We start from the raw sequence: 57,671 nt of genomic DNA, 5'->3' as shown, positions 1-57,671 counted from the left end.
CCCTGTTCTATTGGATGCCTTGGTCAGAAAAGCCGAAGCTCATTTTGATATTTTCAAGACCAATAATCTCAAACCCATACTTCATTTGCTTGCAGCCTACCATACTTTTCATCATGCAATTCAATTGATTGACCAAATGAGAGGAAGCTATCAGGCAGAAGGGAGCAAACTGATTTTATCAGAAAAAGCAAAAAATATTTATGATCAAGCCATTAATGTTAACTGGCAAGTCAATCTTTTTTGGAACGATTTGCAGATGAAACCTCCTTTGGAATCTGCTTTTTTCCGGTTGAAACAAATTCACCCGGATTTGGAACTGCCTCATCCAAATGAGGCTTTGAACTATATTTTTGTTTATGCCGAAAAATGTAAAGCGGTGCTGCTGTTTGCTGCCATTAAGGAGCGACACGCCCAACAAACCGCCGGAATTCCTTTGCATTTGAAAGAAGAAGAACAACGGTTAAGGGTCGAAATCAATTTTTTAGAAAAAAGGATCGCTGAAACACAATATGAAAAAGAAGACGACAAAAACATTCCGGTTTTGATGGAGTGGAAAAGCAGTCTGTTTGATTTCAAACAACATTATGCCTCTTTGTTAAAAAGTTTTGAAGCAGATTATCCCGATTATTTTCAACTTAAATATCAGACTCAAACAGTTACTGCTCAACAAATCCGGCTTCCTGCCCGAACAGCATTGCTCGAATTTTTTGTTGGGGAAACTTATATTTATATATGCTTGTTTGTTTCGTCCGATATACTTACTCCAGACAATAACGCATTCTGCCATCAAACCGTTTTTCAGATAGATAAACCCCCTAAGTTCGAAGCTCTGATTGCGGCTTTTGTCCGAAACATCGAAAATTATAATAACCGCAATTACGTACATCAGGGATATGTGCTTTACCAAATTCTGTTACAAAACGCACTTGAAAAATTACCCCCAAACTCAACCGATACCTTAGTTATTATACCGGATGGAATATTGACCAAACTTCCGTTTGAAGCACTGCTAACACATCCCGTTGCAGCTAAAGGTAGTTTTGACTATCCTTATTTGCTGATGAAATTCGATATTCAATACCATTTTTCTGCTACTTTATGGCATTATTACAGAACCCGCCCTTTGGTTGAAAATCTCAGCCACCCATCAAACAACGCTAATTTTATAGGCTTTGCCCCCGTTTATACTGATAAACAATCCCATAATGATGACAAGCGAACCGGAAACCCGGTGGAAAATCTTCATGCGCTTTCTGATTTGTCGAACAAATCAATAAAATACCGTTCTATAAAAATTGGAGATAAAGAGTTTGACTCACTACCTGAATCTGAAAATGAATTACTTGGAATTCAATCAATTTTTCTACAAAACAGATTAACTGCTACCCTTTTTATGCACGAACAGGCGACCATTTCCAATTTTTTGGCAGAAGCGGGCAATTATCATTTTGTCCATATTGCCGCTCATAGTGATTACAATGATCAGTTTCCGGATTTGACTGGTATTCTGTTTTCACCCGAATCGAACATGGAAAAACCGGTACTTTATCTCAACGATATTTTTCAACTTCAGTTAAAAGCAGGTTTATTGGTGTTGAGTTGTTGTGAAACAGGATTGGGTAAACAAAATGAAGGAGAGGGTATGATGGCGTTGAACCGCGGTTTTTTGTATGCAGGCGCACATAATATTATATACACGCTTTTCAAAGTTTTGGACAATCCGACCAGTCAATTAGCCCAGATTTTGTATAAATATATTTTAGAAGGTTTTCCATATCCCAAAGCCCTTAAAATGGCAAAATCAGATATGGTTTATCGTCAATATCCGCCTTCCTATTGGAGCGGATTTGTCTTGATGGGCAGGTAAGCAATGGCTTTACTTCTTGTTTTTGTTCCCAACCCATTTACTCCCCTTCAGGCATCAGGTCTTTACGGATAAAAAATGAACCGGTTGCCGAACCATATCGGGCTTGCGCCTCAAAATCTGTCGCTGAAATTTGCCAATAATATCTGCCCGGCAACATGTTTGACGGAAGTTGGATGGTTTGATGTTCTGTTTCAGGCAAAAAAACTGCATTGCCGATTTCAATAATCTGCTCAAGATTATCATGTACGACAACCTCAAGAGTTGCTTCGACCGGAGGAAAAATTTCAAAAATCAATTGATTGCCGGAACAATCTATTTCCGGTAATGGAAAAACTATCCTATTTTGAAGGCTATCTTGTTGAGTATTATTGCTTCGACTTACCATTTCTAATTCCAAATGTTCGATAGGGCGAAAAAGGTCGAGCAAATCTTCCAAACTATAAGTTGGTTCAGTCGGTTTCAGGTCTTGTTCTTTTCGGTCATAAAAATCTTCACCTAAGCGGTTGACTATTTCCTGTGCCGATAAAAGCGGAAAACGTTGAAATACCTGTTGTATAAATTTTAAGGTTAAGACTTCCTTCCTCCATTCAGAATCTGTTTTCAGCCTTTGTTCTAAATCTGTTTTTTCAGATGGGCTGAGTTCTCCTTTCAGATAAGCCTCTATCATTTCAAAAGGATGGTTATAGTTCATGGGTTTTATTTTTTTAGTTAATGGAGTGGTTAAAAAAGAGGTTCAAAATTGCACAGTTCATCGAAAATTCCGGTCTCAGTCATTTTTTTTCTCATCGCTTCCAGACATCTTGCTTTTCTTTGCCGGGTATTGGTATTGGTTGTGTTTAAAATTAAAGCGATATCGTCTGAACTTTTGTTTTCCCAATAAGACATTCTAAATATGATGCGGCAATCTTCCTTTAAAAAATTTAAACAGGCATCAAATATTTTTTTTCTCAAAACACCGGCAGTCATGTCTGCATCATTTATGTTTTCAAAATCTTCCGTATTTGATAAAAGTACGTCCCAGAAATTGGCACTTTGTTCTTTGTTTAAATCAGATTCCGTTTTCAACTCAATAGAACGTTCCCGTTTTTTATTGAAAATATTCATTCCTATATTATACACATAGCCTATCCAATTGCCGCTCAAGGTAAAATCCGGTTTTTGACAATTCTGATAAAAGGCTTCCCAAGCCAACCAACATACTTCGTCTGCTGTGTCGGCATTCACTTTCCTTTTTTGAAGGGTTTGTTTAAGGTTAGGGAACACCGCCTTTTGAACATGTATGATGGCATCTACATTGCCTGCCCGGATTTTTTCAATCAATTCCTGACTATTCATTACTGCCGTTTTTCTCGTTTATGTTACACAAAAGTAGAGAATAAATATTTTGTTCCAACAACTTTATCCGATTACCTGATGGTCTGTGGTAAAAACTGAGTGGTCATTTTCACAAAAAGCAAATTGAAAATTTCGGTTTTTGTTGGTTAAATAGTTGTCAACAGTTGCATTTTTTTGGACAAAATTCTTCTGTGCATGTTTGGTTAACCAAACTGATACGATATAGATGGGCAATATCCTGAAAAAGTGCGGAATAGGTTGGTACGGTTAAAAACACAATCCCGATAAAAATCGTAATTTTGCCGTTTAAATTAAAGCTATTTGCTTTATGGTTAAGCAGTAAACCAAAAGTTGTAATGCCCTATACCTATGAATATCCACGACCGGCAGTAACAGTAGATTGTGTGGTTTTTGGTTTCGACCCCACAGAATCAGACCTGAAAGTATTGCTCATTCAAAGGGGTGCCGACCCGTTTAAGAATGACTGGGCTTTGCCCGGAGGTTTTGTGGACATGAACGAGGAAATTGAAACCGCCGCTTTGCGGGAATTAGAAGAAGAAACGGGCATGACCGATGTTTTTTTGGAACAACTTTACACTTTTGGAAGCCCAAACCGCGATCCAAGAGGCAGAGTTATCTCTGTTGCCTATTATGCTTTGGTAGCACAGGCAGACAAAATCATTCAAGCCGCTTCGGACGCAAAAAATGTTCATTGGTTTCCGGTCAACAATCTGCCCCATTTAGCTTTTGACCATCATAAAATTCTGGAAACCGGATTACAGCGTATTCGCGGAAAAGTTAGTTACCAACCAATTGGGTTTGAACTGCTGCCCGAAAAATTCACTCTCTCCGCCCTTCAGAAACTATATGAAACTATTTTGGAACAGCCACTGGACAAGCGAAATTTTAGAAAAAAAATTTTGAACATGGGAATACTGAGCGAGTTGGATGAGTTTCAAAAAGAAGTTTCGCACAGGGCTGCAAGGTTATACCGTTTTGACAAAAACAAGTATGAAGAAATGGTAAAAAATGGCTTTTATTTTGAATTAAAAGAACAACGACCCAGAGAGGATAAAAGTAAAACAGTCAAAAAAACAGATATTTAACCGGGCAAGCAACCTTTTGCCCTAAATTTTCGATTAATAAATGAACAAAAAGTGTGACGAAAACAGAATATAGAAGTCTGATTGTTGGCTTGTTTTTTGTAGAAACATCAACTATGTTTAGTCATTGCCTTGTCTTTAGAGATTTAAACCTTGCTACCATCGTCTTTATATGAATAAGCTAATAGGAATATCATTTATTTTATGGACTACTTTCAGATTGAATGCATTTGAATGTAGCACCTTTCCCGAATTATCCGGAGGGATAAATAATGATATGACAAAGACTTGTGAGGGAGGTGAGAAATTAATAAAACAAATAGGGACAGACTCATTAAAAAATTCAGTGCAAAAACTGAATACCGACTATGAATATACGGTTTCAGGATTAACTGTGCGTTATGAAAACAACAACCCGAATACACCGGAATTTGCCAAGCAGCATACGTATGTGTGGGATTTCAGTGATGGCACAAAAACAACTGAAAAAGTGCTGGAATATACGTATCCGACAATGGGTTCTTACTATACCTGTCTGACTATAGTTGAGAATAGTTCACAGAAGGTAGTTGCAAAAAAATGTAAGAATATTGAAATAATTGATGAAAACCTATGCGATGTTTCCTGGGACCCTGTCTGTGGTTGTGATAATCAGACCTATATGAATGCTTGTTTTGCCGAAAACTATCACGGGGTATATTATTGGATTCCCGGACCCTGTCTTGAAATAGAACATTCCTTAGATTGCAGTTTTTCTTACTCTACAGACGATTTAACCCTTCAGTTTATCAATACCTCAGTCGGAAATTACGATTCATTTGGCTGGGATTTTGGCGATGGTAAAACCAGCCGTCAACGCAATCCTGAATATACTTACAAGCAACCCGGAGTGTATCCGGTTTGTCTGACAATTGGCAGTACAATAACAAAAAAGAATCTGACTTTTTGCCGGAATATTGCTTTAAGTACTGACATAGAAGTTCCCGAATAAGACAGTGTAAAACTGCTTTCCATCGAAGTTTGTCAGGCTATTTCCCCCAAAAATTTTTCAATTTATCAAAAAAGCCTTTTCCTTCAGATAAGGGTTTAGAGGCTTGTATTTGTTCCTGCTCGTTTGCATGAGCTACACTTTCGTCAATGGTATCCTGTAATACTTCATCACCCGACTCAATGGCAAAAGGTCGGGCAGTTTCGTAAGTGGAAACAGCCTCAGCCCATTTTTTTTGTTCTTCATAGATACCGGCAATCTGAATATAGCAGGAAGCAGTTTCGTAGGGGTTAGGAGATTGAGTAAACTTTTCAATTGCCAATTGATACAAGGATATTGCTTCTTTGAATTGCTCTTTCGGAACCCATAATTTAGCAGCCAATGCCAAACAAATACCGGCTTCGTCAAAGTTTTCGGCGTTTGTAAAATTAGCCGAAGCTTCCTGATAACTTTTTACAGCCTTATCTGTTTTGTTGTGAAAAGCCATTATTTCGGCTATAATCTGGTAAATCGCACCCAAATAGGAAAAGGAATCGTTTTTCTCATAATTTGAGATAGATAGTTTGTAGTACTCTAACGCTTCTTGATGTTGATTTTGAATTCGGTAGATATCAGCAATAGTTGCATAAGTCCCTCCAAGGTCATCCCAGTTTTCTAATTTTTCTGCCCATTCTACCGACTGTTCCAACGCTTCTAAAGCGGCATCCCAATTGCTTTCAGAAATATGTATAAGTCCAATTCGCTGATAAACATTAGAAAGCTTACCGTTTTTATGCGCTGACTGAAATAATTCAAGCGCTTGTAAAGCAAATTCCATAGCTTTTGGATAATCTTCCTGAAGACGATGATGCGCAACAGCAAGTTCGTACAACAATTCTCCTTTCTCATCTTCAATTTCAGACGTACTTTCAACAATTTGCAAGGCTGAATCTAAATGAATAATGGCTTGGGCATATTCCGAAAGATTTGAGTACTGTTCAGCCAGTTCTTTATGAATATGGACCATAGCCTTAGAATCATTTTCTTCAGCAACAGTCAAACCTTCTAAACCAAGTTTTAATTCTTCAATTTTTTGGTTGATTTCTTCTTCAGTGAGTTTTTGCTTTTTCATATTTGATGGTAAGAGGATTCACAGATTAAAATAAAATTCATAGTCCCGTATTCAAATGTAAGCCGGTTTGACAAAAATAGTAAACCTTATTTTCCAAGTCCAAAGTAGGTTAAAACTTTTTGCACCCAATTTCCAAATTCAAACTTTTTTTGAGCGGCTAATCTGGCCTCCATTTCTGCGATTTGGGAATTTAAGCGCTTAAATTCCTTCTCATAACTTTCTAATTCAACAGCAATGGCTTCGGCCGCAATCGCTCTGGCCATTTGATCAATATATGCCGGATTGGCAAGTTTGTTGGTGGTGTCTAATGTATTGGTCATTTTTAAAAGTTGTGAAGGAATTTCTTTTTGGATGTTCCTGACTATTACATTTAAGGCTTGAATCTCTCCGTTAACCTCATCCAGTTTGCCCATTTCCTGTTGAACGGCATCCTGAAAAGATTGGCTAAAAGCATCTAAAATTATTTTCAATTTTTCGAGAGCGGCTTCAAACTTTTTGGTACTGTTGTCAAATCTGTTGCCGGCACTTTGCGTGTTGCTTAAATTGCTCCGCGTAAATTCTGTTATGGATTTTATCTCAGCTTTAAACTCCAAATGTTGCTGCTTTGAAAGATCAATAATTTCTTTTAACCAGTCCCAAAAGTCGAGTTCTGTTTGATGAAGCCGCTCAGAAAGTTGCGAGATTGTGGCGTTGTGCAGATTTAAAGCCTCAACCAATTTATATTGTTCCGGAGCCATTTGGTGGTTTAAAGGTGTCAGATTTTGTGCCAATTGTTGAAGAGCGGTGAAAGATTGAGTCAAAGTATCCTGTGCCTGAAGAAATGCCGAAACTCCATTTGTCAACTGAACACTTAACTGACTGAGTTTTTCATATTCAACAGAAATTTGCTCAGAGGCATGTAACAAATAATGTACTGTATTGTTGGTAAGGTTTGTGTTATGAGCTACCTGCCCAATTAACTGATTCATTTGGGTCTCGGTATCTGTCGGGTTAAATACAGGCAATAAACGGGTAATTGTAAATATTTCAAGTTTTGAATAGAACTGAGAAGACACCATCTTCCATGCAAAAGCCATCAAATAGATGAAAAAAGCAGCAAGAAATCCGGTAAAGACCATAATCAACCCTTCTTTGAACGAAGAAACAGCAGTAACAAAATTTAAAGGGGCTGAAAGATCGGATTCTAAAAATTGGTTCATGGACTCATTTCCGGATTTTTGTAAAATTGGCAACAAATAGACGGACATTTGGCTGAGACCTCCAAACAAACCTGAAAATCCCAACAATAAAACAAAAGCGGGTGAGTGACGCAACATCATTGGTAGTATGGATGTCTTCCGCCGTAAATTGTCGGCAGGCAGATAACTTTCAGAATTTACTTTTTGGTTTTGAGATTTTAAAAAATACAGGGTGTTTAATCTCCGCATAACTTCGGCACCCATCGAACAGTTATTGCCAAGGGTTTCTACTTTTTTTGAAAGATTTAAACCTTGTTCTTTCATGTTCAGAAAATTTTTTTCCATTTGTTCTAAGGCAGGTTGCTCTCGGAACAAAACATGCCAACAACCCATCAATGAGCTGATAAAATTTAGCAACAATAAGATGCCAATCGCCATTAATATAAATTGACCCCACGTTGAATTCATTAAAAACCAATCACTCATGTACCCTGTATTTTAGCGAAATTGCTTGTTTAGATTATTAACAGCGTTCAAATTTAGGTTATTTTTGTACTTATACGTCTTAACATTGTTTTAAATTGGTTAAATCTGCTTCCAAACCCTATTTGATTACAGATTTTCAACTTAATTGGAAGCAAATTAAAATATTATCGCTTTGCCGGTAAGTTATACAATAGAGTTGCCTCGTATAATCACCAAACGAATGTTTGTTTGTTATTTTACTACTTTTAGTAACTTTGCAAAATGAAAATTATTGAATGTCCGAGAGATGCCATGCAGGGTATCCAAACCTTTATACCTACTGAAAAAAAGATTGAATATATCAATGCTTTGTTGAAGGTTGGATTTCATACCATTGATTTTGGAAGTTTTGTTTCTCCCCGGATGATACCCCAAATGTCAGATACCTGGAAAGTTATTCAACATCTTGATCTCAGCGAAACAGACACACAGCTTTTGGCTATCATCGCTAATCTAAGAGGGGCAAACGATGCGCTCAGCTATGAAACTATCAATTATTTAGGGTTCCCTTTTTCAGTTTCCAATACTTTTCAGGTTCGCAACACCAATGCTTCACAGCAAAAAGCATTCGATATTGTTCAGGATGTTTATGAGTTATGCCAAAAAAAGGGGAAAGAGTTGGTGGTTTATTTGTCAATGGGTTTTGGTAATCCTTATGGTGATTTATGGGACCTCTCAATTTTGGAACATTGGATTGACCGGTTTGTGTCAATGGGCATTGAAACAATTTCTTTATCTGATACAGTAGGGATTGCTACGCCCGAACAAATTGAAGAGGTGTTTAAAAACATGACCTATTTTTTCCCGGGTATAGAATTTGGCGCTCACCTGCATACAGAATCACATAACTGGCTTCCTAAAATAGATGCCGCCTATCAAAACGGATGCAAACGTTTCGATGGTGCCATCAGTGGTTTTGGAGGATGCCCAATGGCTCAAAACAAACTTGTGGGCAATATGCCAACTGAATTTTTAATTCAGTATTTTAAAGAAGAGCGAGCCGATTTTTATATTGATGACGAGGCCTTTGAACACGCTAAATTTTTGTCAGACGGAATATTTCATGGCTCAGAATCTCCTTCTTTACCCGAAGTAACTTTCTGATGACATGTTTTCAACTACAATAACTAAAAAACCCGTATTGGCTCATTTTTTTGCCTGATACGGGTTTTTTGATTTAAGAGAAAGTAGGGTTATTGTATCACAATTTTTTGGGTGATCGTTTCTTTATTACGGCTAATACGCAGATAATAAACTCCGGCGTTCATATTACCCTTTTCGAGGGTGTACTTGTCAGATGGAGGCAGGGTAATGGTTTTTAAGGTTTTTCCGTTGATATCAATGATTTCCAGGGTACCACCTGCAAATTTTGAAGGAAATTGAATAAGAGATTTTCCGGTAACAGGGTTGGGTAAAACCTGCACAGCAGAGTTGTTTGCCGGATTTGATATACCTGGCAAAACACATTGTGCAACGGTTACTTCATAAGAGATTGTATCGGAAGTATATTGATTGCTGGCAATTAGCTGAACATTATAGGTTCCGTTCTGAAGATAAGTATGGATAGGATTGTTTTCATTAGAGCCATACCCGTTTCCAAAAGACCATTGAAAGGAAGTGGCATCTAAAGACAAGTTGGTAAACTGCACTTGCAAACAGGAATCGACAAAAGAAAAATCGGGTTGCGGAATGGTCGGCATCCAAGAAGGGTTGCGAAGTTGCAAAATTTTATCGTCATCTGCCTGTGGGAAACCAGCCCAACCAGCAGCTCTTCCATCTTGATTACTGGTGCCTATAAACACTCTTCCATCAGGAGCAACACAAATATCTCTCAACCGCCCGTAAGTATAGTTGATGATGTCTTTTTGCTGAATTATGGCAGTTCCGGACTGGTCAAAAATCAATTGTTTAAATGTTGGCGCTTTCAAATTTGTCATCAATACACATCCAACCCATTCGGGGATAGCCGGGTGATTGTAAAAGTCAATTCCGGCAACAGCAAGTGTGGGTGTCCATACTACAAGCGGCTCACGAACATTATTTGTCGTGCAAAAAGAAATCTCTGAACTTGTATTGCAAAGCCCTTCAACATTGGGCCATCCGTAATTGCGATTAGGTTCGATAATATTAAACTCGTCATCATTGCTTGGCCCATGTTCTGAGCTATAAATAATGCCGGAAGGAGATCGTACCAGCCCCTGAGCATTTCGGTGTCCCCACGAATAAACATAACTTCCTGAAATTGGGTTGTCTGCGGGAACAGAACCATCTAAATTAATACGTAAAATCTTTCCGTTTAAGCTGCTCAGATTTTGTGCAACGGCATCATTGTAGTAATCTCCTGTGGTCATTAACAGGGTTTGGTCAGGCAACATCAATAATCTTGAGCCGCTGTGATTTCCTCCACTGCTGGCATTGATTCCGGTAAGCAAAATTGTGGGATCTGTCAGGACAGTTCCGTTATAAGTATAACGAACCAACTTTACCTTGTTCCCTCCGCTATTGTAGTTATAGGCCACATAGACATAAGGATTATCGGTAAATTCGGGATGCAAGGCCATACCTAATAAACCAGATTCACTGTATTCATAACAATCAGAAATAGTAACCAATAATTGTTTGGTTCCAGTTTCAGGATCAATACGGTTAATACGACCGTTTCTTTCAGTTACCCAAAGCCAATCATCAGGACCCCATAGAATTTCCCAAGGTACATGCAAACCGGTTGCTACTGTGGTAATTTCCAAAACTGTTGAATCTAAAGTTAAGGTTGAAGTTTGGGCCTTAACAGAAGAAGTTAATACATTTGAAAAAACGGTAAATACAAGGATAGACAGAAAAAGTGGGATAACTCGGTTCATTTAGAAGGATTTTTCAGTTGAATATCATTTATTAGAAATTGTTCAGCCCATGGAAAGAAATAATTTCTGTTTATTGATAGAGAAAGGGCAAATACGTTGCAAAGTTACTTGGTTTCTGTAAACAGGCAAAAACCAATCTATTCAACGCATGAAGATATTTATAATTGCAGGGTTAGATAATTACAAATGATTGAATCGAAAAAAGGGTCATGATTTAATATTTGCTTTTTGGATAAAATCAACTACAACAAATTTAGTTCCTGTTAAGAATTTAATCCCATTTTTGGCGACAATTGAATACCTGTTTGCACATTCAAAACTATAAACACAAAAAGACATCGAATGTTTTAATACATCCGATGTCTTTGAAATTGAAAATGTACCAATGTCTTATTCTCTTTTAAAAAACAGTATTGTTTCTCTGAGACTATAAAACAGCTATTTTAACTATTCACTTACAAAGTTTATGCGACCGGCATTGACTCTGAATAGATTGAAGTCAATCGTATTAATTACGGCATTCAAATTCAGGTCAGCAATATTGTAATTATTTTGCCCTACTTGATTATTCAGGATGTTAAAATCTGAATAGTTAATAGCTCGGTCGTTTTGACAATTTCCTGCAACCATTGCAAATAATCCTGCAGCTACCTGAGTAACACAGGCGGGTTCTATATTTGATTCAGAAGTTAAGTCATAAGCACTTGCATTAGGCAAAATTATGGTTGTTTTGGCTATTACCTTGAAATGGTTGCGGTGTGAAACGGCAATCAGATAGCTGTTTCCTTCCACCAAACCTGAAGGGAATACAACCCCTTCCGAACCGTCCAGATCTATCAGTATTCCGTCATTTCTCAGAAAAGCAGCTTTTCGGTAAACAGTCCCATCAGATTGAGAGGTTACAGATAATAAAACCCAATCAACCACATTCGCAGGAATAGAAGCTACAGACTCAGTTCCTGAATAATTAAAAGGTGCTGAGTTATAGGGTTGGTTTACCGGAATTAGTCCATTTGTGAATAAGTAAGTGGTCATATTTCCTGTTAAGAAGTTGTAGGCACCTTCGAGCATAACTTTTGCTTTTACTCTAACACCGGGCGAGTTTGGTCCTTCAAGGTCATTATTAGCGTTAAAAGTAGGTTCTTGAATTACAAAATTTCCGGTACCATTGGGAACGCGGGCATAACCTAAATCGGCTTGCTGAGCACCAAAAACCACACCATCTGAAATGGTCAAATCGGGACGAACCAAGTAAACCAATTCCCCACTTGCTGAAAGTTTAAATGCGGCATGATAAGCTCCTTCAATGGCTTCGTCGTCTGCCCATATAATCATGTAACTATTTGGAGGAATAACCGATCCTGCAGGGAAGATCCATTTAGTTAGATTGTTGGCAGCATCGGTTAAGTACCAACCGCTTAGGTCTTTAGATGTATTGGAATTGTTGTATAACTCTATCCAATCTTCAAAGTCGCCAAATTCGTCAGTGATAGTTACAGTATTTGAAGCCATAACTTCGTTTATGACTACGTCTGGCAGGGTAGAGGTTTCAAAGTTGTTGCTGGCATTAAAAGTTGGTTGTTGAATAACAAAATCACCAAGGCCATTAGGAACTCGCGCATAACCCATATCAGTTAGCTGTGCGCCAAATACTACTTCGTCGGCAATACTTAAATCTGGTTGCACCAGATATAACATTTCACCGGCTTGCGACAGTTTAAAATTAGCGTGATAGTTGCCTTGTCCACCCTCTTCATCAGCCCAAACTATCATATAATTATTGGGTGCAATCACAGAACCTGTCGGGAAAGTCCACTTGGTAATATTTTCAGGATTATCTGTTAAATGCCAACCGCTAAGGTCCATACTTGAGGAGGAGTTGTTGTAAAGTTCAATCCAATCATCGTATGTTCCAAATTCATCCGCCATTGTATTGCTGTTGGATGCCATTAACTCGTTAATTACTACGGGTGTTGGAACAAACTCTGAAATATTGACCCGATAGGTAAATACATCGTGTTCTGCACCCTCCGGTTTATATGTTGCTGTTTTGGGAGTGTTATTGGCTATTGCTTCGATATAATAACGAACTCTTGTCCCATTTGGAAATCCGGGGATAGTTTGTCCAAAAATTCCATCACCTGCATTGCCATCGTTATGCAATCCATCGTCAAACATGTCAATACGGTCAAAAGAACCCACATTGTCGGAAGCATAATACAGCCAGATTTTGTAAACACCCGTTGTTCCACTTATTGCTGCAGTAACATTGACCGGCTGGCCGGCATCAGGAGCGAGGAATGGGGTGTTGTTGCTGTAATATATGACTTCACCTATAGTTAGACCGGTTACATTAACCTCAGAATTTGCATTTAGATTGGTACGGCGAGTTTGGATAAAATTTTTGAGGACATTTTTCTCGTTATTAAATGCAGTAAAGGTGTATAATTTTTTAGTATCATTTTGTACCAAAGTGGAGATAAGGCTATAATAATAATCAATCCGAGTGTTGGCCTGTGTTTGTTCCAAACTTTGATTGATTATGGTTCTGACATGAGCAAGATAACGCTGACGCAGTTCTGGAACAGCTAACAAACGATTTAGAAGTGCAAAGTTAGCGTCATTGGCGTGGTAAAAAGGGCTCCAGTTTGCGTTGTTTGCTTTCATACAAGTATTTCCATCATATTCCTGCGGCACAATTCGTCCGGTTTCAGGTTCATAATAAACATAATAATCCATTCCACCTTTATGAGCATAACCATCGTCGTCTGAAAAGATGATTTCATGTGCTAAAAACCATAATGCTCTGTCAATATCCAGCCAGTCTTTCAGCGTTTCAGGTAAAGTAGCTAAAGGGGGATTATTCAATTCATAACAGGTATTGACCAGGTCAACCCAGGGATCTTCCTTATGTGCTGATTTAAGGATGTAGTACCCTTTATAAACGGTAGTATCCCATCCGAGCCAGTTGAGGGAGCAATAACCTGCCCCAAAGCCACCACCTCCTCCAGGGCCGCCTCCACCGGTTCCGGTAGTTTTTAGTGCGCGCCAGTTAGTCCCATTCCTACTCATAAACCACTCGTCATAAAAATCCATGTTTAACTGTTGTATGCTTGGGTAAACACCCCAACTTTCCCCGTTAATGAACAATTGAACATAGTTGGCTTTGGCACATGGTATATGCCGGCGGTTGAAATGATAATACAATACTTCGCGAACAAAAGAGGGGTCGTCAAAGCAGTTATTTAAATTAAATGTTTTGTAACCCTCATACTCCTGATCTTGGTTTACATAGTCGAGGCTTATGTTAAACGATTTTTTCTGCGAACTCATCGTATTTGAGTATGAGGTTTGCCCTTTAAATCTAACCCCTACCGGATTAGGTAATGTATAACCATTGATGGTTAATGTTGCAGGCAAATCGGTACTCGATGCATAATTTGCTAAAAGCAAATTCCAGTAGTTTGGTTGTGAAAACTGAAGTTCGAAAGTATTGATGATTGCTTCATCATACAAGCCTGTTGTTGGATTGTTTCCAGTAATAAGACGTAAACTGTCGGCACTTAGGTGCATTTCGAGTGGTAGGCTTTGAGCTTCAGTTTGCCATAGAACTGTTGGCAGCAAAAAAAGGCAAATCAACAATTGTAGTTTGTTGGCAGTCATTTTCCATTTTTTTTGAGAGGTAAAAATTTTTGGTTTTGAATGGGCTTTATAAATACAAAATTGGACAATTTAAGTAACAGGTTTATTCCTTATTACTGGTTATATTTCTGAAATTTTTTCTCTTTCAGCATTATACATTAACCAAAGCAAATAAAATCAGTTAGCCAACCCTTTGTTGTTCAGTTCCATAAAGTTTGAAAGCTTAAATTTAAAGATTATCCCTTTGCGCTCAATATAATAGGAGCTATTCAGGGTTAATTTCATTAAAAAAAAGGTGGATTAAAGGCAAAAATTTTGGTTGACATAAATCTTTTGCAGGGGAACTCTACGTCATTGCGGGGGTACACTATGTTTTTGAAGGGGTGCATTGATGTATTGAAGGGGCGAATAGAGCTTTTGCAGAGGCTCAATGAACCTTTGAGGTGGCAATTTAAGTCATTGCACAGGTGCAGTGAGTCGTTGCAAAGGTGATTTTATATAATGCAAGGGTATAACAAGTCATTACGGAGGCACAAAAAATCTATTCAGGGAGAAAAAAATGTATTGCAGGGTGGACCTGAAGTTTTGCGGATGGATTTTAAACCTATGAACAGGTCCTTTTCACCCGAAACCATTCAAACTTTGTAATATGAATGGGGCGTTGATTTTACTGATGGCAGGGTTGTAAAAGTCCATTTAACATTTGGAGGCAAGGCGCATAGCTTGATTCTGTCTGAAGAATCTTGTTATTCTTTTAAGAACCACGAAGGGATGTAAACTTTGACCATAGATAGAACGCAATTAGTTCAAACAAATTTGAATAAGCTAATCGCAATAAAATATCTGTATGAGAAATGAGTGACTTTTTAAAAACAAAAGCCCCGAACTAATGAAAGTTCGGGGCTTTGTTTATCTAAAACCGTTAAGTACGGCAAATGAACTATTGTTTAACAATACGTTCGGTAGCTGAGAAGTTGCCATCAGAAACTTTAACAAAGTACATGCCGGCTGGCAAACTGCGAACATCCATAGTAACAGTATTTACTCCGTCATTAACATCTGCTTGCTGAGTGCTGACCATACGTCCTGTAACGTCATAAAGTTCTACAGTAAGTGTTTTGTTTTCGTCTGCATTGATGGTCAATTGAGCAAAGTCAGAAGTCGGAACCGGAGCTACACCGCCAATACCAAATGCAATTCGATTGCGGGTAAGTGCGATGATTTCGGTGCTGCTGAATTGTCCGTCAAAGTCAACCTGAGTTACACGATAATAGCTGATACCGGAAGGAGCGTTTTGATCTAAGAACTGATAGCTGCTGGTAACTGTTGTTGTACCTGCACCTTCAGTGCGATAAATTTCGGTAAAGTTAATTCCGTCCAAAGAACGCTCGAGAGAAAAGTAGTCGTTATCTACTTCGGTAGCAGTTACCCATTTCAATAAGTTGCCGTTATCCTGAACTTTTCCTGTAAATGATAACCAAGATACATAGTTACCTTTTTCACAGTTGGTTGTGGCAGAATAAGTATCAGAAGTACAACCATAATCATCGGCAGCAGTTAAAATCCAGGTTGTTGCATCACCAATTTGCGGAGTAGAATAAGAAATACCGGCATAAGTTTCGCCTGAACTGTTGATTTCACCACTTAGAGTATAGGTAGCACTGGGTTCAAATGAAGGATAACCTCCGCTAACGGAAAATGCATAGGTAGTCAGACCGGTTGTATTATCGCATTGAGGAGCGCCAACTGTAATCATAACGGGAGAAAGGAAAACAACGGGGGTAGATGTTGCTGATCTGGTAGTACATTCGTTAGAAATGTCGGGAACACCATTGCCATTGTCATCTACATTACCTGCCAAAGCGGTGATGTAGTAAACGGTATTGTAAGCTCCGCCAAAGTCAAAGCTAAAACTACCACTTGTGCTTTCAGCCAAAATATTGGCTGCAGATACGGTTTCTGTTGTATGTAAAGCATAGCCTACAAAAGATCCTTCTTCCAATGTAGAAGAACTAAGTGTGGAGGCAACAGATCCGTTATGACAAGCGACTACTAAATCGGCAGGCATATCACCCATCGTATTTTCAGGACATTTAGTACAATTGGTAGTTCCTTCTATGGTAGTAACACAACCTGCTGCATCAGAAATGATGATCAGGTAAGCATCCTGATCGGCAAGACCCGGAATTACAAATGGATTACCTTGTTCTGAAGTATTGGTACCAAATAGCGTTCCTGCAATGTAATAACCATCTGTATCGTCAGGGAAACCTCCGGTAACAGTTACAGACAAGTCAACGGTACCTGTAACATTATCACAAGCCGGATCGAGGAAGATGACGATAGGATTGGTATCGCAAGTAGGAGTAACCTGACAAGCAGGATCCGTACTATCAAGAATGGTAAATGCAATTCCTGTAACATCTAATTCTGCACAGATATCGCCATCAGCAATCAATTGAGCAACATCTCCACCGGTAACTGTTCCGCCTCCTAAAAGGGCTGCAACAGTGGGGAAGTCAGCATCTGAAATGTTGAAAGCATGAACAGTGTAATTACCGGGAGCATAAGCAGAGAAATTAATACTTCCTTGTCCAACAACTTCCAAAATTGTCAGTTCAACACCTTGAGTAATCACTAAGTAAGTTGAAAATCCTTCAGTATTATCACCCGAAGCAACAACGGGGTCGCTGTTTGTGCCTTCGCAAAGTGTGGTTTCACCAAAGGCAACATCACCATAATTTGCTTCGCATGCAACGGCACAAGGAGATACTGCAGTTACAGTTACGACTTGCCCGCTTAAATTATCGGTTACGGTAAATGAAGCATCGGTATTACAATTGATTGGATTGCTCACATAGGTAGTTCCATCGAAAGTGCCTTCGGGAGATATGGTATAGTCTCCGCTACCATCAACAATGGTGAAAACTACTACATATTGAGCACCTCCGATAGTAGTTGATGCATCCGAAGCGACTAAGCCAGGATAACCACTGCAAAAAGGATCAGAAGCCTCAACAATGGTAATGGTAACGCTTGTTTCAGCTATATCTGCACAAACCGTTCCATCGTTTACTATTGCAATCAAATCGGTTAAATTGCCACCACCATCTACAAGAGCAACAATGGCTCCCTCGTCTGCTGTTGCATAATTTAAACAATATAAATTGTATTGTCCGGGAGGTACTTCAAATAGGTCAAGATCCTCACAAACAGGAGCAAAACCTATGATATCTAGGCTCGGAAGCGTAGCTACAAAAACTGTAGAAAAATCAGGGCTTGTATTATTACCATCAACGCAAATAGCGCTAACTATGCCGTCCTGACAAATTGTAGTGGTACCGGTTGGTGTCATTACACCGGCATTCGCTTCGCAGACAACACCGCACTCTTCCACTAAAATAATCAAAGCATTTGAAGACAGATCGTAACAATCACCGGTAATATCGCTGATATTATCGCCAACCAAAATAGTTCCTTCATAAGCAATACCATAAATAAAATAAACTCCGGCAGGAGCGCCATTAAAGTCAAAGGTAGCGCTTGGATCGGGACCAAATAAAACATTACCATCGGCATCGGTTACGATGTATTCGTAAGCAACAGTTGAAGACAAATCTGCAAAGACACCATCGAAAGGACTTCCATCGGCTTGTTGAGCCACGGGAGAACCGGTATTGATTTCACGAATGTAAATGTCCTGATTGTTGTAGTCTTTGCCTTCAAGATTACCTGCAGCATTTCTGAATACCATTCCAATTCCGTAAATAGTGGTACCCGCAGCCAATCCATAATATTCTGCACTAACGGTAATTGCCCACATATCGTCGGCAATCTCTGTCATTTCTCCGATACCATCGTCTTGTCCCCAATTACCTATAACAGCTTCCCAAGCACTGCCGGGGCCGCTTGTGCCTGCTCCGGAATGAATATACACTTTGTCAGAGCCAACTAAACCGGTTGTACCTTTTGTGGCATCATAAACGATATTAATCAGCAATTCTCCGCCTTCACCACCTGTGGTAGTAACGGTTACATAATCTTCGATTACATCATCATTACAGAATGTGGTAGCATCGGTAGTGCTAAGCTGACCTCCATCCACTTCGCAAGGAAGTGCGCAAGTACCTAAAGTTACACAATAGTCTGCTACATCATTGATGGCATAGCACAATTCTGGCAGAGGAATAGGAGGTTCTGCTAAAAGACCAAAGATAGCCGGAATGGTTAAGTCGGGAATTAAGCCGCCGAAGGTATCGAAAATTACACCCAAATCGGCAGGAATAGGAATTGTAGGTAAACTTAAGATAGGCAAAAGTCCATTAAGGGCAGCAGCCATAGCATCTAATTCAGTTTGACTGTAAGCAAAGCCCCAATAGCAATAATCTCCATCCGGCAAGCCGGTAAAATCGAATGTGCCATCGTAGCTAACACCTTGAATTAAAGGATCGCCGTTCGGGTCGGTACCGTTACCGGTTACAATAAACAAATAGTCAGAAGTATTTGTGTCAGTTGGAATAGCTACAGCCAAATCACCGGCATTGCTGCCGTCATTGCAAGCGAACAGGTTGGCAGGGGGTACAATAGTACCAACGCTTGCTTCGCAAGCAGTTGCACAAGCTATAACGGTGGCTTGGTAATCTAAATAAGCAGTGATAGAATAGCAGGGAGCAGGAGCTCCCAAGATTCCTCCAAGTCCTTCAACAGTTCCTATCAATCCCAGAAGACCGTTAATTGTAACAGGTGCGCCGTCATTAAAAGTAGAGGCTAATTCCAAGAGTGTATTCAAATCTGCTGATGTAACACCTGCCAAAGTGGCGCAAACAACCGGATCAAGCACAACAGGGCAAAGTCCGCTACTTCCCACCGCAGTAATGATGGCTAAAATGTTGGATTGGTCATAACCAAATCCGGTTACATTCACTACAGTGCCTTCACTTAACCCCATAGCCGCAGCGTCAAAAACATCACCGGCTTCCACAACACCTAAAATTACGGTGTCAGGAATTGAAGTTATGAAATACGCATAGTTTGGAGCGCCTGTACCGGGATCTGCCGGCATTGTTGTGGAGCCATCTGAACAAAGCTCAGCTACAACCGTAGGCACTTGTGTTGCGTATCCGCATGAAGATGCCGGAGGTGTTGGCCCCTGCGCAAATACATTTCCGGTACCGATACCGAAAAGTACAAACAGGGTTAAAAGAGTTGCTAATAGATTTTTCTTCATAATAAAATGTTTATTAACTTTTAGATTAATTTCAGTGAACTTTGGGGGTAAAGATAGGTAATTTGACTAACAAGCAAAAAACTTTGCGGTAAAAGTATGTATTTTTTTGTTTTTGCACCTACTTTAATATCCGATATAAAATAATAAAATTCCCGGAAAAGAATTATTTGCAACTAAAATGCAATCATCTGTTTTAAAGGCACTAATTTAATGCCAAAAAACAGAATTTTTTACTGTAAGTCAGATGAATTGAACTGTTATATTCTCATTTGTCAGAGTTTAGCTGTTTTTCCAGATTACTAATTCGCTGAATTAGGCGTTTGTTTTCGGGCATAGCTTTCAAAGCAGATTTAAAGTCAGCTATTGCCCCCTTTAAGTCGCCGTTTTTTTCTTTTGAAAAACCTCTTCGCTGATAAAAATCCCCATCATCAGGATTAAGGCCAATAGCCCGGGTATAATCTTCAATGGCACCTGAATAGTCTGACAGATTTTCTTTGGTCAGTCCGCGGTTAAAATATGTTGAGGCATCAGGTGCTAAAGCTGCTGCTTTGTCATAGTCCTGAAGTGCAGCAGCATAGTTTTTTAATCCGAAATGAAGGGCTGCCCGGTTATACCAGGCCTCAGCTAAATCCTTATTGTAAATAACTACTTTGTTGTAATCTTCTATGGCTGCAGGTATATTTCCTAAAACATCGAGTACATAAGCGCGGTTAAACAAGGCTTCGTGATCGTGAGGTTTCAGTTCGATAGCCCGGTTGTAATCAATTAATGCAGCCTGAAAATCTTCGGATGCTTTGAAAACATCACCTCTGAATCGGTACGCTTCCTGATAATTTGGTCTTAGTTCGATAGCTTTGTCAAAATCAGCAATAGCAAGTGTGAACTGATCCAACATATAGTATAAAACCCCGCGGTACTTATAAGTAAGAGCAGATGTTGGGTCAAGTGCAATGGAGTGCGTATAATCGTCTAATGCTTTTTCATATTGACCCGCTTCCTGAAATGCAAGACCCCGATCGAAAAAAATTTCTGCATCATCAGGTTGAAGATCAATGGCTTTAGAATAATCGCTTATTGCTGATTCTAATTTGTTGAGATTAAATTTTGCCTCAGCCCGGAATTTATACAATTCAAAATCAGAAGGAGACAGTTTAATGGCTTGTGTTAAATCGGGAATAGAATCTTTAAATTCGCTGAGTTCGAGGTTTAACGCGCCTCTTTTTTTATAAGCCTCAGGTTCATTGGGACGAAGTCTTACCGCATCATCAAAATCGGACATCGCAGCTCCATATCGAAACAGTTCTATTTTTGCCAATCCTCGTGCAATAAAAGCTTCGTAATAATTTGGTTCAGCAATGATTGCCTCACGGTACTCATTGATTGCTCCTTCGAAATCTTTGGCTTCAAATTTTTGGTTACCCAAAACAAAATGCTTGATAGCGGATTCGTTGTACATATTCTGTTTCGATTAATCGGGTGAACAGACAATAATCAATCTGAATAAGCTTCTAAGGGAGGACAAGTACAAACTAAATGCCTGTCTCCGTAAGTGTTATCTATGCGTGCTACCAATGTCCAAAACTTATTGTCATGCAGATAGGGCAGGGGATAGGCTGCTTTTTGACGGGTATAGTTGTGTGGCCAATAATCGGCGGTAATTTCGTGAATGGTATGCGGTGCATTTTTTAGAACATTGTCCTCAGTGTCAGCAATTCCGTTTTCAATTTCAGCAATTTCGTTCCGGATGGCAATCAAGGCATCGCAAAAACGGTCGAGTTCTTCTTTGTCCTCGCTTTCGGTTGGTTCAATCATAATGGTGCCGGGTACCGGAAACGAAACGGTAGGGGCATGAAATCCGTAATCCATTAACCTTTTGGCTACGTCTTCAGCTTCTATGCCGACGCTTCGTTTAAATTCGCGGAGGTCAACAATGAGTTCATGGGCAACTCTTCCGTTTTGACCTACATAAAGCACATCGAAATGCTGACTTAACCGGTGTTTAATATAATTGGCATTGAGAATGGCGATAGCGGTTGCGTATTTAACCCCATCCCTGCCTAACAATTTGATATAGGCATGGGAAATCAGCAAAATGCTCGCGCTTCCCCAAGGGGCAGAGGTTAAAACAGTTTCAGGTGTTTGGGTTTCATTGTTCAGGTAGCGATGCTTGGGGAGGTAGGGGACAAGGTGTTTTGCTACACATATAGGGCCCATTCCCGGTCCTCCTCCCCCATGTGGAATACTAAAAGTTTTGTGCAAGTTTAAATGACAAACATCGGCACCGATCATGGCGGGACTTGTGAAACCTACTTGTGCATTCATATTGGCACCATCCATATAAACCTGCCCCCCATATTGGTGAATAATCTGACAAGCCTGTCTGATTCCTTCTTCAAATACGCCATGAGTAGATGGATAAGTAACCATCAGAGAAGATAAATTATTCGCATGTTGCGCAGCTTTTTGTTGAAGGTCTTCCAGGTCAATATTACCTTGATCATCGCATTTTACCACCACTACATCCATACCTGCCATTACCGCACTTGCAGGATTTGTTCCATGAGCCGAAGAAGGTATCAGGGTGATGTTTCTATGATTGTTACCCATGCTCAGATGATAGCCTCGAATAGTCATAAGCCCTGCATATTCACCTTGTGCGCCCGAATTAGGTTGCAGAGAACAGCCTGCAAAACCCGTAATCTCACACAATGCTTGTTCAAGTTCTGCAAATAACTGATGATAACCGGCTGCCTGATCTTTGGGAACAAACGGGTGCATTTTGCTGAACTGCGGAAAACTTACCGGCATCAGTTGGGCAGCAGCATTTAGTTTCATGGTACATGAACCCAATGGTATCATTGAACGGGTCAGCGATAAATCGCGGCTTTCTAATTTTTTGATATATCGCATCATCCTCGTTTCAGAATGATAACTGCTAAAAACCGGATGACTCATAAATTCATCGTTTCTTTTCAACGTTTCGGGCAGTTTAACTGCATTTATTTTCCCATCAAACATTGCCAAATCCGGTGTTTTTTCATTGATAGCCTCTGCAAAAATCCGCACAATTTGCTGGATATCCTCTAAATTCGTAGATTCGTCAAGACTGATTCCGATTAGATCGGGTTGGTTGTCAAAATAACGGAAATTGACCTGCTCAGATTCGGCAACCCTGCGAACCCGCAACCCCGAAGTACTTTCATGTTGGCTGAGGTCGAGCAGTAGTGTGTCGAAATAATAACGGTTCAACTGCCTATAACCAAGTTTTTGCAGCGAATCCTCCAACAAGACACATAAATGATGGATGCGTCCTGCAATTCGTTTTAACCCTTCAGGTCCGTGATAAACCGCATACATTCCTGCCATAATAGAAAGTAATGCCTGAGCCGTACAAATATTAGAGGTAGCTTTATCCCTTTTAATATGTTGTTCGCGGGTTTGCAAAGTCATTCTGAAAGCCTGTTTACCGCTCCGGTCAACCGATACTCCGATGATACGGCCGGGTATTTGCCTTACAAACTCTTCACGAGCGGCAAAGAACGCGGCGTGAGGACCTCCGTAACCCAAAGGAACGCCAAAACGCTGACTATTGCCAACAACTACATCTGCTCCCCATTGTCCGGGAGGAGTTAACAGGGTCAGACTCATCAAATCGGAAACAACGGCTACATATACTTCAGATTCGTGAGCTGTTTTGGTCAAATCTGCAAATGAGTGAACCTCTCCGTCATGCGCAGGATATTGCAACAGGCATCCGAACACATTCCCCTTAAACTCAAACTCGCGGTGTGGTTGTATTTTAATTTCTATTCCCAAAGGAATGGCGCGGGTTCTCAACACATCAATAGTTACAGGAAGACAGGTATCGGAGACCAAAAAAGTATTGAAGTTTTGTCCCGGGCGTTTGTTTTTAACCCGATGCAGCATTTGCATCGCCTCAGCGGCAGCCGTCGCTTCGTCTAACAAAGAAGCATTGGCTACGGGCATTGCCGTAAGTTCGGATACCATAGTCTGATAATTGAGCAAAGCCTCTAACCTTCCTTGCGCTATTTCAGATTGATAGGGTGTATATTGAGTGTACCATCCCGGATTTTCAAAAATATTCCGCTGAATAACGGCCGGCACAATGGTGTTATAAAAACCCATGCCAATATATGTTTTCCAGATTTTATTTTTGGCAGCTATTCCTGAAATGTATTGTAAATAGGCAAATTCGGTCATAGGTTCTCCGAGGCTCAGTTCTCGATCATAACGAATGTCTTTGGGTATAGTTTGATCTATCAATTGTGCCAGAGATTGAAGTTCCATGAAGTCGAGCATCTCCCTGACATCTGCCGGTCGGGGTCCGATATGTCTTTGTAAAAATTCGTTCGATGGGTTCCGTTCAATTGTCATTACCTATTGTTTTAGCTGTTTTATGGTTGATGGATGGAAGTTCAGTTTTTTAAAATTGCATTGTTTTAAAGGAGAAAGTAAATACAGCAGCCCTTATTTATTTCATAATCCAGGTAGTAGGGGGTGCTTCGGGATGCAAATATTCGAGTAAAGCCCAAAGCGCATGTACAGTGGCATGATCGTGCGGATTATTTTGCGACATTTCGCCCAAAGGCCAACCACCGTTAGAAAGCTGTTTTTGACTAATCAGGTTTATCCATTCAGGTTGCAGGTATTCTCTTCCACCGATATACATCAGAATGGCAACCGATTCCATTTGCAGGTCTGTCGGTTTGCCCAATTTATCAATCAGTTTTGCGATGAGTTCATGTTGTTTTTTTCTTAGCTTTTGCGCTTCTTCACGGTTGGTCAGGCAGTTGTTTTCTTCTAACCATTGTAAAGATAAAGCGGCATGAGTCAGAAAATACCGGTCTAAATCGGTCAATTGTTCTAATAAGGCAAAGTATCCGGGAGAAAGCGGAATTTTATCGCACATCAAAGCGCAGTTCATTGCATAAGAAGTATTGCTCAGATTGTCTAACAAAGAAGTTCCTTTTGACATTACACCCAGTTCGGCAGAAGTTGCTCCTGCATTGGGATTAACCATGCGTTCCAACGCTTTTCCCTTTGCATCTTTGATTGGATAGGTTTCAAAAAAGTTTGAAAACTCATACTCTTTGCCCAACGAAAATTTGCGCTGCAAAAAATGAAGCACCATTGCGGCATTGGGTTCTATATCATTTCCTCTTTGCAGCAGATAGTCCAACCCCTTTTTGATATTGACTTCAATTGCTTTATTATTTACCCCGTCTGAAGTAGGTTTGGTTTCACCGGCAACCTTGTTATTATCACTTTCCTGTTCTGAAGGCTGACAAGAGCTAAAACTGCTAAAAGCAATCATCAACAGGAAACAAACAAATGTAGTTTTCACAGACAATGAAAAAATATGGATGAAAAAAAACAAGTTGAACCATTGAAACAAGTGGCAAAGTTACAAATATAACAATGCCAACCAATACAGGTTAACACATAAATCAAAGAACTGAAAGATTTAGAAAATCTTCTTCACCTGATTCAAACCTGTACTGTGAGGTGGTTCTGCTTCAGCAATTTAGCACATAGCATTGTGAATCATGGCTTTTGGTTAACCCATCAGTTGTATGACAGGTTTAGGGGCAGTTGTTGCAATAGTTGCCGTTGTTAGCAGTTGGGTTTCAAACTTTCATTGCTTCACCACAATTCCAGTTTTACTTACTCCTTTATCGTTCTTTAACTCATAAAAGTAAATGCCATTTACGAGTTGTTCTGTATGAATAAGTGTAGAGTTTGTGAATGTTTGTTGTATTACCTGTTGCCCGAGAAAGTTGTATAGAGAAAAAGTTACTGATTCTCCGGTTGAAAACCGAATCATTAGCTGATTGCCAAATGGATTTGGATAAAACTCCGGCTTTGTTTCAGATGTGGACTCAATGCTACTAATAATTTCAGAAACAGCCAGCAGAATATCGGGCTGATTATTGATGCTATAATACATTTTAAGTGTTGTCTCTTCATCAAGTACCGTACCGCCCAGAATTTGGTCAGGCATATTGCTCAGCACTGCTCCGTTACCCGCAATACCCGGAATCTTCGTCCACGTTTGCCCATCGGTAGATTTGGCGAAACCAATTCGAATATTGCCGGTAGCGTTACCACCGGAATACCACATCCAATATTCATTTCCTTGTTTGATGACAACCGGAAACGCTTGTGTCCCTTCGTCAAAATCCCCGGGAGAGCCCATAGACATGATTGTTCCGTTGGGACCGGGACCCGGAATGTTAGTCCAGTCAATTCCGTTTGGGGAGGTGGCATGTGCCAGGGTTCTTATTACCTGCACCCCAACCACATGTGTACGAACATACCACATGTGGTAGGTTGCTCCGTCTTTGAGCACACATGGGGTTGATACAGCCAGCGCACCGGAACCGTCCATGTTTCTGTCGAAAATACTTTGGTCAGTTCCCGATCCGTCTGTTTTGTTCCATATTATTCCGTCCAAAGACCAGGCATACCCTATATTGCCTATGTTTGGGCCATCACCCCAGTACCACATCCGCAGGGTATCATTTTCTTTAATCACCCAGCACTGCCCCAGTTTTTGAGAGTCAAACCGGTTGGGGTTAGAAGATGGTTCTAATACCGTAGAATCTACAAGTGCCCAGTTCATGCCATCCAGTGAGGTGGCATAGGCAATACGCTCGGAGGTGCTGCCTTGCTTAGTGGTAAACCACATGTGATAAGTGCCGCTATCTGACAAAACCATGGGAGAGTAAAAAACATCGGAACTGCCGGCAAATCCTTCGCCTATTACGGGATTGCCTGTATAAGGTGCCCAGCTAATCTGAGCTGTGATTAGATTGAAAGAGAAAAAAAGAACCAAAGAAACTGTAAACCTGACCATAACCTGTTAATTTTAATGTTAAACAATTAGGTACCGGGGTTATCCCATATATGCCCTTCTCAATATTCTCCGTTTCGGTTTTTTAATTTGTAAACATGCCCATCAACTAATGTGATGCCCATTAAAACCCATTCGTTAAAAACGATTCCTTGATTTAAAATCCGCACAAATCCAAAAGTCTTTTTAGCACCAATCTGAGCAATTGAATGCCCGATCACAAGAGTTGTTATAAAAGAAAAGAAGGGATATTAAAAACTTTTTCATGGCTTGGTTTTAGAACTATACAACCAAGTTCACTCAATCCGTCAAGAGTGAGTGTTTTAATGACAGCTTGTGAATAAGCAGTTTACAAATATACAATTAAGTTTTTAGCGGCGATAAAAAAAGCGCATCTTTATTCAATATGCTACCTAAAATTTATACCCTGCCAACAGATGAAAACAGTCTGTTTCATTGCAGTTACAGAATCAATAACCCGTTGCGGTTTATTGATATTTTTTTGGAACAACTTGACCGTCAAAATTTGGTTTTGAATGACTAACTTTAAACAGTGTTTTTTTAATGACTGATATTTATGGGTAAAACACCCAAAATCCTAACACAAGCCCTTTTTTAACACCTATTTTACCTTTATAAAATGCTGTTATTTCTTCATGAGGGGAGGGGGTGGCGTTTTGGAGATATTTGTGAAGCAGACTTCCAAGTTGTAAGCATACTTTAATCTTATCCCCCATGTCGTCCTGTGTCTTTTCTTTGCTTTAAACTATTTTTTAAAAATGAAATACACGGCAAGAATGAGAAAACAAAAACCAATTAAATGGTTGATCCGAAAACTCTCATTTTTAAAAACAAGAATAGTAAACAGAGTAAATACAATCAGCGTAATTACTTCCTGAATTACTTTTAGTTGCCACAAATTAAAAGGTCCTCCATTTTCGACAAAGCCAATTCTGTTTGCAGGAACTTGAGCAGAATATTCAAAAAGAGCAATCCCCCAACTGATAAGAATGATGAGAGGAAGTCCTAATTTATTGAACCAACTTAAATCTTTGAACTTCAAATGTCCATACCAGGCGATTGTCATAAAAATGTTTGACAAGATCAGTAAAGCTATAGTATAAATTCCTTTCATCCGGTGTTCTTTTAGTTTTTTTGAATTTATTCCTTTCAATTTTGAATTTTTCCTGTACTCAGTGCAGGTGAAATAATTATCAGTTTCACTGTAATTTTCATATAGAAAAAACCATGGCGTTTCTTTCTGAAAAGTTTGTTGCCGATGTAAATTCCAATATCTGCTGAAAGTGTTACAATGATAACCAAATTTATGTTGTCAATGAGTTATGGTTTGGCAGATTGTGTTAAACCAACCACAACTGTTTCTATTCCGGATTGCTTTATCATGATTGGGAAAACCAAAAAACATCAAAATCCTTTGATGAAAGGTGCCCTTTTAAAAACTTGGGTTGTTGGCAGTTTTTTGTTCTGTTATAGTATTCCTTCAATCTTACGGTTAACGTCAGTCTGTAAAAAAACTAAGAAAAACAAAATTGCATTAAAAACATGCAACATGCAATTATCTGATTATTTGTAAGCTCCAAATCATCTTTATCAATATATGGCTCTGTTGGGTATTTTTTACAGCCTGATGATTTTTTAATACTTGGTGCAACCCGATTAGGGAGTACAATTGAATTTCCGCTGTTGGGCGTACATGTTATTTTTATTTAGGTTTTTCCCCCTGTGCGAAAACAATTTGTTCGATGTTATTTTCGACAGGTTCGATAGATTTAAAGAACTTGTACAGTGCTTTAAGTTCGACTTCGTTCATTCTTGAAAAAGCTCCCCATTGCATAGGACTACCTTTGTGTACTCTTCCTTGTTTAAAACGATTTACAAATTGCTCTTCAGTCCAACTTGCCATAATTCCAGTTCCTTGATGTGGAGTTAAGTTTGGAGATACGTATGAATATCCTTCTGAAAATTCATCAGGTGGAAAATAAGCCTTTCCTGCAAAGTCTTTACCGATGTATTCACCTGTATTCATATCCACTTCAGTATGACATGACCGACAATTGGCAACATTATATGCAAGGTACTTGCCATACTCAGGGGTAGGCTCAATTTTTACAGACTTTGGTGGAGCTTCTTTTGCTCCTTCTGGTTTTATCATTCCTACTGACAACAGAGCTTTGTACATGAATTGGTATTCAAACGGCTTCACTTTATTGTGAACAGGTGGCAGGGTTCTCAGATACGAAATAATTGCAGTTAAGTCTTCATCGCTCATTCCTTGAAATGTCATCATTGGAAAAAGCGCTCTACCGTCCGTTCCAACTCCGTGTCGGAGGCTCCTTGCAATTTCGGAATCAGTGTATTTTCCTATTCCAGTATCTAAATCCGAGGTAATGTTTGGCCCGGTAAATGTTCCAAAGCCTGGAAAAGACAATTCCCAACCACCTTTGAACTCAACCATTTTTCCTTCATCAAATAACCGGACATCGTTCATACTGGTATGACAAGCACCACAATGAGCAGGTCCATTTGCAAGATAAGCACCTCTTGCGATTACTGTAGAATCGCTACTGGCTGTAATTTCAGGATATGGAGCTTCGTATTTCTTGTCCCAAGTCAGTTGAACAAATACAACAAAGCCAAGGGTGAGTACAATCAGCCCAATTCCTGTCCATTTTAAAATTTTGATTAATCGTTTCATTTTTTTTCATTTTTACATTGCAATCAAAGTCAGTTTGTGCAAAAACTATACAAAAGTACCAAACTATTTTACACTATGAAAAAATGCTCAATTTTATGTCATGCCATTCCTTCAGGGATCTTTTCGACAACTAAGGAAATATTCTGTCTTGAGAGCAGCAATGTGCCGATTACCCTATTCTGTTTATAGATGCTTAACTTGAGCCTTTGGATATGTCAAAATTGGGTGTTCAACCTCAAACTCTAAAGAACAAGAGGTTGAAAATCAATTCGGTAATTATTTTGGGTTCTACTTGAAAAAAAGAAGGGGAGTGATGAACGGTTGGCAAGCCTGTCGAACCAGCAAGTAAAGTCGGAGCTTATTTCCTCTTAAAGGCTAATCTCGTAAGGATTTTCGAAAAAGCAACTGAACATTTCTTAAAAAGCCCTTCAAAAATACTACACCAAAGAGGTGCAATGATTGCATCAGACATCTGCCAAGTCTCACAGAACCCTGTATGGGTGATATTAAAACAGGAATAAGAAATAAGGTAATAAAGTTTTCAAACTAACTGTCGCCGTATTGTTACTAAGGTTTCAAACTCTTACGCCTTCCGATTAACCGCGTAACAATACTACAACCCGATTAAATATTATGGATTTTATTCCAACCTCAGGTTTTCAATTTATCTGCCTCTTTATTTAGCTAACTTTTTGCCTTTCATCTCTTTTCCACCCTGCAAAAGGGTTAAACTTTCAATTTCCCCATTTTTTCCTTTGTTAAAGGTGATTTGGGCAGGGACTACCTTTAAATAAAAAACATCATTGGACTTTGGAAAAATATCCGCCATTGATTGCTCGGTAGCCTGAGCTTTCAACTGATTGCCGTCTTTGGTAATAGTTATAATGAAACCCGGCATTAGTTCATATTTGCCGGTATAGGTTTTTAAAATATCTTCAGGTACAATTATCTCTTTTTCCAAACTACCGGTGTCTATTCCTAATTTTTTCAGCATATTAATTCCATTTTGATTAGCCGGATTCATTTCTACTGAAATTTTATAATTTTTTATCGCTCCTTCATTTTCACCTAAATTCATTAAAGCTTCTGCGTAACTATCGTAAACATTAAATGACTCGGGAAAGGCTTCGATATTTAACTTAAAAACCTGAGCAGCTTCTTCAACACTACCTTCACTCATTAACCGGTAGCCAATTTGGTTCATCTCGTTTTCATTTAATTCAAACGTTTTCGAGTCTTTATTTGAATTAAAATATATAACACCTTCTTTAATCCCTTTAGCTTTGATCACATTTAAAAGATCATAAGCCAGAGATTTTTTTGGCAGATCATAGGGCTTGCCATACATTACGCCCCAAATGGCTCTTGTCATTTGGTTTAGCGGCGCACCTCCCGTATTGTTTAAAAGTATGACCAAAGATTTATCAGAGTTTGAACGCGAAATAATCGTATTAAAGCCATTGATTCCGCCTCCATGTGAAATCACAGCTATACTATCTGTTGAGTTTCCGATTGCCTCTTTACCTACTCCCCAACCATACGCATAATGAAAATTATCAAAAGAGGATATGTACGGTTTGAAAAACATATCCATGTATTTTTGTGGCAGCAATTTTTCGGTATATAGTGCCTGATCCCAGATGTATAAATCCTCAACAGTAGAATATAAAGAGCCTGCGGAATAGGGAATAGACATGTCTAAATAGTTCGAGTTGACAAAGCTGTTTCCATTTTTTTCATAACCGGTTGCTCTGTTCATTATTATTTCTCCATGATTATCGTAACCGGAATCATTCATGCCTAAAGGACTAAATATTTTATCATGTAACATTTTTTCATAGGTCTTACCTGTGAGTTTTTCTATGATTACACCTAAAAGAAAATAACCTGAGTTGCTATAACTAAATTTTTCACCCGGTGTAAATTCCAATTCCTTATCCTGAAACCTTTTAACAAACTCTTCCGGTTTATAGTAATCGCGACTCACTTCCTCAAAAAATCCCGGAAATGAAGTGTAATTTGGAATTCCGGAACTATGAATTAGTAAGTGATGTGTCGTTATTTTATCCCCTTTTTCTTTGGGATAATCTGGAAGATATTTGGAGATAGGTGCGTGTAAGTCTAATTTGCCTTCAGAGGCAAACTGCAATATTAACATAGCAGTAAATTGCTTCGTGATAGAACCTAAACGATGTTTAGTATTTGGCATATTGGGAATATCCCATTCCATATTTGCCGGTCCGAATCCTTTTTTAAATATAACCTTACCTTGCTCGGCAACCAATACGGAGCCGTTAAATTTTCCATATTCAAAATATTGATTAAGCAATTCGTTAAGTTGGTCGTTTTTAGTTTGCCCAAAACAAAAGTTACCGGAAATCAATAAAGTTATTACTCCAATAACCATTGTTCTTAGCAGAGTATGGTTCAGTAAATTAATGATATTCATGTCGTTAGTGTTTGATTTTCTATTAATCTGTAACTCCGCAGGATTTAGGTAATAGGTTTTTCGATTTTGACGATCAATTCTGCTGTTTTCTTAGGTATTTCAGCGATTTCCCAGTTCTGATTAATTTTTAAGGTTTTTATACCGGATAAATGTAGGAGAATATCTTTGGGGGTATATTTTTTTAGTAATCTCCTCTCTGTTAATATTTTGTAGAGTTGATAGTAAAAAACTGTTGCCATGAAATTGATGAACAGCCATGCTTCCATCTCTGCTCCTCCTCTCATGTAAGTACGGTCAGCATGTAAAATGTTTTTGAACGCATCAAAGAGTTGCTCGATATGGGTTCGGGTTTTGTATCGTTGATAAATCTGTTCAGGCTGATAGTCATCTGGGAGGTTGGTTAGCAGTGCCAAGGTGCCAAAGGCATCTTGCTTCTGATAGAAGGTGTCCATATCATAGCCCTTTGTTTGGTTTTCTATTCTACGAATAAAGTCTTGTTTTTCGGTTGCCTTGAGGTAGTCATTCACAAAGACAATAATTCGTTTATTGTCCGGTAGTTGGATAGTGTAGTACCAAATGGGTTGTTGTTTATAAAGAAAGTACTGGAGTTGCTGCCCTTTGTTAGTATGCAAAGGAGTGTAATTGACAAGACTTGAATTCCGACGCAAAGGCAGCAGATACATTAGCTGTGCCTCATCGAGGTCGGCAATATTTTTTTGAGAGCAGAAGCCTTTATCGGCAACAATGATAATATTTTGAAGTCCGCTCTCCAGGATACTCAATTTCATGGCAGAAACATCACGTACATTACCGGGAAGCAGTCGATAATAAACAGGTAGAGACAAATCGGTGGAAAACATGAAAAACAAGTTAACCTGTGGGTCAAAAGTTCGCTGACTATTATACCCTACTTGTGCAAGATCCAGCTCCTCAGAAAATGAGGTAATATGCGTAACATCCAATAAAATAAAACTATTGCCTTTCATCAATGCTTTGAGGCAGTTGACTATCTGTTCCCTTTGTGATCCTACAGAACGCAAAAGGGCAGTAATGTTCTTATCGCTTAATTGGGCTGCCGGCAGTAATTCTGATAAGTAGGACTGTTCATAGTACAGGGGCATGTTTTTTAACGGGGCGTGGTGCAATAGGCGATAGGCAGATAAAACAAATAATTCCTTATGCCAATCTGGAAAGTGGGTCTGTAATGCTTGCAAAATATCGGTATGTTCTTTGTAAAGATAATGAGAAGCACCGTATTCTTTAACACTGACAGACTTAGCCAATATTTGAGGAGTTCCGGTAGAACGGGTTAATAATCCCTCTGGAGTAATTCTACCAATAAACTCCCCACTTATCTTTTCAGCGCGTTTCTTTTCTTTGTTCCAACGACTACTAACCTTGTATAAGTAGTAATTTCCGTTTATAAACTTTATTTCGGAACCTTTAATCTTGTGTGTCAAAACCCAATCAGGATGCGCCATAACTATTACCTATGATTAGGGAATAACAAAGGTAGAGCCAATTCTTCTTAAAACAAGGCTTCCAGCATTTTTTTTACACCTATTACCTATGAAATTGCGGAGTTACAGATTAATGATTAGTGTTTGCTTTTAATTTCTGCAACTGCCTGCCTGTTTGATTTTGCTTCACTCAGGTCGGCAACAACTGTTTCAATTTCCCTATTGCTTGTGGCTTGAATAATTTACGATTTCACTTGAGATAATTTTTCTGAATTTCTTCCAAGTAAAATTACAGCACAATTATTTTTTGCTAATTCAACGTGAGGTTGGAAATTGGAGCCTTATTTTACAAGGGATTAAGTGATATTAAGCAACAAATTGGATGGTGTTTGTGTAATTATTTTCGTTGGGGATAAAAACAGATGGTTTTTTATCTAAGTGTTGATAGGCAATTAGCGCAGCCATAAAATGTGTAGCAGCGTTTTCCGGTTTGCGATGTCTTGTGTGTTCTAAATTGCAAACTGTTTTCAGAATATCATTTACCGATTCAATCAATGCTCTTTTTTTACTGAGAGAGACATCTTTAGGCAAAGCGGGATATTGATTTTTACGGTTCTTCTTTGGTTTTAGGATAAGTTGTAAACCTTGTTTAACAAATTCGTCAAAGAGTTTGGTGTAATAGCCTTTGTCTGCTGCACATTTGCCCTGCAAGTTGCCCAACAGATAGCGCAGCAAGTTGTGGTTATTGTCTGCCACATTTCCAGCAGTAAACGCAAACTTAACAATTTCTCCGAATTGGTTGATGACTAAATGCAACTTCAAGCCAAAGAACCAACCTGTGGAGGTCTTACCTTTGGCAGCGATGTCTTTAAACACCCGATTTTGGCTTTGACGATGTATATGGCATACCGGTAATTTGGTTGCGTCTATGAAGTAACAGCCTGTTTTGAGGGCTTTTTCACATGAACGTAAATATCCAAAGCACTAATACCGGCAAGCATTTGTGTATCAATGATAAAAAGTGCTTATAGCCGGGTGCTTTCGGAAAATAATGGTTAAATTCGCCCAAAATGAGTTGTTCATAGTAGTATTGAAAAGTTTTGTAACCGGATAATTGGTAAAATACAAGAATTGTGGCTATTTCCGATGGACTTAAACCAAGCTTTCGTCCCTGAGGTTTATGACCCAAAATACAGTGTGATTGATTGCAGTTAGTATAGTCAAGCAATAAATCGTCAATCTCTATGTACAACGATACCAGTTTGTTTGTTATAACAAGAAGCATAAAGAATAGAGGGGTTGTTGGTTGGTGATTTTTTTTCCAAACTCAAAATTATATCAACCACAACCTCTTTTTTCTATTCCCCACTATTATTTATCTAAATTTAATTCCAACCTCACGTTAATTCAATTGCTGTGGCTTTGCCGATAGCACCTGTGGCTCCGGTTACTAAAATTGTCTTTTTCATTTCACTTATAATTTTGCATGATGTTGTAAATATTCGGAAAACTATAAATGGCTTTTATGGATGCAATAATCAACATGATGCTGATTGCCATTGTTGCATAAGATTTAAGAAATGGAAAAATCATAGCACAGTAAAGTAGCATGAAGCAAGCAACGATGATACTGATTACCCCGCCACATTGAATTTTACTTAACATCATCAGCCAGCACATGAAAACCACTGCACCTGATAACATTAAAACATGACCGTCCATTAAAAGCCGTAAAAGTTCCCTGTCGTAATTACCTTTATGTTGCATGAGCACTTCTCCGCTATGCAGTATTCCGTTTCCGAAATACCACAGCGATGCAATCAATGCCCAATGAACAGAGAGAATGGTTTTCATTTTAACTTACAATCTTAATGTTGAATGCTCCGTTATTGGTTGCACCATAAATGCTCAACCATATTGGTAAATACATTTCAGTTCCTCTCGCTTTGGTAATGTCGCCTAAGTCAAGAATATTTTTATCGTTCCACCCGAATGAATTCAAAATGGTTTTCACTTCTTCTTTTGCCGAAGCATCGTTACCACTTACAAAAACATGATGGTCGCCACCATTTATCATGGCAGGATTAACCATAAGCCCGCACCACATGGTGTTTAGTGTTTTTACAACTTTGGTTTGTGGAAATGCTTTTTGAATTTCTTCACCCAATGAATTTGTATTTACAATTGAGAGTGATGGCGGCATTCCTTTGGAAAAGTCAAGCGGATTGGCAATGTCCACAATTATTTTTCCATTGATGTTTTTCTCCCCTGCCATTTTCATTGCTTCAATTGAACCAACGCCTGCGGTGCAATTGAAAATAATTTCACCGAATGCTGCGGCATCTGAGTAAGTTCCTGCAGTGGCTTTGCCGTTGTGTTTGGCAACAAATGCTTTTGCCTTTTCGTTGTCTTTAGTTCTGGAACCCATCATAACGATGTGTCCTACTTCAATTAATTTTGAACCGATGGTGTCTCCGACATTGCCAGTTCCTAATACTGCTATTTTCATTTTATTATCGTTTTAATTGTTTATGATTTTATTTCTATGGGTTTAACTTATTGAATGTTGCTTTAATTGCTTCGGGTGCTGCGTTAAGCATTGCATCGCTAAAACCGAAAGTGAGTTCAGTTTTTCCTTCTTTCAATTGTTCAAAAATTGACTGGATAAAATCACTTACCGGTGGTTGTCCGTCATGCAGACCCTTTCCTCCCAAATCAGTATTCAGGGCTGGCGGAATAATTTCTATAACCTCAATGTTTTTGTTTTTCATCTTATGTCTTAGCGAAAGAGTGAACGAACGCATGAACGCTTTGGTGGCACAATAAATGGGCACTTTTGAAAGTTGAACAAAAGCAAGCCCTGATGTTACATTCATAATGGTATCAAGCGACTTTAGTCCCATAAATAATGAAGTTAAATGTAATGGTGCAACAACATTGGTTTCAATTTCTGTTTTTGCTTTTGCATAAAAATCATCACTGGTTATTTCCATCCAGTTTTGAATACCTGCATTATTTACCAATACATTCAGGTCGCTGTGATTTTCTTTCACCCAGTTAAATAGCGAAGTCCTCTCACTTTCAATATTCAGGTCGCAAACTTTAGTAATAACCTCAGGGTTCTTATCAGTAATTTCTTTTAAAGCATCAGCCCTTCTGCCACAAATAATTACGGTGTTACCTTCTTTAATAAATCGTTCTGTAAGTCCCAGACCAATGCCTGTTGCACCGCCTGTTACTAAAATTTTGTTGTTTGATAGTTTCATATTTGTGAGTTAAAATTTACAATGCAAAGATGAATACATTCATCCTTTGGTGAATGGTCAATAACTTGGTTGTAATGGTAGATTATTTTTTAACAGCTAATTTTCTGAATTCAAGTGGAGTTTGGTCAGTGTGCTTCTTGAAAAACTTTCCAAAATTAGCAGGGTCAGAAAAGTTAAGCTGATAAGCGATTTCAGATATGTCATAATCCGTAAATTGTATGAGTGATTTTGCTTCACTCAGCAGACGGTCATTAATAAAAGATAAAGCTTTTTTATCTGATGCTGTCTTTACAGATTGAGAAAGATGATTGGGTGTAACATTTAACAGTTCAGCATATTCTTCTATGGTTCGCTTTTCTATGTAGAAATTGTTTACAAGCTGAACAAATTTTTGCAATAAAATTTGTTGTGGTGTTGTAAACCCTTCTTCCCATTGATAGAAGGCATTCGTTATGTCTTTAAGTTGGTAAAGCAAGGCAAGTAATTTAACAGATGCTACTTTATGCTGTCGGTCAGTTGTGTTTTCATAAGCACTGAATACTTCTTCAAAGTGAGGAGCAAATTCCTGAAACTTTGTTTCATTGAGTTTAAAAAAATTAGTATGTAGAATATTAAAAAATGGAAACTCTTTTTCAAAGTCGGGTTTGAAGAACGAGAAACATTCTTTTTTAAAATACATCAGGTAACCGTTTGCAGAATTGTCACGATAAAAACTGTAGAGCAATCCCGGTGACTGAAAAACCAAAAAAGAATTGAGCCGTGTCACATTGGTGTTGTCGTAAGTTATTTTTGTTTTTCCTGCATTAGAAACAAGTGCAATAAAATAAAAGTCCTTGCGAAAGGGTGGTTTGTAGTTGCTGATTGAACCTTCATTTTCTTTCAGCCGAAGACAAAAAAAGTTTGGGTCATCCGTCCTATAGTCAGACGGAATTGATTGAAGAAAATTATTGATTTCTTTATAATATGGGATAGAATATTTCAGTTCTTCCATTGTTCAAAGATAGTAATAGGGGATGGCTCTTTTGCTTTTGCCTTTTTGTTAGCTTGTGTGTGGCGGCAAAAGCAAATGTGCCAAATGTGCGGTGGCAATAAAATTTTTAGCGGGGGCTTTAAAAAGAAATTTATTTTTTGAAGCGTTGGCATTAAAAGCGTTCTGTCTGTCCGATTTGGTATAAAAAAAATGTCCGTTCAAAGCCCGTCAGTTCAAAGTTGGCACTGTCCCAATAAACTTGCAGCTAACGGCAGTCTGTGAAAAAACCGGTAACAAAAATACAAGAATATTTTAAGCCGTGATAAAAAATGCTTAATTTTAATCTATGGCATACTTAAAAGAAACACCCCGCCGGCATATGCAAATAATCTGTTTGGAGAGCAACATCGGAGTTGATAACCCGGTTCGGTTTATTGATGCTTTTACTGAGAGACTGGAGTTATCGAAAACACAGGATAAGTTCATAAATCACCAAGAGCCTTTAATTTGAAGGCAAGGTTTTTTTAAAATCGGGTATATAGTGGTTTTTGAGTAGTTATGCAACAGATACTGATTTTGATAGCTGCTCTCTGTCCTTCCTTAGCTAAGTCGTGTAAAGCGTGCTTACACTTTTTCTGAAGCAATTTAAATTCTAAACGATGTCTGTCGTAGTTATCAGTGTGCGTTTGGGTTTTTTAATTCTTTTTTAAGTGTTGAAAGAATTTTATTATTCAATTCTTTTCTGGGTTAAACAATGACATTCTCTTGCAAGTATAGTTTCATTGGTAAGTTTCATGCGACTTATAAGAATGTGTTAATGTAGTGTAGCAAGTATTTTTCAATGATACTTATAGTCCGTTGATATGGTGATTAAATACATCCACCTTTACACCATGAAAAAGAATAAAGTCCTTGTTCAAATAGGAGATAACATTCGCAATGTCCGACTTAAACAAAATTTAAGTCAGGAGCAGTTGTCATTTAAAGCAGGACTTGACAGAAGTTACATTGGTAGTGTTGAAAGAGGTGAAAGAAATATTGCAGCAGTAAATCTTGTAAAGATTGCTGAAGCACTCAACATTAAACCTTCTGCTTTATTAAATGATGTTACAACCAACAAAGAAAAATAGTGTCACGAAAACTCAGCAATAAAAACTTTTTTGATAACGAGATTCTTGCTTCAGTCGGAATGAAGATAGAATACTTAAAGGAAGCAGTAATTTACGTTCATTCAATTTTTGATTCTATTGATTCAAAGCTCATTAGTGTAGGTGCTGATAGAATGTCTGAAATGGTTGAACTTGCAAACCTGTCGTCAATACTTGGTAATTTATTCGGTGCAGGTTTAGCTAATAATTCCGAAAAGAGGTTTAAGAGAAATGGTCCGCATAAATACCCTGATATTTTGGCGAATCATAAATCAGCAAAAGACATTGAAATAAAAGTTGCACTTGAAAACAATAAGCCTAAAGGTCATTTAGCAAAAGCAGGATATTATCTAATCTGTCGTTATGTTTTGGGCGATGAAAATGGAAATTTTGTGGTCGGTAACCGTGGAAATGTAGTTTGGATTTGGGAAATACGATTTGGCTATTTAGAAGAATCGCATTTCAATTTGAGTAATACAGCAGGAGATTCCGGAAAAACTGCAGTGATAAACAAAGAAGGATTTGAAGCAATGAAAGTCCTTTACTGTGATTTAGAAAAATGTCCACACTCAAAAAGCGGAAAGGTTTACAAATTCTACGCAAGTTTATATCAATAACCATGTTCCAGTATTGCATCTGCAATAACTTTTCCTAATAAAGGAGGAACAGCATTACCAATCTGTTTTACGATTTGAGATTTTGTTCCATAGAATTTAAAGTTGTCTTCAAAACTTTGTAATCGCGCGCCTTCTCTTGGAGTGAGTGCTCTGTTTTGATAGGGATGTATGCACTTATTTGAAGATGGATGAACGAAATTCACTGTAATTGTTACAGAAGGTCTGTCTGCTTCCAAGCGGCTATAACTTGTGCTGAAACCACTTGTAACCAAATGTGCAACACTATTAATGTTGCTTCCACTTTGACGGATTATTTCCATCATCTCTTTTGAATGTAAAGTTGATGTATGTAAAGTCAATAATGTTTCATTTCCTCTCATTCTTCTCTCATAATCTGTTAGTGAAATATTTTGTGGGTAGGTTGTTGATGATTCTCCACTTTCAAGTTTTGGCAAGTCATGAATTGCATCCATAATTGTCAAAGCGATTGGTAATTCTTGAGAGAACAAATCACCATTGTTTTTTACTCCATTGCCTTTTGCCATGCTTTGGAAGTTGTAGTAGTGCGTTGGTTCAGGAAAAGCGAAATCAATTTTTTTATTGTTGCCAACAATAAATAATCTTTCTCTATTCTGAGGTAGCCCATATAAAGCACCATTCAAAACTTTGTAATTTACTTTGTAACCAATTGCTTCAAATGCACTAACAACCAAATTTAATGTCTGCCCGTTTTTGTGTGTCAATAAGCCGACAACATTTTCAAGAACGAACCAATCTGGTGTCAGTATTGAAACGTAATAAGCGAACTGTTCAAATAGTGTATTCCGTTTGTCGTTTATGTTTATAGAGCGAAATGGTCTGATTGAAGAAAAACCCTGACATGGAGAACCACCAATGATAATTTTTGGTTTTGGAATATTTTGCAAAAGCAGTTCAGGCTTTAAATCGTAGATGTCATAGCAATATGCATGAGCATAGTCATGATTAAGATAAAATGTTTCTACTCTGTCTTGTAGCAGGTCAACTCCAGCAACTACTTGAAACCTGCCTGTTAATTCAAAACCATGAGAAAAACCGCCAATGCCGCAAAAGATGTCAAGTATTGGAACTTTGCTATCTGTAGGTTCTTTTCTTCTTGGAATAATTTGATTGCTTGTTGATTGAGAGGTTACATAACCTTCTCCAGTAGTTTGATTTTTGTAAAGCTCCTCTTGTGCAATTTTGATTAGCTTGTAGTCAACAGAAAAATAATTTGCAATGTCCTTGACAAGTTTTGTGTTTGGAATTTTAAAACCTCTTTCAAGTTTTTTGAGTTCTTGTTCCTTAACCTGAAAAAGCGATGCAAAACTTTTCAGAGTCATTCCCTTTGCTTGGCGAATACTCCGAATATCAAGAATTTCTAAGCCGAAAGCTGATGAACTCATTTTTATAAAGGTAAAATTTCTAGAGCAAATTTACAAAACAAATTGATACTTATAGTCATCCGCCTTAAATTTTTTACAAACATTATTTTTGTTCGTGACTTAGTAAAGCACGGCAAGATTTGGCTTTTTCGGTTTTGTAAGTAGAGTGTATGTTGGAAGGCAAACCAAAAAGGGCGCAAACCAAAATATCGCTCAAGCGGTGTTCTTATACCCCATTTTAGCGTTAATAACATCCCTTAGTTTTTGCTTTTTTCCACTCTTGAAAACAGCGCGAATATTGAGCACGGCAGCCATTCTTTTGTCCATCTTTGCCCTGCTAACTTGCATCTTTGCAGAACCACTATGCTGATAACAGACTCTATTGCTCCGCTACCAATACTGTATCCTGACAATAAGTATTTATCGTATTTCATACGGTAGCGGTTCTTTTCATAATAGGATTTCAAATCCTCAGAATTCCTGATAATACAGTTCTGGTTATCGGCTGCTTTCAGACTTATGTTGTCTATCACTTTATCTAAATTTCCAACTAACTATGATTCTTTGTACTCTTCTATTTATGCAGTTTTCGCCGGATTTGAAATGAAGAAATGATTAACAAATTCGGCTAAATGTTAGGTAGAGTGGTAAAAATCAATGATGACGGTTGCCGAAGAAAAAGTTTCAGTCAGCCATTTTCCTATCCACTCTGCCCGATTGCTATAGACGGCACAAAGATTAGGGCGAACAACAGCAAAAAAATAACTACAACCCGAAGAAGATAGAGCGTCACTTAGCCTACATTTCCCGTCAAACGGAGCAATACATAACCGAATTAGAGCAAAACGACCAAAGCGACCGTCAAGCTGAGATAAAGCACATACAAGAGAAAATCAATCGCCTGCAAGCCGGCAAGCTGAAATACGAAGTGTTGGCATCCCAAATAGAGAAAACAGGCGCAACACAAGTGAGTACGACTGATGCCGATGCCCGCGCCTTGTTCATTCATGGTCAGGTGGTAGAGGTAGCCTATAATATACAAACAGCAGTGGATAGTAAACATAGCCTTGTGGTGGCTACGCATACCATCAACCAAAACGACAGAAACGCCCTTAGTGGCATAGCCACCGAAGCAAAAGAAAACTTACAATTGGAAAACACGACCATTTTAGCCGACAAAGGCTACCACAATGCCCAACAACTGAGCGAGTGAAAAGAAGCCGGCATCACCACCATCGTTGCCCAACAGGAAACGGTAAACAGCAACGCACACGGCACCACTGAAGCCTACTTGGTCACTCAGTTCACCTACAACCAGGAAACAGACACCTACACTTGTCCGCAAGGCGAAACGCTTTCGACCAAAGGCAGATGGCACAACAAAGCAAGAGATTACACCCCTACAAGTTTAAAAAATATAGAACCTCTGCTTGCAAAAACTGCCCGGTAAAACACCTCTGTACCGGCAGGCAAAAAGGCGGAAGGGAAATAGAACGCAGCGAATTTGCCGAAGTAGTAGCCCAAAACAGCGAACGCTATCAAACCCAAAAAGCACAATACCGCAAACGGCAGGAAATCAACGAGCATATTTTTGGAACTATCAAACGGCAATGGAACTACTACTACACCAACCTTCGTGGGTTATCCAAAGTAAACGGAGAACACAGTTTGATTTTGTTGGTCTATAATATCAAACGCACCATCAACATACTTGGGATGGAAGAACTATTGATAAAGCTCAAAAATTGGCAGCCCGACTATCCAAAGTAGTCTTGGTTGCTCAAAAAAACGACTTTTATATTGCCTCTCAGCACTCTTTTTCATTTTGAACAAAAGTTGTAGCCTCAAAAACAACTCCACTCCAATCAAAAGTATAGGTTTTGGGGATTATGCTATAGCCAGTTTTTATGGGAGTTTTTGCAAAAAACAAGTTTTTTCACAGCCTGACGGTTCTCAGCTATACGCAGGCAGGGATTTACACCACTAAACTTCCTACGAAGAACTGAATTTCAAATTTAGCACTTACCTGTCATACGAAGCACTGAACCGCCACTTTTGCCAAACCGCTGTTAGTGGCTGGGCTTCTTTGTTTTCCGTCTGTCAGCAACATTTTTTGTCCTGCTGAATTGGTGGACAAGCAACACTTCCGTAGCTACAATAAACACAGCAGTCGCCTTGTTTTGGTTTTAGAACTTGTTTGCATTTTTCACATTCGTAAAAATATTGGCAAGCGTCTGTCGGCATTGTTTCTTCTTTCTTATGTCCGCAGTTGGGGCAAGTTATTGTTGATTGTAATTTGATTTCCATTTTAATTTTCTTTTTTGTCGGTTACAGAATATCCTGTTGAGTTTATTGCTTTTTCGATTTCAGAAATATTTGTTTTTGAGTTGTCAAATTCTATGATTGCATTTCCATTTTCATATGAAGCGTTTGAACTTATTATTCCTGTCAATTTATTTACTTCGTGATTTACGTGTTCTTCGCAACTCGCACAAGTCATTCCGCTAATCGTAAATTTTACTTTTTGAATATTGGATTTGTCCACTACTATGATTTGCTTTTCTTTCTTTGGGTAGAAAATGCTTGAATAGTATGGAAAGGCAAGCATAACGATTGCAAATGCTGTTACAATTCCTAAAAACATTTTTGACTGAATGAATTTTGGTTTTTCTTCTGTCTCACAGTTGCAGTCAATTTGCTTTTTAGGTTTCAACTTTTGATACCAAGCAAAACCAAGAACCAAAATTGTCAAACCGATAAAATACGGTCTGAAAGGTTCGAGCCAAGAAAAAGTAGAAGCAAGTCCGCTTGTTCCTGCAATGAGAGCCAAGACAGGTGTAATGCAACACAATGAAGCTGCAATTGCTGTTAAAAGTCCTGCTCCGATTAGTTTGTTGTCTGTTTTCATAATGTTTCTAATATTTTGTTTTCGTCAAGTATTTTGAAAAACGGTTTCAGCATTTTTTCATACTCTTTTGTCAACGAGTAAAAAATGGTTTGTGCTTCTCGTTCGGTTTCAATAAGTTTTCTGTCTTTGAGTTTTCTCAAGTGTTGTGAAACTGCTGAAATTGTCATACCGAGAATGTCGCTTATATCACAAACACAAAGTCGTTTTTCTTCATAGAGCAGAAATAGAATTTTCAGTCTTACGTTGTTTCCTGCCAATTCAAGTCCGTTCGATAAATAGTCAAACGAGCCGTTGAGTTCTGAAACTCGGTCTTTACAGCGGTTTATTTGTTTAATGTCCGCTTGTTGTCTTATACAAGAATTGTTGTCCATAGCACAAAGGTAGTCAATTTGTTTATTTAAGCAACTGCTAAAATATAAAATGTCAAAAAGAACCCGATTTTGTCTGACGGGTTGTGTCGTCATAGCCTTGCCACTAACGGCAGCCTGTGAAAAAACTGCCAACAAATATACAATAATATTCTAAAAAGTAACAAAAAATGCGTAATTTTATGCTATGGCATACTTACAAGGAACACCCCGCCTGCAGATGCAAATAGTCTGTTTGGAGAGCAAAGATCAGAGCTGATAACCCGGTTCGGTTTATTGACGCATTTGTTGAACATCTGGATTTATTAAAATTGGGTTTTGGAAGTACAAACATTAAAGCCAGAAGGGAGACCACCTTTTGAGACCTCTTTGTTTCTGAAAATATATTTATACGGCTATTTAAATGGCATCCGCAGCAGCCGGAAGCTCGAAAAAGAGTGTATCCGCAATATAGAAATGCAGTGGCTTTGTCACAGTTTGGTGCCTAACTACCACAGCATTGCCGATTTTCGCAAAGACAATCCGGATGCGTTGCGCAAAACCTTTAAGTTGTTTTTGCTTTTTTGAAAGATGCCGAATTGGTGAGTGGTGAAACAATTGCTATAGACGGCACAAAGATTAGGGCGAACAACAGCAAAAAAAATAACTACAACCCGAAGAAGATAGAGCGTCACTTAGCCTACATTTCACGTCAAACGGAGCAATACATAGCAGAATTAGAGCAAAACGACCAAAGCGACCGTCAAGCTGAGATAAAGCAGATACAAGAGAAAATCAATCGCCTGCAAGCCGGCAAGCTGAAATACGAAGCGTTGGCATCCCAAATAGAGAAAACAGGCGCTACACAAGTGAGTACGACTGATACAGATGCCCGTTCCTTGCTCATTCATGGTCAGGTGGTAGAGGTAGCCTATAATATACAAACAGCAGTGGATAGTAAACATAGCCTTGTGGTGGCAACCCATACGATCAACCAAAACGACAGAAATGCCCTTAGTGGCATAGCCACCGAAGCAAAAGAAAACTTACAATTGGAAAACACGACCATTTTAGCCGACAAAGGCTACCACAATGCCCGGCAACTAAGCGAGTGCAAAGAAGCCGGCATCACCACCATCGTTGCCCAACAGGAAACGGTAAACAGCAACGCACACGGCACCACTGAAGCCTACTTGGTCACCAGTTCACCTACAACCAGGAAACAGACACCTACACTTGTCCGCAAGGCGAAACGCTTTCGACCAAAGGCAGATGGCACAACAAAGCAAGAGATTACACCCCCTACAAGTTTAAAAAATATAGAACCTCTGCTTGCAAAAACTGCCCGGTAAAACACCTCTGTACCGGCAGGCAAAAAGGGGGTAGGGAAATAGAACGCAGCGAATTTGCCGAAGTAGTAGCCCAAAACAGCGAACGCTATCAAACCCAAAAAGCACAATACCGCAAACGGCAGGAAATCAACGAACATATTTTTGGAACTATCAAACGGCAATGGAACTACTACTACACCAACCTCCGGGGGTTATCAAAAGTAAACGGAGAACACAGTTTGATTTTGTTGGTCTATAACATCAAACGCACTATCAACATACTTGGGATGGAAGAACTATTGATAAAGCTCAAAAATTGGCAGCCCGACTATCCAAAGTAGTCTTGTTTGCTCAAAAAAACGACTTTTATATTGCCTCTCAGCACTCTTTTTCATTTTGAACAAAAGTTGTAACCTCAAAAACATCTCCGCTCCAATCAAAAGTATAGGCTTTGGGGATTATTCTATAGCCAGTTTTTATGAGAGTTTTTGCAAAAAAACAAGTTTTTTCACAGCCTGACGGTTTGCGGCTTGGCGTAGTGGGGGCTTTTCAGCACAAAACTTGATACGAAGCACACAGTTCAAATTTAGCACAAATTTTCATACGAAGCACGTCCGCCCCCATTACGCCAAACCGCTGTTAGCAGCTGGCGTTCTGTCCACCGTCTTAGTAAACCATTGTCTGTATGTCGTTCAAGTGTCGTTGTCGGCTTGTGTGTTCGGGTATTTTTTCTTTTTTCAGAAGGGCAGGAAAATTTTTTATTCATTTTTTTTCGGGGGAACAAGCACACTCTTTTTGCAGCTTTGGTTTGCGTGTTGGCTTGTAGCGGCTGCAAAATGTGTGTGCTTGTGTGCGTTGGCTTTTTATTTCGCTAACTGTAATATCCTGTATGCTCCTCTTGCAACAATTACAAAAACAATTGCTCCAATAATCAAGTCGGGATAACCTGAATTAAGCCAATTAACCAAAAGTCCTGCAAGGATTACACCCGAATTAATTATTACGTCATTGGAAGTAAAAATCATACTTGCTTGCATATGGGCTTCTTTACTTTTTCCTTTTTGTAATAAGTAAAGACAAATCACATTTGCTATCAGGGCTAAAACAGAAACTACAATCATTGTTTGGAAATCGGGCATTTTTTCAACTCCGATAAAACGTCTGACAACTTCAACGAAACCGATAACAGCTAAAAGGATTTGAAAATATCCTGCAAACTTGGCGATGTTATTTTTTCTTGCAATCGTTCCTCCAACTGCAAATAATGCCAATGCGTAAACGATACTGTCAGCAAGCATATCCAAACTGTCCGCTACCAATCCCATTGAATTGGAAAAAATGCCAAACAGCATTTCTAACCCGAAAAACAGAAAATTGATAATAAGAACCGTCCACAATAATTTTCGTTGCATACTGCTTGTGTCTGCTTCTATTTCTATTGTATTTTCTTCCGTTGAAATTAAAGTTGTATCAAGATTTAGAGTTTCCAAAGCCGAAAGTATAGGTTGGCTTTCCGCAATATGATGAACTGTCAATTTTCGGTTTGCAATATCAAACTCCAATGATTTTATTTCATCAAACTTTTGCAGTTTCATTCGTATCAATTGCTCCTCGCTTGGGCAATCCATTTTTATGATTTTAAATATTGTCTTTTGCATAATTCTTACAATTTTAATTTTATACCGCCATTAATTAAAAATCCGTCAAGCGGTGCGTAAATGTCCCTGAAAACAGGATTGATAACTGTTCCTGTATAAATGGTGTCAAATCGGGTTTGTCGTGCGTCAAGGAAATTTTCAAAGTTGATGTAAACAGAAAATTTTTCCCATAGCTTTTCAACCATAAATCCGCAAAGCACATATTGTTTTCCTGTTGCTCCGTCACTTAATTTTTGAGGGCTGAAATAATACGCTTCCAAACCTACTTTCCATTTATCCTCTATTTCATACATTAAAACTGAATTTATCCTGTGCTTTGGCGTAAGTGGCGTATTTGTTGAAACTCCGTTTTGATGCAAGCGTGTATCTGTAAACGTATAGCCCAAAAACAATTTAAAATCTTCATAGCCGATTTTGATATTGGTTTCCGTTCCTCTTGTATCAATATGCCCTGCCGAATTGATAAATTGGTATAAGCCGTTTGTTTGATAGTCAAGCAACAAAGGATTATCCAAATAGGTGTAAAAGAAAAGTTGGTTAATGCTAAACGTTACTTTTTCGCCAAATGCGGTGCGATAATTAAAATCAACATTTCCTCCGTAACTGCGTTCTAATTTGTTGATGTTTTTATCAATCGGCATTACATTTTGATATTGTATGCGTTCGCTTTCTTCTGTAAAAATGGTTGGCGTTTTATAGCCAAATCCACCGCCAAGACGTGAAGAAAATTTATCCGTTATTTTGAATAATGCCGAAACTCTTGGCAGTAATGCAATGCCATAGTCAATAACATAATCGGCTCTGAAACCTGTTTCAAGATTGAGCCACTTGGTAGCTTTCCACGAATTTTGAGCAAATGCACCAAAAGTAATTTGGTCGTAATTTCTCAACGGAAAAGTATCTAACTGCTTTTCCTGAAAATTGTCTGTCCAAAGATTTACCCCTGTAACCCATTCTGTTTTTTCCCTGACATTGGTATAGCTTGCTTCGCTGAAAGTTGCCGTTTGTGTGCCGTCAAAACTATAATTAGGAATGTTGATTATCCTGTTAAAGTAACTCACGCTGTTTTTAAAATTGAAAAAACTTTTGTCATTAAATTTATGGTCAAAAGACAATTGTGTAGAATAGCGTTGTGTTTTGTTTTCTTCAAAATAACTGTGGATAGTGTCGCCATTTCCCTGAATATAATGTATGTCGCCACCGATACGGTTTTCAATGGCTGTGTTTAATCCAACATTCAGTTTTGTTTTATCGCTGAAATAAACAAACAACTTGGGATTGAAAACATACCTGTCAAATTTTGGAATAGCTGTAAGGTCAATATTGGCAGGGTCGTAAGCCCAATTGCGGTTATGTGAGGCAAAAACAGTTGTCCCGATTTTGTTAAATCGTTGTCCGTAAAAACCATTTATATCAAAACCTCTGCCCGAACTTCCGTTTAAATGAAAACGCAACTCTCTTTCATCAGTTGGCGTTTTGGAAATCAGGTTTACCAATCCTGCTATTGCTCCACCTCCGTAAAGCGTAGATGAAGAACCTTTAATAATTTCTACCTGCTTTAAGTCAAGCGGTGGTGTTTGCAAAAGTCCCAAACCACTTGCTGCTCCTGCAAATAAGGGAAATCCGTCTTTAAGAATTTGGGTGTATCGTCCGTCAAGTCCCTGAATACGAATAGAAGCGTTGGCAGATGTTGCCGATGTTTGTTGCGTTTGTATGCCTGTACTTTCGCTCAAAAGCATACGAATATCGCCCGCTTTCATATTTCCCTTTTCTTCTAATTCCTCTCCTGCAATAAATTCAATTCTTGTCGGAATGTCTTTGATTGTTCTTGAACTTCGTGTAGATGAAATCACAATTTCGTCCAACTCGTCTGTTTCTGATTGTAGAAAAATTTCAATCGGGTCTATTGTTGTTAAAGGAAATTCAAAGGTGTCTTTTCGTGTTTCATAACCTATATAACGAAATTCAATTACCTGTTTTCCGTTCGGAATATTGGTTAAGGTTATCAGTCCGTCAATATCTGCGGTTGCTCCTGTTGCTGTTCCTGATAAAATTGCTGTCGCACCGATTAACGGCTCTTTTGTTTCGCTGTCTTTTATGACCGCTTTAAATGTATTCTGTCCGAATACGGTATTTATATGAAATGCTACCATTAGCAGCAAAATGATTTTTAACTTCATTGTCTGAATGATTATTAATGTTTGAAAAATAAGAATTGGCGGTGCGTAGCACCGCAATTTGTTATTGTGCCTAAGGCACTGAAACATTAACTAATCTTAGGCGGTTGCCAAATGGCAGAGAAAAAGTCAGACGTAGTATTGTCCTTGTATATGGAAACTTTTTTGTCTGAATAGGTAAGAACAGAGTGTAAAGCAAAGTTTGCTATCGGGAAAGTAAACCCTACACAAGTATGGCAATTCATAAAAGGTGAACAACAATCGCCACAATCTTTATCATCTTGGTTGTCTTGGGATTGTTCAGTCGTTTGCTCCTGAAAACATTTGTCCTCCACTAAGTTCGGTGCTGCTGTCAGCAACAAAACGTAAATGGCTAATATGGAAGATAAATATTTCACGGTGCAAATTTAATAAAAATCATTTTTCTACTGTCCAATCATCATTGTCATTTTCTTCAACATTAATTTTGCTGATAACAGCGTTTGCCCCTGAGTCTGTGTAAGTTCCATATCCATTAACAAATACGCCTTTTGCTCCGTCTTTTCGGTTTCTCATTGCGTATAAAATGGCTTCATCGTCCAAGTCGTTTTGTCCGGTAAAACGATATATTTTATCAATAACGATGTCGTTCAAATCAACTTTTTCGCCTCCTTTTTTATATGAGATGTTTTCTTCTAACAGGTTAAAGTCTTCTGTGTAACCTCGTTGTCTTAATATTTCAATTACTTCTGATAATGTTTTCTCTGTTGATAGCATAGTGTTGTCTTTATAGATGTTTTATAAATGCAAAGTTAAAAAAGCGTTGGGAAAAATGGCTCTTTGGCTTTTGCCGAAGCGTGGGCTTTTGCGTGTCGGGGCAAAAGCCAATGTGCCATTGTGCGGTGGCAAAAAAATGAATAAAAAATGTGCGGTGGGGAAAAAGAAAAAATACAGAAGGGTCAGCAAAGAGTGTCGGCTTACCCGTTGTCCCGTTTCAATATGGTCTGTCTTTGTTTGTCTGTCTGTCAAAATGGTTTACTTTTCTTGTCCGTCCGTCCGTTACTGTCAGGTTGCACGGTCGTCTGTTACGCTTGCTGCTAACGGCAGCCTGTGAAAAAACTGCCAACAAATATACAATAATATTCTAAAAAGTAACAAAAAATGCGTAATTTTATGCTATGGCATACTTACAAGGAACACCCCGCCTGCAGATGCAAATAGTCTGTTTGGAGAGCAGCATCAGAGCTGATAACCCGGTTCGGTTTATTGACGCATTTGTTGAACATCTGGATTTATTAAAATTGGGTTTTGAAGTACAAACATTAAAGCCAGAAGGGAGACCACCTTTTGAGACCTCTTTGTTTCTGAAAATATATTTATACGGCTATTTAAATGGCATCCGCAGCAGCCGGAAGCTCGAAAAAGAGTGTATCCGCAATATAGAAATGCAGTGGCTTTGTCACAGTTTGGTGCCTAACTACCACAGCATTGCCGATTTTCGCAAAGACAATCCGGATGCGTTGCGCAAAACCTTTAAGTTGTTTTTGCTTTTTTTTGAAAGATGCCGAATTGGTGAGTGGTGAAACAATTGCTATAGACGGCACAAAGATTAGGGCGAACAACAGCAAAAAAAAAACTACAACCCGAAGAAGATAGAGCGTCACTTAGCCTACATTTCACGTCAAACGGAGCAATACATAGCAGAATTAGAGCAAAACGACCAAAGCGACCGTCAAGCTGAGATAAAGCAGATACAAGAGAAAATCAATCGCCTGCAAGCCGGCAAGCTGAAATACGAAGCGTTGGCATCCCAAATAGAGAAAACAGGCGCTACACAAGTGAGTACGACTGATACAGATGCCCGTTCCTTGCTCATTCATGGTCAGGTGGTAGAGGTAGCCTATAATATACAAACAGCAGTGGATAGTAAACATAGCCTTAGTGGTGGCAACCCATACGATCAACCAAAACGACAGAAATGCCCTTAGTGGCATAGCCACCGAAGCAAAAGAAAACTTACAATTGGAAAACACGACCATTTTAGCCGACAAAGGCTACCACAATGCCCTGGCAACTAAGCGAGTGCAAAGAAGCCGGCATCACCACCATCGTTGCCCAACAGGAAACGGTAAACAGCAACGCACACGGCACCACTGAAGCCTACTTGGTCACTCAGTTCACCTACAACCAGGAAACAGACACCTACACTTGTCCGCAAGGCGAAACGCTTTCGACCAAAGGCAGATGGCACAACAAAGCAAGAGATTACACCCCCTACAAGTTTAAAAAATATAGAACCTCTGCTTGCAAAAACTGCCCGGTAAAACACCTCTGTACCGGCAGGCAAAAAGGGGGTAGGGAAATAGAACGCAGCGAATTTGCCGAAGTAGTAGCCCAAAACAGCGAACGCTATCAAACCCAAAAAGCACAATACCGCAAACGGCAGGAAATCAACGAACATATTTTTGGAACTATCAAACGGCAATGGAACTACTACTACACCAACCTCAGGGGTTATCAAAAGTAAACGGAGAACACAGTTTGATTTTGTTGGTCTATAACATCAAACGCACTATCAACATACTTGGGATGGAAGAACTATTGATAAAGCTCAAAAATTGGCAGCCCGACTATCCAAAGTAGTCTTGTTTGCTCAAAAAAAACGACTTTTATATTGCCTCTCAGCACTCTTTTTCATTTTGAACAAAAGTTGTAACCTCAAAAACATCTCCGCTCCAATCAAAAGTATAGGCTTTGGGGATTATTCTATAGCCAGTTTTTATGAGAGTTTTTGCAAAAAAACAAGTTTTTTCACAGCCTGACGGTTGAGGGCTTGCTGTCAGTGCGGGAATAGAAAGCACTAAACTGTCCACCTACGACAAAAGTATGTAAAAAGCACTACCGTTCAATTAAGCACGTCACCCCGCATTGCAGCAAGCCCATGTTATGTGCTGCCCTTCTGTCTGTCCGAAGTGGTGTCGTGTCGGGTTAGCACTGAATTGTCTTGGTAGTTTGTTGTCGGGTCTGCGGTGAACCCGTGCGGTAGATTGCACTCTCTTTTGCTTTTGCAGCGTTTGCCTGTGCGTTGTGGCAAAAGCAAATGTGAGTGCAAATGCGTTGGCATTAGTTGCAGGGTCTTTCCGATTTACAGTCAGTCGTTTCCTTTTTGCAGTTGATTTTTTCCACTTTGAAGTTAAGTTTCTCCAAAATCAAGTTGCTTGTTTCCATTTGTTAGTAGTGAAAAAACTGTCGGTGGTAGAGTTTACCTAAAGTCAAGTAGCAAGTTTCTAAAATAAAGAAAGGTTTCTCCAAAGTCATGTATGGAGAAACCTTTATTAAGTAGGTCGTCTGCTGATGTCAGGATTTGATTTTCGTGAATTTTAGTCCGCTTACTTGTTTGTATTGCAGGCTTGTGCCACCGAATACAGATTTTACATAACTCTTTACATCACCTGCCAAGTCAACCAGTCCTGTGCCTTCGGCATAGAGAATGGTGTCGCGGTTTATGCGTGCATTGCTAACGGGGGTGTATGCGTTTACTGCTGCGGTGTTTGTGTTTCGCATGTTGCCGAGAGTAGCTGTAAGTCCTGCAACGGTTAGTTCGGGTTCGTTTGGAATGTAGGCAGGTTGTGCCGCTAAGAGTTGTATGAGTTTGTCTAAGTTTTCAATGCGTTGGTCAAAACTCATTTGTGATGCTGAAATGCTTTTTGCAGTTGCATCTGATGCTATTACAGCAGGTGTAGGTGCATCAGGTGATGTTGGCGTGTCCTTTTTTGGTGTCGCTCTTTTTCCTTGCAGTTTTCGTGCAATGGTTTTTACATCAGCTTTTACTTGTTTGGTTACATCGCTTGCATCGGCTGCATTCACCACTCTTGTAACAAGTTTACTTAATGGTGAAAATGCTGCTTCACGGGCGTTTACTGCGTTTGTGTTAGCAGGCAGTAAGGCGTTGATGTTTGCTAATGCAGCTAAAGCATTGGCGTGTGTTGCCGATAGAGCAGGTAGCTGTATCGCAACTTTTGACGGGTTGTAGCTTGCACCGTATCCTGTGCAAAATGATATAAGGTCTTCAAAGTTTGCTACATTTTTTGCATGACCTGTTTCTGATGTTGATGCCATGTTATTTGATTTTGTGTGATTAAATATTTGTGTTTAAAAATTCGCTTTGTGAAACTTTTAGCGCCTCTGCTATTTTATCTAAATAATCAATTGTAAAATTTTTTCTTCCCGCTTCTATGTTCCAAATATGCTGACGGTCTGTTCCTAATAAATCAGCTAACTGTTCCAACGTGAGTTGTTTTTGCTCACGCACCTGCTTTATCTTTTTACCGATAATCTGCCTTGATTTATATGGAAAAGAACTATGCAAAGGAACTTGTATTTAGCGGGATGTTTGTAAACCTTACAGCACTACAAACAAAAAAGCCCCTGACATTTGTCAAGGGCTTTTGTTTAACTGATTTTTCAGTTCGTTTATCTTTACTAATGTCTTTCATCAGCTGTTACAGTATATTTTTTAGTAATGATTTTATTTTAAGAATTTCAATGATTGATTTTTGTTAGTTAAACTTCATTTGTTGTATTCTTACTGCGTTCAGTATAGCTAACAATGCCACACCCACATCAGCAAAAACGGCTTCCCACATTGTAGCCAAACCGCCTGCGCCAAGCACTAATACAATTCCTTTTACTGCAAATGCCAATGTGATATTTTGCCAAACGATTTTCTTTGTCTGCTTACCGATGTTGATTGCCATAGGAATTTTACTCGGCTTATCATCTTGTATTACCACATCGGCAGTTTCAATGGTGGCATCGCTTCCTAAACCACCCATTGCAATACCTACATCACTTAATGCCACAACAGGTGCGTCATTCACACCGTCCCCGACAAAGGCAACGGTTTCATTTTTGGCTTTTATTTCTTTTACCTTGCTTACTTTATCTTCGGGCAGTAAATCGCCAAACGCATTAGTGATACCCAATTTTTCTGCAACAAATTTTACTACTGTTGATTTGTCGCCACTCAACATTGTTGATTTTACATTGAGTGATTTCAATTTGTCAATTGTAAGTTGTGCATCTTCTTTTATGCTGTCGGCAATGGTGATATAACCGACAAACTTTTTATCGTAAGCCACTGCAATTACTGTGTAAACAATGGTGTTAGGGTCAATGCCATAAGTGATAAAAAATTTATTCATCAGCTTAAAATTTCCTACTAATAATTCTTTGCCGTTTATGCTTGTTCTCAATCCGTGTCCTGCGATTTCTTCGGTATTTTCTAATTTGATTTCGCTGTTTATTTTTCCAACATATTCGTAAATGGCGGTTGCAATAGGGTGTGTGCTGTGGCTTTCCAAAGCATTGACCATTTGCAGAATTTCAGCTTGATTAAATTCATTGTCAAAAATCACTTCCTGAACCTTAAAAACGCCTTCGGTCATTGTGCCTGTTTTATCCATTACTACATTTCGGATATTGGCAAGAGCATCTAAAAAATTACTTCCTTTAAACAGTATTCCGTTTTTACTTGCTGCACCAATTCCACCGAAATAACCCAACGGAATACTTATCACTAATGCACAAGGACAAGAAATAACCAAGAATACCAAAGCCCTGTAAAGCCAATCTTTGAGTTGATAATCTGCCACGAAAAAATAGGGGAGCAAGCATATTGCAACGGCTAAAAACACAACTATTGGCGTATAGATTTTTGCAAACTTTCTGATAAATAATTCTGTGGGCGCTTTTTGAGAAGTGGCATTTTGAACCAATTCCAAAATCTTGCTCAACTTACTGTCGGTGTATGCAGTGGTAACTTTTACCTGTGCAACGGTGTTCAGGTTAATCATTCCTGCTAATACGGTTTCGCCTTTTGATTTAGTATCGGGTTTGCTTTCGCCTGTCAAAGCTGCTGTGTTGAATGATGCTGTTTCTGATAACAGTTCTCCATCTAATCCTAATTTTTCGCCTGACTTTAATTGTATGATTTCGCCAATGTTTACGTTTTCCGCTTTTACTGTTTGCGGCTGGTTGTTTTTTAAAACGGTTACTTCATCAGGGCGTTGGTCAAGCAATGACTTGATGTTTGCTTTGGCTCTTTTTACGGCTAAAGTTTGAAACACTTCGCCAACGGAATAGAACAACATTACGGCAACGCCTTCGGGATATTCGCCAATGGCAAATGCTCCGATAGTGGCAATGCTCATCAGCAAAAACTCTGAAAATATCTCGCCTTTACCAATGCTTTCAAATGCTTCTTTTATTACGGGTAAACCCACAGGAATATAAGCCACTACATACCAAACAATCCTTACCCAACCTGTAAACCATTCTGGTTTCAGAAAATTATCAAAGTAAATAGCAATGAGTAAAAGCACTAACGAAACAATGCTTGGCACAAACATTTTCATTGCACTGTTTTCGCTGTGGCTGTGGTCGTGTTCTTCATCTTCGCTGTGTTCGTGCGGTTGTTTGATTAAATCTTCTGCACCTGCTTGGGTGTAGATTTTTTCTTCCTGTGTGCAACAAAGCTGCTTTCCTTGTGCATCGTAAATGTGTTTATGTTCCATTTTTATCGTTTTTATTTATCTGTTGAAATTTCTGTCGCTTTAAAACAAGCCTGAACAGAGAAAAAATATTGCTACACCGTGCGTTATGGTAGAAGCTAATACACCCGCTTTAGAGCGTATCAATCCTGCAATAATTCCCTCAAAAGCGGTGAAAGCGAGCACTCCCCAACCTGCATTGGTAACTGTTGTAGCTAAAAATATATGGCTGAACGAAAAGAGTAAACCCGATAGAACAGCCGATTTAGCCGGACTAAAAAATTGCTCAATGTAACCTTGAAAATATCCCCTGTAAATACTTTCCTCTAAAAAATTGACGGACACGCAGAATACAAGCAGAGATAGTAAAAAGACTGAACTGTTATTTACCGTTCCGCCTCTTTGTTCCATAGGAACGAACTGATAAATCAAAAACATAGGAACAAGAATAATTGCAGCACCAATCAGCCCTGTTCCAATAGCTTTGATATAAGACATTTTTCTGAAAACATATACTTCGCTGGCTTCTTTATCGAGTTTATTCACAACTACGATGAGAATGATTGATAAACCCGAAATTAAAAGCAGAAAAACAGGGTTGTCAACGGTTCTAAGCCAAAAGATACCTTCTGTTCCAAAGTCCCAAATGTTTAGCGGGGTCATCACGTCCCGCATAACGATGAACAAAAGTATGTATGAGAAAATCCGTATGATTAAATGCTGTTTTCCCAAAAGCAAGATGAACGCTAATCCTATAATCAAACTTGGAAGAGTTCTCAGGAAGTAATCGCTTAGTAAGTTTAATGTGTCCATTTGTTTTAATGTTTAATATTCGTGTTCGCCTTTCCGTTCCTAATTCTTTCCACGTTTTTATTCATTTTGTGTCTAACGATATTCCTAAAAATGAACTTTTGTGCAGCGTTTAGTTTTTGCTGATGTTTTGAGTAAAATTCATCAGGTGTATCAAACACACCAAAGTCTTGATTGATGCCTTTGTCTTGAATAAATGTGCTGTTTAGATTAAATTCTATTGGCGGATTTTCAAAATTCTCGGTATAAACTCCGAAACCGCAAAAGGTAGTTTTACAATCACTATTTTCTTCCTGTAATTTGGTTAAGTATGATTTATCTAAAATCACACCCTCTAAAAAATACCATTGTTCGTTTACCAATATCTCAACCCAACTATGTAAAATATTTTGAGGCGAAAGTTTATACCAAATGCCTGTAATTGCTCCTTTTTGCAGAGCTTTATCAATAGTAAAACCGTGAATGCGATTAGGCACTCCTGTTGCCCGCAACAAAGCCATTAGCAACGTGGCTTTTGTATTGCATTGCCCGTAACCGTCTTTCAGAACTTCTGATGCAGGTATATCATCTGAAATATTATAGCCAAATTTTATTTCATCTCTCACAAAATTGTATATGGCTTTTACTTTGGATACTGTGTCTAAATTTATCCACTCTCGTTGCTCCAATAGTTTTTGGATTGAAGCATTTGAGTAATCAAGGATTTTGGTTTCTTTTAGATAACTATTCATACATTTTTATTTAATGTTATGTTCGCCTAAATCATGTGTTTTCGTGAAAGCCGATACATGCCCCACCATGCAACCGGTGCAAGAAAAAACACGCTTGCCATTCCGGGAAAGTAGCCATACGGCTCTTTGGTAAATAATGGGAAAATGAAATGTGCAAGTTCTGTGATGCCCATTGCTGCGAAGAATGTCCACGCTAAATAATATCCGAAAGCGTATTGCCGTGAAACAAGAAACGGAACAAGCAGCCATGCCACTACCGAAGCGAGAACAAGAAGAATAACGGATACCGAAGTAATTTCGGGAGTGGGAGTTCCTGTAATTTCAGCAAGTCGGGCAAAGAACCCACATACCTTTTCCTCTACGCGGTGAGCTATGAACAAAGCAAATGAGAGCCAATAGGGAACTTTTATTGTGGCAAACGATGGTGTGGCAGGTATAA

The 57,671-nt window shown here is 38.8% G+C and carries 46 protein-coding genes and 2 pseudogenes (2 of these 48 only partly in view); 11 read left to right on the top strand and 37 right to left on the bottom strand.

The genetic code is table 11. The annotated features are described in order from the left end of the window. Positions 1-1,867 carry the 3' portion of a CHAT domain-containing protein gene (locus tag IPM47_21050; protein QQS29284.1) on the top strand. It extends 1,154 nt beyond the left edge of the window, so 1,867 of the gene's 3,021 nt are visible here — the last part of the coding sequence; the start codon falls outside the window, past its left edge; its stop codon occupies positions 1,865-1,867. 37 nt (positions 1,868-1,904) lie between these two features. On the opposite strand, the gene IPM47_21045 is transcribed toward IPM47_21050, so the two are convergent. Further along, entirely contained in the window at positions 1,905-2,558 is a 654-nt protein-coding gene (locus IPM47_21045; GenBank protein ID QQS29283.1) for a hypothetical protein, read from the bottom strand. A gap of 29 nt (positions 2,559-2,587) precedes the next feature. Further along, positions 2,588-3,202 (bottom strand): sigma-70 family RNA polymerase sigma factor, encoded by a 615-nt coding sequence (locus tag IPM47_21040; GenBank protein QQS29282.1) that lies wholly within the window; start codon positions 3,200-3,202, stop codon positions 2,588-2,590. Positions 3,203-3,558: 356 nt separating this feature from the next. On the opposite strand from IPM47_21040, the gene IPM47_21035 reads away from it, so the two are divergent. Both IPM47_21035 and IPM47_21030 read left to right on the top strand, forming a co-directional pair. Next, entirely contained in the window at positions 3,559-4,308 is a 750-nt protein-coding gene (locus tag IPM47_21035; GenBank protein ID QQS29281.1) for an NUDIX hydrolase, read from the top strand. A gap of 169 nt (positions 4,309-4,477) precedes the next feature. Beyond that, entirely contained in the window at positions 4,478-5,296 is an 819-nt protein-coding gene (locus tag IPM47_21030; GenBank protein ID QQS29280.1) for a PKD domain-containing protein, read from the top strand. 37 nt (positions 5,297-5,333) lie between these two features. Here the strand turns inward: IPM47_21030 and IPM47_21025 are convergent, their stop codons facing one another. Together IPM47_21025 and IPM47_21020 are read right to left on the bottom strand one after the other, a co-directional pair. Further along, a complete protein-coding gene (locus IPM47_21025; protein ID QQS29279.1) occupies positions 5,334-6,404 on the bottom strand; it encodes a tetratricopeptide repeat protein in 1,071 nt (356 codons plus the stop codon). Between the two features lie 86 nt (positions 6,405-6,490). Further along, positions 6,491-7,906, bottom strand: coding sequence for a hypothetical protein (locus IPM47_21020; GenBank protein QQS29278.1), 1,416 nt, complete (start codon positions 7,904-7,906; stop codon positions 6,491-6,493). A 423-nt stretch (positions 7,907-8,329) separates the two neighbouring features. Between IPM47_21020 and IPM47_21015 the strand changes: the two genes are divergently transcribed. Next, a complete protein-coding gene (locus tag IPM47_21015; protein QQS29277.1) occupies positions 8,330-9,211 on the top strand; it encodes a hydroxymethylglutaryl-CoA lyase in 882 nt (293 codons plus the stop codon). 89 nt (positions 9,212-9,300) lie between these two features. Here IPM47_21015 and IPM47_21010 read toward each other — a convergent pair whose 3' ends face one another. The 19 genes from IPM47_21010 to IPM47_20920 all read right to left on the bottom strand — a co-directional run bounded on the left by IPM47_21010 (position 9,301) and on the right by IPM47_20920 (position 37,593). Further along, on the bottom strand, positions 9,301-10,968 hold the full coding sequence (locus tag IPM47_21010; GenBank protein QQS29276.1) for a PQQ-dependent sugar dehydrogenase: 1,668 nt from the start codon (positions 10,966-10,968) through the stop codon (positions 9,301-9,303). A gap of 447 nt (positions 10,969-11,415) precedes the next feature. Continuing rightward, on the bottom strand, positions 11,416-14,631 hold the full coding sequence (locus IPM47_21005; protein QQS29275.1) for a CotH kinase family protein: 3,216 nt from the start codon (positions 14,629-14,631) through the stop codon (positions 11,416-11,418). A 919-nt stretch (positions 14,632-15,550) separates the two neighbouring features. Then, the gene (locus tag IPM47_21000; GenBank protein ID QQS29274.1) at positions 15,551-19,837 is read right to left on the bottom strand and encodes a T9SS type A sorting domain-containing protein; all 4,287 of its coding nucleotides are present in this window, start codon (positions 19,835-19,837) and stop codon (positions 15,551-15,553) included. 265 nt (positions 19,838-20,102) lie between these two features. Beyond that, on the bottom strand, positions 20,103-21,293 hold the full coding sequence (locus IPM47_20995) for a tetratricopeptide repeat protein (protein ID QQS29273.1): 1,191 nt from the start codon (positions 21,291-21,293) through the stop codon (positions 20,103-20,105). 35 nt (positions 21,294-21,328) lie between these two features. After that, on the bottom strand, positions 21,329-24,232 hold the full coding sequence (gene gcvP / locus IPM47_20990) for an aminomethyl-transferring glycine dehydrogenase (GenBank protein ID QQS29272.1): 2,904 nt from the start codon (positions 24,230-24,232) through the stop codon (positions 21,329-21,331). A gap of 97 nt (positions 24,233-24,329) precedes the next feature. Further along, entirely contained in the window at positions 24,330-25,202 is an 873-nt protein-coding gene (locus IPM47_20985; GenBank protein QQS29271.1) for a hypothetical protein, read from the bottom strand. A 291-nt stretch (positions 25,203-25,493) separates the two neighbouring features. Beyond that, positions 25,494-26,714, bottom strand: a complete 1,221-nt coding sequence (locus IPM47_20980; GenBank protein QQS29270.1) for a T9SS type A sorting domain-containing protein — start codon at positions 26,712-26,714, stop codon at positions 25,494-25,496. Between the two features lie 59 nt (positions 26,715-26,773). Continuing rightward, entirely contained in the window at positions 26,774-26,932 is a 159-nt protein-coding gene (locus IPM47_20975; protein ID QQS29269.1) for a hypothetical protein, read from the bottom strand. Positions 26,933-27,286: 354 nt separating this feature from the next. After that, positions 27,287-27,448 (bottom strand): hypothetical protein, encoded by a 162-nt coding sequence (locus IPM47_20970; protein QQS29268.1) that lies wholly within the window; start codon positions 27,446-27,448, stop codon positions 27,287-27,289. A 29-nt stretch (positions 27,449-27,477) separates the two neighbouring features. Beyond that, positions 27,478-27,846, bottom strand: coding sequence for a DMT family protein (locus tag IPM47_20965; protein ID QQS29267.1), 369 nt, complete (start codon positions 27,844-27,846; stop codon positions 27,478-27,480). Positions 27,847-28,434: 588 nt separating this feature from the next. Further along, a complete protein-coding gene (locus IPM47_20960; GenBank protein QQS29266.1) occupies positions 28,435-29,427 on the bottom strand; it encodes a cytochrome c in 993 nt (330 codons plus the stop codon). 676 nt (positions 29,428-30,103) lie between these two features. Next, complete coding sequence (locus IPM47_20955) at positions 30,104-31,876, bottom strand: serine hydrolase (GenBank protein ID QQS29265.1); 1,773 nt, start codon at positions 31,874-31,876, stop codon at positions 30,104-30,106. 44 nt (positions 31,877-31,920) lie between these two features. Continuing rightward, on the bottom strand, positions 31,921-33,357 hold the full coding sequence (locus IPM47_20950) for a transposase (GenBank protein QQS29264.1): 1,437 nt from the start codon (positions 33,355-33,357) through the stop codon (positions 31,921-31,923). A 345-nt stretch (positions 33,358-33,702) separates the two neighbouring features. Beyond that, on the bottom strand, positions 33,703-34,266 hold the full coding sequence (locus tag IPM47_20945) for an IS982 family transposase (GenBank protein QQS31546.1): 564 nt from the start codon (positions 34,264-34,266) through the stop codon (positions 33,703-33,705). A 28-nt stretch (positions 34,267-34,294) separates the two neighbouring features. Further along, positions 34,295-34,621 (bottom strand): hypothetical protein, encoded by a 327-nt coding sequence (locus IPM47_20940; GenBank protein ID QQS29263.1) that lies wholly within the window; start codon positions 34,619-34,621, stop codon positions 34,295-34,297. A gap of 185 nt (positions 34,622-34,806) precedes the next feature. Further along, a complete protein-coding gene (locus IPM47_20935; GenBank protein QQS29262.1) occupies positions 34,807-35,190 on the bottom strand; it encodes a hypothetical protein in 384 nt (127 codons plus the stop codon). A gap of 1 nt (position 35,191) precedes the next feature. Next, positions 35,192-35,845, bottom strand: coding sequence for an NAD(P)-binding domain-containing protein (locus IPM47_20930; GenBank protein ID QQS29261.1), 654 nt, complete (start codon positions 35,843-35,845; stop codon positions 35,192-35,194). A 34-nt stretch (positions 35,846-35,879) separates the two neighbouring features. Continuing rightward, positions 35,880-36,602, bottom strand: coding sequence for an SDR family NAD(P)-dependent oxidoreductase (locus IPM47_20925; GenBank protein ID QQS29260.1), 723 nt, complete (start codon positions 36,600-36,602; stop codon positions 35,880-35,882). Between the two features lie 82 nt (positions 36,603-36,684). Next, positions 36,685-37,593, bottom strand: coding sequence for a helix-turn-helix transcriptional regulator (locus tag IPM47_20920; GenBank protein QQS29259.1), 909 nt, complete (start codon positions 37,591-37,593; stop codon positions 36,685-36,687). Between the two features lie 872 nt (positions 37,594-38,465). On the opposite strand from IPM47_20920, the gene IPM47_20915 reads away from it, so the two are divergent. Together IPM47_20915 and IPM47_20910 are read left to right on the top strand one after the other, a co-directional pair. Next, positions 38,466-38,702, top strand: a complete 237-nt coding sequence (locus tag IPM47_20915; protein QQS29258.1) for a helix-turn-helix transcriptional regulator — start codon at positions 38,466-38,468, stop codon at positions 38,700-38,702. Further along, positions 38,702-39,337, top strand: coding sequence for a hypothetical protein (locus IPM47_20910; GenBank protein ID QQS29257.1), 636 nt, complete (start codon positions 38,702-38,704; stop codon positions 39,335-39,337). The genes IPM47_20915 and IPM47_20910 overlap by 1 nt, the downstream gene beginning before the upstream one ends. Here the strand turns inward: IPM47_20910 and dcm are convergent. After that, a complete protein-coding gene (gene dcm, locus IPM47_20905) occupies positions 39,331-40,761 on the bottom strand; it encodes a DNA (cytosine-5-)-methyltransferase (GenBank protein ID QQS29256.1) in 1,431 nt (476 codons plus the stop codon). The two genes, IPM47_20910 and dcm, sit on opposite strands and share 7 nt — an antisense overlap. 236 nt (positions 40,762-40,997) lie before the next feature. Beyond that, positions 40,998-41,273, bottom strand: coding sequence for a hypothetical protein (locus tag IPM47_20900; GenBank protein ID QQS29255.1), 276 nt, complete (start codon positions 41,271-41,273; stop codon positions 40,998-41,000). 398 nt (positions 41,274-41,671) lie between these two features. Here IPM47_20900 and IPM47_20895 point away from each other — a divergent pair, with 398 nt between their 5' ends. Both IPM47_20895 and IPM47_20890 read left to right on the top strand, forming a co-directional pair. Beyond that, on the top strand, positions 41,672-41,953 hold the full coding sequence (locus IPM47_20895) for a hypothetical protein (GenBank protein ID QQS29254.1): 282 nt from the start codon (positions 41,672-41,674) through the stop codon (positions 41,951-41,953). A 158-nt stretch (positions 41,954-42,111) separates the two neighbouring features. After that, the gene (locus IPM47_20890) at positions 42,112-42,510 is read left to right on the top strand and encodes a transposase (protein QQS29253.1); all 399 of its coding nucleotides are present in this window, start codon (positions 42,112-42,114) and stop codon (positions 42,508-42,510) included. A gap of 538 nt (positions 42,511-43,048) precedes the next feature. Here the strand turns inward: IPM47_20890 and merTP are convergent. Both merTP and IPM47_20880 read right to left on the bottom strand, forming a co-directional pair. After that, positions 43,049-43,648, bottom strand: coding sequence for a mercuric transport protein MerTP (merTP, locus tag IPM47_20885; protein ID QQS29252.1), 600 nt, complete (start codon positions 43,646-43,648; stop codon positions 43,049-43,051). Continuing rightward, on the bottom strand, positions 43,645-44,019 hold the full coding sequence (locus tag IPM47_20880) for a winged helix-turn-helix transcriptional regulator (GenBank protein QQS29251.1): 375 nt from the start codon (positions 44,017-44,019) through the stop codon (positions 43,645-43,647). Before IPM47_20880 ends, merTP begins: the two co-directional genes overlap by 4 nt. A 184-nt stretch (positions 44,020-44,203) precedes the next feature. On the opposite strand from IPM47_20880, the pseudogene IPM47_20875 reads away from it, so the two are divergent. Continuing rightward, positions 44,204-45,667, top strand: a pseudogene (locus IPM47_20875) (IS1182 family transposase). Positions 45,668-46,189: 522 nt separating this feature from the next. Here the strand turns inward: IPM47_20875 and IPM47_20870 are convergent. The 4 genes from IPM47_20870 to IPM47_20855 form a co-directional block, all read right to left on the bottom strand. Further along, on the bottom strand, positions 46,190-46,984 hold the full coding sequence (locus IPM47_20870) for a cation transporter (protein QQS29250.1): 795 nt from the start codon (positions 46,982-46,984) through the stop codon (positions 46,190-46,192). A 5-nt stretch (positions 46,985-46,989) separates the two neighbouring features. Continuing rightward, positions 46,990-49,164, bottom strand: a complete 2,175-nt coding sequence (locus tag IPM47_20865) for a TonB-dependent receptor (protein ID QQS29249.1) — start codon at positions 49,162-49,164, stop codon at positions 46,990-46,992. A gap of 86 nt (positions 49,165-49,250) precedes the next feature. Continuing rightward, on the bottom strand, positions 49,251-49,559 hold the full coding sequence (locus IPM47_20860) for a hypothetical protein (protein QQS29248.1): 309 nt from the start codon (positions 49,557-49,559) through the stop codon (positions 49,251-49,253). A gap of 19 nt (positions 49,560-49,578) precedes the next feature. After that, complete coding sequence (locus IPM47_20855) at positions 49,579-49,917, bottom strand: hypothetical protein (GenBank protein QQS29247.1); 339 nt, start codon at positions 49,915-49,917, stop codon at positions 49,579-49,581. 55 nt (positions 49,918-49,972) lie between these two features. Between IPM47_20855 and IPM47_20850 the strand changes: the two genes are divergently transcribed. Next, positions 49,973-50,254 (top strand): hypothetical protein, encoded by a 282-nt coding sequence (locus IPM47_20850; protein ID QQS29246.1) that lies wholly within the window; start codon positions 49,973-49,975, stop codon positions 50,252-50,254. A gap of 64 nt (positions 50,255-50,318) precedes the next feature. Then, a pseudogene (locus IPM47_20845) lies at positions 50,319-51,783 on the top strand (IS1182 family transposase). 714 nt (positions 51,784-52,497) lie between these two features. On the opposite strand, the gene IPM47_20840 reads toward IPM47_20845, so the two are convergent. The 6 genes from IPM47_20840 to IPM47_20815 form a co-directional block, all read right to left on the bottom strand. Then, the gene (locus IPM47_20840) at positions 52,498-53,259 is read right to left on the bottom strand and encodes a hypothetical protein (GenBank protein ID QQS29245.1); all 762 of its coding nucleotides are present in this window, start codon (positions 53,257-53,259) and stop codon (positions 52,498-52,500) included. 19 nt (positions 53,260-53,278) lie between these two features. After that, positions 53,279-53,509, bottom strand: a complete 231-nt coding sequence (locus IPM47_20835) for a helix-turn-helix transcriptional regulator (GenBank protein ID QQS29244.1) — start codon at positions 53,507-53,509, stop codon at positions 53,279-53,281. A 190-nt stretch (positions 53,510-53,699) separates the two neighbouring features. Next, the gene (gene cadA, locus IPM47_20830; protein ID QQS29243.1) at positions 53,700-55,715 is read right to left on the bottom strand and encodes a cadmium-translocating P-type ATPase; all 2,016 of its coding nucleotides are present in this window, start codon (positions 55,713-55,715) and stop codon (positions 53,700-53,702) included. 39 nt (positions 55,716-55,754) lie between these two features. Continuing rightward, positions 55,755-56,504, bottom strand: a complete 750-nt coding sequence (locus IPM47_20825; protein ID QQS29242.1) for a CPBP family intramembrane metalloprotease — start codon at positions 56,502-56,504, stop codon at positions 55,755-55,757. A gap of 5 nt (positions 56,505-56,509) precedes the next feature. Further along, entirely contained in the window at positions 56,510-57,232 is a 723-nt protein-coding gene (locus IPM47_20820) for a transglutaminase family protein (protein QQS29241.1), read from the bottom strand. 26 nt (positions 57,233-57,258) lie between these two features. Next, positions 57,259-57,671, bottom strand: the 3' portion of a protein-coding gene (locus IPM47_20815; GenBank protein QQS29240.1) for an HXXEE domain-containing protein. The gene runs 139 nt beyond the window's last position; 413 of the gene's 552 nt are visible here — the last part of the coding sequence; its start codon lies off the right edge, out of view — the gene reads right to left on this strand; it ends in the stop codon at positions 57,259-57,261.

This window comes from Sphingobacteriales bacterium, from assembly GCA_016700115.1.
GTDB lineage: Bacteria > Bacteroidota > Bacteroidia > Chitinophagales > UBA2359 > UBA2359.
This window is presented reverse-complemented; position numbering and strand designations above follow the sequence as displayed.

Excerpts from the sequence above, each read along its gene's own strand:
- IPM47_21045 (QQS29283.1), bottom strand. The coding sequence starts at position 2,558 with ATGAACTATAACCATCCTTTTGAAATGATAGAGGCTTATCTGAAAGGA.
- IPM47_21040 (QQS29282.1), bottom strand. The coding sequence starts at position 3,202 with ATGAATAGTCAGGAATTGATTGAAAAAATCCGGGCAGGCAATGTAGAT.
- IPM47_21035 (QQS29281.1), top strand. The coding sequence starts at position 3,559 with ATGCCCTATACCTATGAATATCCACGACCGGCAGTAACAGTAGATTGT.
- IPM47_21030 (QQS29280.1), top strand. The coding sequence starts at position 4,478 with ATGAATAAGCTAATAGGAATATCATTTATTTTATGGACTACTTTCAGA.
- IPM47_21025 (QQS29279.1), bottom strand. The coding sequence starts at position 6,404 with ATGAAAAAGCAAAAACTCACTGAAGAAGAAATCAACCAAAAAATTGAA.
- IPM47_21020 (QQS29278.1), bottom strand. The coding sequence starts at position 7,906 with ATGAAAGAACAAGGTTTAAATCTTTCAAAAAAAGTAGAAACCCTTGGC.
- IPM47_21015 (QQS29277.1), top strand. The coding sequence starts at position 8,330 with ATGAAAATTATTGAATGTCCGAGAGATGCCATGCAGGGTATCCAAACC.
- IPM47_21010 (QQS29276.1), bottom strand. The coding sequence starts at position 10,968 with ATGAACCGAGTTATCCCACTTTTTCTGTCTATCCTTGTATTTACCGTT.
- IPM47_21005 (QQS29275.1), bottom strand. The coding sequence starts at position 14,631 with ATGACTGCCAACAAACTACAATTGTTGATTTGCCTTTTTTTGCTGCCA.
- IPM47_21000 (QQS29274.1), bottom strand. The coding sequence starts at position 19,837 with ATGAAGAAAAATCTATTAGCAACTCTTTTAACCCTGTTTGTACTTTTC.
- IPM47_20995 (QQS29273.1), bottom strand. The coding sequence starts at position 21,293 with ATGTACAACGAATCCGCTATCAAGCATTTTGTTTTGGGTAACCAAAAA.
- gcvP (QQS29272.1), bottom strand. The coding sequence starts at position 24,232 with ATGACAATTGAACGGAACCCATCGAACGAATTTTTACAAAGACATATC.
- IPM47_20980 (QQS29270.1), bottom strand. The coding sequence starts at position 26,714 with ATGGTCAGGTTTACAGTTTCTTTGGTTCTTTTTTTCTCTTTCAATCTA.
- IPM47_20970 (QQS29268.1), bottom strand. The coding sequence starts at position 27,448 with ATGGGGGATAAGATTAAAGTATGCTTACAACTTGGAAGTCTGCTTCAC.
- IPM47_20965 (QQS29267.1), bottom strand. The coding sequence starts at position 27,846 with ATGAAAGGAATTTATACTATAGCTTTACTGATCTTGTCAAACATTTTT.
- IPM47_20960 (QQS29266.1), bottom strand. The coding sequence starts at position 29,427 with ATGAAACGATTAATCAAAATTTTAAAATGGACAGGAATTGGGCTGATT.
- IPM47_20955 (QQS29265.1), bottom strand. The coding sequence starts at position 31,876 with ATGAATATCATTAATTTACTGAACCATACTCTGCTAAGAACAATGGTT.
- IPM47_20950 (QQS29264.1), bottom strand. The coding sequence starts at position 33,357 with ATGGCGCATCCTGATTGGGTTTTGACACACAAGATTAAAGGTTCCGAA.
- IPM47_20940 (QQS29263.1), bottom strand. The coding sequence starts at position 34,621 with ATGCTTCTTGTTATAACAAACAAACTGGTATCGTTGTACATAGAGATT.
- IPM47_20935 (QQS29262.1), bottom strand. The coding sequence starts at position 35,190 with ATGAAAACCATTCTCTCTGTTCATTGGGCATTGATTGCATCGCTGTGG.
- IPM47_20930 (QQS29261.1), bottom strand. The coding sequence starts at position 35,845 with ATGAAAATAGCAGTATTAGGAACTGGCAATGTCGGAGACACCATCGGT.
- IPM47_20925 (QQS29260.1), bottom strand. The coding sequence starts at position 36,602 with ATGAAACTATCAAACAACAAAATTTTAGTAACAGGCGGTGCAACAGGC.
- IPM47_20920 (QQS29259.1), bottom strand. The coding sequence starts at position 37,593 with ATGGAAGAACTGAAATATTCTATCCCATATTATAAAGAAATCAATAAT.
- IPM47_20915 (QQS29258.1), top strand. The coding sequence starts at position 38,466 with ATGAAAAAGAATAAAGTCCTTGTTCAAATAGGAGATAACATTCGCAAT.
- dcm (QQS29256.1), bottom strand. The coding sequence starts at position 40,761 with ATGAGTTCATCAGCTTTCGGCTTAGAAATTCTTGATATTCGGAGTATT.
- IPM47_20890 (QQS29253.1), top strand. The coding sequence starts at position 42,112 with ATGGCACAACAAAGCAAGAGATTACACCCCTACAAGTTTAAAAAATAT.
- merTP (QQS29252.1), bottom strand. The coding sequence starts at position 43,648 with ATGAAAACAGACAACAAACTAATCGGAGCAGGACTTTTAACAGCAATT.
- IPM47_20880 (QQS29251.1), bottom strand. The coding sequence starts at position 44,019 with ATGGACAACAATTCTTGTATAAGACAACAAGCGGACATTAAACAAATA.
- IPM47_20870 (QQS29250.1), bottom strand. The coding sequence starts at position 46,984 with ATGCAAAAGACAATATTTAAAATCATAAAAATGGATTGCCCAAGCGAG.
- IPM47_20865 (QQS29249.1), bottom strand. The coding sequence starts at position 49,164 with ATGAAGTTAAAAATCATTTTGCTGCTAATGGTAGCATTTCATATAAAT.
- IPM47_20855 (QQS29247.1), bottom strand. The coding sequence starts at position 49,917 with ATGCTATCAACAGAGAAAACATTATCAGAAGTAATTGAAATATTAAGA.
- IPM47_20850 (QQS29246.1), top strand. The coding sequence starts at position 49,973 with ATGGCTCTTTGGCTTTTGCCGAAGCGTGGGCTTTTGCGTGTCGGGGCA.
- IPM47_20840 (QQS29245.1), bottom strand. The coding sequence starts at position 53,259 with ATGGCATCAACATCAGAAACAGGTCATGCAAAAAATGTAGCAAACTTT.
- cadA (QQS29243.1), bottom strand. The coding sequence starts at position 55,715 with ATGGAACATAAACACATTTACGATGCACAAGGAAAGCAGCTTTGTTGC.
- IPM47_20825 (QQS29242.1), bottom strand. The coding sequence starts at position 56,504 with ATGGACACATTAAACTTACTAAGCGATTACTTCCTGAGAACTCTTCCA.
- IPM47_20820 (QQS29241.1), bottom strand. The coding sequence starts at position 57,232 with ATGAATAGTTATCTAAAAGAAACCAAAATCCTTGATTACTCAAATGCT.